Annotated in this window: 52 protein-coding genes and 2 riboswitches (1 of these 54 running past the window's edge); of the genes, 33 read left to right on the top strand and 19 right to left on the bottom strand. The window is 71.4% G+C overall.

Annotated features, from left to right (window positions below):
• On the top strand, window positions 1-984 hold the 3' portion of the coding sequence (locus IF67_RS0134415) for a L,D-transpeptidase (RefSeq protein WP_234341526.1). 291 nt of this gene lie to the left of the window's left edge; only the last 984 of its 1,275 coding nucleotides appear in the window; its start codon lies off the left edge, out of view; the stop codon is at window positions 982-984.
• A 19-nt stretch (window positions 985-1,003) separates the two neighbouring features.
• Here the strand turns inward: IF67_RS0134415 and IF67_RS0134410 are convergent, their stop codons facing one another.
• Window positions 1,004-1,405: a response regulator transcription factor gene (locus IF67_RS0134410; protein ID WP_030083933.1), complete on the bottom strand. Its 402-nt coding sequence runs from the start codon at window positions 1,403-1,405 to the stop codon at window positions 1,004-1,006.
• A 263-nt stretch (window positions 1,406-1,668) separates the two neighbouring features.
• Between IF67_RS0134410 and IF67_RS0134405 the strand changes: the two genes are divergently transcribed.
• The 6 genes from IF67_RS0134405 (at window position 1,669) to IF67_RS0134380 (ending at window position 8,881) form a co-directional block, all read left to right on the top strand.
• The gene (locus tag IF67_RS0134405; protein WP_030083931.1) at window positions 1,669-2,289 is read left to right on the top strand and encodes a cytochrome c oxidase subunit 3; all 621 of its coding nucleotides are present in this window, start codon (window positions 1,669-1,671) and stop codon (window positions 2,287-2,289) included.
• 77 nt (window positions 2,290-2,366) lie between these two features.
• A complete protein-coding gene (locus IF67_RS0134400) occupies window positions 2,367-3,176 on the top strand; it encodes a c-type cytochrome (RefSeq protein WP_030992417.1) in 810 nt (269 codons plus the stop codon).
• Window positions 3,173-4,237 (top strand): ubiquinol-cytochrome c reductase iron-sulfur subunit, encoded by a 1,065-nt coding sequence (locus IF67_RS0134395; protein ID WP_037840215.1) that lies wholly within the window; start codon window positions 3,173-3,175, stop codon window positions 4,235-4,237. The genes IF67_RS0134400 and IF67_RS0134395 overlap by 4 nt, the downstream gene beginning before the upstream one ends.
• Window positions 4,234-5,871, top strand: a complete 1,638-nt coding sequence (locus tag IF67_RS0134390) for a cytochrome b (RefSeq protein ID WP_030083925.1) — start codon at window positions 4,234-4,236, stop codon at window positions 5,869-5,871. Before IF67_RS0134395 ends, IF67_RS0134390 begins: the two co-directional genes overlap by 4 nt.
• Window positions 5,872-6,011: 140 nt before the next feature.
• Entirely contained in the window at window positions 6,012-7,076 is a 1,065-nt protein-coding gene (gene trpD / locus IF67_RS0134385; RefSeq protein ID WP_030992415.1) for an anthranilate phosphoribosyltransferase, read from the top strand.
• 91 nt (window positions 7,077-7,167) lie between these two features.
• Window positions 7,168-7,285: riboswitch (SAM riboswitch) on the top strand.
• Between the two features lie 171 nt (window positions 7,286-7,456).
• Window positions 7,457-8,881 carry an aminotransferase class V-fold PLP-dependent enzyme gene (locus tag IF67_RS0134380; protein ID WP_030992413.1) on the top strand — a complete coding sequence of 475 codons (1,425 nt, stop codon included), beginning with the start codon at window positions 7,457-7,459 and terminating at the stop codon, window positions 8,879-8,881.
• Window positions 8,882-9,262: 381 nt separating this feature from the next.
• On the opposite strand, the gene IF67_RS0134375 is transcribed toward IF67_RS0134380, so the two are convergent.
• On the bottom strand, window positions 9,263-9,544 hold the full coding sequence (locus IF67_RS0134375) for an Lrp/AsnC family transcriptional regulator (protein WP_030086627.1): 282 nt from the start codon (window positions 9,542-9,544) through the stop codon (window positions 9,263-9,265).
• Complete coding sequence (locus IF67_RS0134370) at window positions 9,541-10,221, bottom strand: rhomboid family intramembrane serine protease (protein ID WP_030992411.1); 681 nt, start codon at window positions 10,219-10,221, stop codon at window positions 9,541-9,543. The genes IF67_RS0134375 and IF67_RS0134370 overlap by 4 nt, the downstream gene beginning before the upstream one ends.
• Window positions 10,222-10,513: 292 nt before the next feature.
• Between IF67_RS0134370 and IF67_RS0134365 the strand changes: the two genes are divergently transcribed.
• The 5 genes from IF67_RS0134365 (at window position 10,514) to IF67_RS0134345 (ending at window position 16,220) form a co-directional block, all read left to right on the top strand.
• Complete coding sequence (locus IF67_RS0134365) at window positions 10,514-10,753, top strand: hypothetical protein (RefSeq protein WP_030086623.1); 240 nt, start codon at window positions 10,514-10,516, stop codon at window positions 10,751-10,753.
• Window positions 10,754-10,840: 87 nt separating this feature from the next.
• Entirely contained in the window at window positions 10,841-12,145 is a 1,305-nt protein-coding gene (locus IF67_RS0134360; protein ID WP_420708736.1) for an NYN domain-containing protein, read from the top strand.
• Between the two features lie 302 nt (window positions 12,146-12,447).
• Entirely contained in the window at window positions 12,448-13,473 is a 1,026-nt protein-coding gene (locus IF67_RS0134355; RefSeq protein WP_030086617.1) for an NlpC/P60 family protein, read from the top strand.
• Between the two features lie 272 nt (window positions 13,474-13,745).
• Window positions 13,746-14,783 (top strand): NlpC/P60 family protein, encoded by a 1,038-nt coding sequence (locus tag IF67_RS0134350; RefSeq protein WP_030992406.1) that lies wholly within the window; start codon window positions 13,746-13,748, stop codon window positions 14,781-14,783.
• Window positions 14,784-14,834: 51 nt separating this feature from the next.
• Window positions 14,835-16,220: a hypothetical protein gene (locus tag IF67_RS0134345; protein WP_030992404.1), complete on the top strand. Its 1,386-nt coding sequence runs from the start codon at window positions 14,835-14,837 to the stop codon at window positions 16,218-16,220.
• A 94-nt stretch (window positions 16,221-16,314) separates the two neighbouring features.
• On the opposite strand, the gene IF67_RS0134340 is transcribed toward IF67_RS0134345, so the two are convergent.
• Window positions 16,315-17,637, bottom strand: a complete 1,323-nt coding sequence (locus IF67_RS0134340) for a glycosyltransferase 87 family protein (RefSeq protein WP_051818916.1) — start codon at window positions 17,635-17,637, stop codon at window positions 16,315-16,317.
• Between the two features lie 224 nt (window positions 17,638-17,861).
• Here IF67_RS0134340 and IF67_RS0134335 point away from each other — a divergent pair, with 224 nt between their 5' ends.
• The gene (locus IF67_RS0134335; protein ID WP_030992401.1) at window positions 17,862-19,004 is read left to right on the top strand and encodes a glycosyltransferase family 4 protein; all 1,143 of its coding nucleotides are present in this window, start codon (window positions 17,862-17,864) and stop codon (window positions 19,002-19,004) included.
• A gap of 141 nt (window positions 19,005-19,145) precedes the next feature.
• Here IF67_RS0134335 and IF67_RS0134330 read toward each other — a convergent pair whose 3' ends face one another.
• Complete coding sequence (locus IF67_RS0134330) at window positions 19,146-20,942, bottom strand: AMP-dependent synthetase/ligase (RefSeq protein ID WP_030992399.1); 1,797 nt, start codon at window positions 20,940-20,942, stop codon at window positions 19,146-19,148.
• 273 nt (window positions 20,943-21,215) lie between these two features.
• Between IF67_RS0134330 and IF67_RS0134325 the strand changes: the two genes are divergently transcribed.
• The 6 genes from IF67_RS0134325 to IF67_RS0134300 all read left to right on the top strand — a co-directional run bounded on the left by IF67_RS0134325 (window position 21,216) and on the right by IF67_RS0134300 (window position 26,473).
• Window positions 21,216-21,992 carry a metallophosphoesterase family protein gene (locus tag IF67_RS0134325; RefSeq protein ID WP_030992398.1) on the top strand — a complete coding sequence of 259 codons (777 nt, stop codon included), beginning with the start codon at window positions 21,216-21,218 and terminating at the stop codon, window positions 21,990-21,992.
• A gap of 251 nt (window positions 21,993-22,243) precedes the next feature.
• Window positions 22,244-22,747: an SRPBCC family protein gene (locus IF67_RS0134320; RefSeq protein ID WP_030992396.1), complete on the top strand. Its 504-nt coding sequence runs from the start codon at window positions 22,244-22,246 to the stop codon at window positions 22,745-22,747.
• A gap of 2 nt (window positions 22,748-22,749) precedes the next feature.
• Window positions 22,750-23,952, top strand: a complete 1,203-nt coding sequence (locus IF67_RS0134315; protein WP_030992395.1) for an ArsA family ATPase — start codon at window positions 22,750-22,752, stop codon at window positions 23,950-23,952.
• Window positions 23,953-24,057: 105 nt separating this feature from the next.
• Window positions 24,058-24,534, top strand: coding sequence for a DUF5304 domain-containing protein (locus IF67_RS0134310; protein ID WP_030992393.1), 477 nt, complete (start codon window positions 24,058-24,060; stop codon window positions 24,532-24,534).
• A 122-nt stretch (window positions 24,535-24,656) separates the two neighbouring features.
• Window positions 24,657-25,598, top strand: coding sequence for an ROK family glucokinase (locus IF67_RS0134305; protein ID WP_030992391.1), 942 nt, complete (start codon window positions 24,657-24,659; stop codon window positions 25,596-25,598).
• A gap of 125 nt (window positions 25,599-25,723) precedes the next feature.
• Window positions 25,724-26,473: an endonuclease/exonuclease/phosphatase family protein gene (locus tag IF67_RS0134300; RefSeq protein WP_030992390.1), complete on the top strand. Its 750-nt coding sequence runs from the start codon at window positions 25,724-25,726 to the stop codon at window positions 26,471-26,473.
• Between the two features lies 1 nt (window position 26,474).
• Here the strand turns inward: IF67_RS0134300 and IF67_RS0134295 are convergent, their stop codons facing one another.
• Window positions 26,475-27,026 carry a hypothetical protein gene (locus tag IF67_RS0134295; RefSeq protein ID WP_030992388.1) on the bottom strand — a complete coding sequence of 184 codons (552 nt, stop codon included), beginning with the start codon at window positions 27,024-27,026 and terminating at the stop codon, window positions 26,475-26,477.
• Window positions 27,013-27,810: an alpha/beta hydrolase gene (locus IF67_RS0134290; RefSeq protein ID WP_030992386.1), complete on the bottom strand. Its 798-nt coding sequence runs from the start codon at window positions 27,808-27,810 to the stop codon at window positions 27,013-27,015. The genes IF67_RS0134295 and IF67_RS0134290 overlap by 14 nt, the downstream gene beginning before the upstream one ends.
• A 162-nt stretch (window positions 27,811-27,972) precedes the next feature.
• On the opposite strand from IF67_RS0134290, the gene IF67_RS0134285 reads away from it, so the two are divergent.
• From IF67_RS0134285 to IF67_RS0134265, 5 genes are all read left to right on the top strand, one after another.
• Window positions 27,973-28,719 carry a lysophospholipid acyltransferase family protein gene (locus IF67_RS0134285; RefSeq protein WP_030992384.1) on the top strand — a complete coding sequence of 249 codons (747 nt, stop codon included), beginning with the start codon at window positions 27,973-27,975 and terminating at the stop codon, window positions 28,717-28,719.
• Window positions 28,720-28,817: 98 nt separating this feature from the next.
• Window positions 28,818-30,104 carry a MacS family sensor histidine kinase gene (gene macS, locus IF67_RS0134280; protein WP_037840213.1) on the top strand — a complete coding sequence of 429 codons (1,287 nt, stop codon included), beginning with the start codon at window positions 28,818-28,820 and terminating at the stop codon, window positions 30,102-30,104.
• 26 nt (window positions 30,105-30,130) lie between these two features.
• Window positions 30,131-30,775, top strand: coding sequence for a response regulator (locus tag IF67_RS0134275; RefSeq protein ID WP_030992380.1), 645 nt, complete (start codon window positions 30,131-30,133; stop codon window positions 30,773-30,775).
• A gap of 199 nt (window positions 30,776-30,974) precedes the next feature.
• Window positions 30,975-32,003 (top strand): 6-phosphofructokinase, encoded by a 1,029-nt coding sequence (locus tag IF67_RS0134270; protein ID WP_030992377.1) that lies wholly within the window; start codon window positions 30,975-30,977, stop codon window positions 32,001-32,003.
• A 163-nt stretch (window positions 32,004-32,166) separates the two neighbouring features.
• Entirely contained in the window at window positions 32,167-33,183 is a 1,017-nt protein-coding gene (locus IF67_RS0134265; RefSeq protein ID WP_030992375.1) for a 2-hydroxyacid dehydrogenase, read from the top strand.
• On the opposite strand, the gene IF67_RS0134260 is transcribed toward IF67_RS0134265, so the two are convergent.
• Window positions 33,149-35,188: an anthranilate synthase family protein gene (locus IF67_RS0134260; RefSeq protein WP_030992373.1), complete on the bottom strand. Its 2,040-nt coding sequence runs from the start codon at window positions 35,186-35,188 to the stop codon at window positions 33,149-33,151. The two genes, IF67_RS0134265 and IF67_RS0134260, sit on opposite strands and share 35 nt — an antisense overlap.
• A 258-nt stretch (window positions 35,189-35,446) precedes the next feature.
• Between IF67_RS0134260 and IF67_RS0134255 the strand changes: the two genes are divergently transcribed.
• Together IF67_RS0134255 and IF67_RS0134250 are read left to right on the top strand one after the other, a co-directional pair.
• Complete coding sequence (locus IF67_RS0134255; protein WP_199812826.1) at window positions 35,447-36,790, top strand: class II 3-deoxy-7-phosphoheptulonate synthase; 1,344 nt, start codon at window positions 35,447-35,449, stop codon at window positions 36,788-36,790.
• 172 nt (window positions 36,791-36,962) lie between these two features.
• Window positions 36,963-37,217: a (2Fe-2S)-binding protein gene (locus IF67_RS0134250; RefSeq protein WP_030992370.1), complete on the top strand. Its 255-nt coding sequence runs from the start codon at window positions 36,963-36,965 to the stop codon at window positions 37,215-37,217.
• A 70-nt stretch (window positions 37,218-37,287) separates the two neighbouring features.
• Here IF67_RS0134250 and bfr read toward each other — a convergent pair whose 3' ends face one another.
• Window positions 37,288-37,764: a bacterioferritin gene (gene bfr / locus IF67_RS0134245; protein ID WP_030992369.1), complete on the bottom strand. Its 477-nt coding sequence runs from the start codon at window positions 37,762-37,764 to the stop codon at window positions 37,288-37,290.
• 148 nt (window positions 37,765-37,912) lie between these two features.
• Between bfr and IF67_RS0134240 the strand changes: the two genes are divergently transcribed.
• Window positions 37,913-38,545, top strand: a complete 633-nt coding sequence (locus tag IF67_RS0134240; RefSeq protein WP_030086563.1) for a sulfite oxidase-like oxidoreductase — start codon at window positions 37,913-37,915, stop codon at window positions 38,543-38,545.
• A gap of 20 nt (window positions 38,546-38,565) precedes the next feature.
• Here IF67_RS0134240 and IF67_RS0134235 read toward each other — a convergent pair whose 3' ends face one another.
• The 5 genes from IF67_RS0134235 to thiO form a co-directional block, all read right to left on the bottom strand.
• Entirely contained in the window at window positions 38,566-39,459 is an 894-nt protein-coding gene (locus IF67_RS0134235) for a deoxyribonuclease IV (protein WP_030992368.1), read from the bottom strand.
• Between the two features lie 64 nt (window positions 39,460-39,523).
• Window positions 39,524-41,464: a Stk1 family PASTA domain-containing Ser/Thr kinase gene (pknB, locus tag IF67_RS0134230; RefSeq protein ID WP_030992367.1), complete on the bottom strand. Its 1,941-nt coding sequence runs from the start codon at window positions 41,462-41,464 to the stop codon at window positions 39,524-39,526.
• Window positions 41,465-41,894: 430 nt separating this feature from the next.
• Window positions 41,895-42,749, bottom strand: a complete 855-nt coding sequence (locus IF67_RS0134225) for a thiazole synthase (protein ID WP_030992365.1) — start codon at window positions 42,747-42,749, stop codon at window positions 41,895-41,897.
• Window positions 42,750-42,758: 9 nt separating this feature from the next.
• The gene (thiS, locus tag IF67_RS0134220; RefSeq protein ID WP_030086555.1) at window positions 42,759-42,986 is read right to left on the bottom strand and encodes a sulfur carrier protein ThiS; all 228 of its coding nucleotides are present in this window, start codon (window positions 42,984-42,986) and stop codon (window positions 42,759-42,761) included.
• Entirely contained in the window at window positions 42,983-44,206 is a 1,224-nt protein-coding gene (gene thiO / locus IF67_RS0134215) for a glycine oxidase ThiO (RefSeq protein ID WP_199812824.1), read from the bottom strand. The genes thiS and thiO overlap by 4 nt, the downstream gene beginning before the upstream one ends.
• A riboswitch (TPP riboswitch) is annotated at window positions 44,204-44,316 on the bottom strand. It overlaps the preceding gene by 3 nt.
• A gap of 153 nt (window positions 44,317-44,469) precedes the next feature.
• Here thiO and IF67_RS0134210 point away from each other — a divergent pair.
• The 5 genes from IF67_RS0134210 to IF67_RS0134190 all read left to right on the top strand — a co-directional run bounded on the left by IF67_RS0134210 (window position 44,470) and on the right by IF67_RS0134190 (window position 49,364).
• Window positions 44,470-45,711 carry an NAD(P)/FAD-dependent oxidoreductase gene (locus IF67_RS0134210; protein WP_030992361.1) on the top strand — a complete coding sequence of 414 codons (1,242 nt, stop codon included), beginning with the start codon at window positions 44,470-44,472 and terminating at the stop codon, window positions 45,709-45,711.
• A gap of 117 nt (window positions 45,712-45,828) precedes the next feature.
• Entirely contained in the window at window positions 45,829-46,194 is a 366-nt protein-coding gene (locus IF67_RS0134205) for an Rv2175c family DNA-binding protein (protein ID WP_030992359.1), read from the top strand.
• A 119-nt stretch (window positions 46,195-46,313) separates the two neighbouring features.
• The gene (gene thiE, locus IF67_RS0134200; RefSeq protein WP_030992357.1) at window positions 46,314-47,006 is read left to right on the top strand and encodes a thiamine phosphate synthase; all 693 of its coding nucleotides are present in this window, start codon (window positions 46,314-46,316) and stop codon (window positions 47,004-47,006) included.
• A 150-nt stretch (window positions 47,007-47,156) separates the two neighbouring features.
• The gene (gene metF / locus IF67_RS0134195) at window positions 47,157-48,074 is read left to right on the top strand and encodes a methylenetetrahydrofolate reductase [NAD(P)H] (protein WP_051818912.1); all 918 of its coding nucleotides are present in this window, start codon (window positions 47,157-47,159) and stop codon (window positions 48,072-48,074) included.
• 36 nt (window positions 48,075-48,110) lie between these two features.
• Complete coding sequence (locus tag IF67_RS0134190) at window positions 48,111-49,364, top strand: hypothetical protein (RefSeq protein ID WP_030992354.1); 1,254 nt, start codon at window positions 48,111-48,113, stop codon at window positions 49,362-49,364.
• Between the two features lie 161 nt (window positions 49,365-49,525).
• On the opposite strand, the gene IF67_RS0134185 is transcribed toward IF67_RS0134190, so the two are convergent.
• The 5 genes from IF67_RS0134185 to IF67_RS39770 all read right to left on the bottom strand — a co-directional run bounded on the left by IF67_RS0134185 (window position 49,526) and on the right by IF67_RS39770 (window position 56,007).
• On the bottom strand, window positions 49,526-51,043 hold the full coding sequence (locus IF67_RS0134185) for a phytoene desaturase family protein (RefSeq protein ID WP_030992353.1): 1,518 nt from the start codon (window positions 51,041-51,043) through the stop codon (window positions 49,526-49,528).
• 91 nt (window positions 51,044-51,134) lie between these two features.
• Window positions 51,135-51,755, bottom strand: a complete 621-nt coding sequence (locus IF67_RS0134180) for a DUF4126 domain-containing protein (protein ID WP_030992351.1) — start codon at window positions 51,753-51,755, stop codon at window positions 51,135-51,137.
• Window positions 51,756-52,136: 381 nt separating this feature from the next.
• Complete coding sequence (locus IF67_RS0134175; RefSeq protein ID WP_030992349.1) at window positions 52,137-52,751, bottom strand: TetR/AcrR family transcriptional regulator; 615 nt, start codon at window positions 52,749-52,751, stop codon at window positions 52,137-52,139.
• Window positions 52,752-52,862: 111 nt separating this feature from the next.
• A complete protein-coding gene (locus IF67_RS0134170) occupies window positions 52,863-55,070 on the bottom strand; it encodes a YhgE/Pip domain-containing protein (RefSeq protein WP_030992347.1) in 2,208 nt (735 codons plus the stop codon).
• Window positions 55,042-56,007 carry an ATP-binding cassette domain-containing protein gene (locus IF67_RS39770; protein ID WP_037840211.1) on the bottom strand — a complete coding sequence of 322 codons (966 nt, stop codon included), beginning with the start codon at window positions 56,005-56,007 and terminating at the stop codon, window positions 55,042-55,044. Before IF67_RS39770 ends, IF67_RS0134170 begins: the two co-directional genes overlap by 29 nt.
• A 210-nt stretch (window positions 56,008-56,217) precedes the next feature.
• On the opposite strand from IF67_RS39770, the gene IF67_RS0134160 reads away from it, so the two are divergent.
• The gene (locus tag IF67_RS0134160) at window positions 56,218-56,703 is read left to right on the top strand and encodes an SAV_6107 family HEPN domain-containing protein (RefSeq protein ID WP_030992343.1); all 486 of its coding nucleotides are present in this window, start codon (window positions 56,218-56,220) and stop codon (window positions 56,701-56,703) included.
• The last annotated feature ends 95 nt before the right edge of the window (window positions 56,704-56,798 follow it).

The raw sequence follows: 56,798 nt of genomic DNA, 5'->3' as shown, positions 1-56,798 counted from the left end.
TGGCGCACCACGGTGCCACTGGCCGCCGGCAGCCGCTACACGGTGCGGGTGAGCACCGAGGAGGAGGACGGTTCGCCCGGCCGGAAGACGCTCGTGGTCAACACCCGCGGCGCAGACGGCCAGTTGACCGCCACCTTCGGCCCGAAGGAGGGCGAGTACGGCGTCGGCCAGCCGGTCACCGCCGAGCTGAGCCAGCCGGTCAAGGACCAGAAGGCCCGTGCCGTGGTCGAGAGCGCCCTGAAGGTCGACTCCATGCCGCGGGTCCAGGGCTCCTGGCACTGGGTGGACGACAAGAAGCTGCACTTCCGCCCGAAGGAGTACTGGCCCGCCCACGCCACCATCTCCGTGCACAGCAACCTGGCGGGCCTGAAGGTCGCCAAGGGGCTCTACGGAGGCCCGTCCAAGCCGGTGAAGCTCACCACCGGCGACCGGGTGGAGGCCGTCACCGACGCGGCGACGCACCAGATGACGGTGCTGCGCAACGGTGAGTCGATCAACACCATCCCCGTGACCACCGGCAAGCCCGGCTTCTCCACCCGCAACGGCGTCAAGGTCGTCCTCGGCAAGGAGAGCTTCGTACGGATGCGCAGCTCGACGGTCGGCATCGCCGCCGGGAGCGGAGACTCCTACGATCTGCCGGTCTACTGGGCCACCCGGGTGACCTGGAGCGGTGAGTACGTCCACGCCGCACCCTGGTCCGTCGGATCGCAGGGCGCGGCGAACGTCAGCCACGGCTGTACGGGCATGTCGACGAGCAACGCCCAGTGGTTCTTCAACACCGTGCGGGTCGGCGACATCGTCAAGGTCGTCAACAGCGGCGGGGACACCATGACGCCGTTCGACAACGGCTTCGGCGACTGGAACATGCCCTGGCAGGAATGGCGCGACGGCAGCGCGGTGAAGAGCAGGGCCTCCAGCACCACAGGAGCGGCCGAGCGCGCCCAGAACCCCGCCGACGACGCCAGGCTGCGCCCGAAATTCTGAGCGCCGCCCAGCGGGCCGCTCAGGCCTGTACGAGGTGCCTGCGGCGCAGCAGGCCGGCCAGGGCGTCGGCGAAGGCCACCGGGTCCAGCGGATGCGTCACCGCGGCGTCCGCACGGCTCCAGGTCGCCAGCCAGGCGTCCTGGGGGCGGCCGATCAGCAGCAGCACCGGCGGGCACCGGAAGATCTCGTCCTTGATCTGCCGGCAGACACCCATCCCGCCCGCGGGCGCCGTCTCGCCGTCCAGTACGCAGACGTCGATGCCGCCCTGCTCCAGGGCGGTGAGGACGGCGGGCGCGGTGGCGCACTCCAGGATCTCGATCTGCGGGGCATCGGCGGCGGGGCGTCGTCCGGCCGCCAGCCGGACCTGCTCGCGGGTGTTGGCGTTGTCGCTGTAGACCAGCACCGTGGCAGTCGCCTGCATCGTTCCTCCACGCTTCGTAGCGGCACAGCATCGGGTGGGGCGGATGCTACTCCCGCGGCGGGTGTCCGCAGGAGGGGTTGGCCGGAACCAAGATCTGCCCGACGGGCCGTCAGGGCGGGCTCCGGCGGGGCGGGCGGGCGGCGGCGCGCCCGGTGCGTCCCCCCTTCGAGCGACCGCCGAAATGGCGCGTACGAGCAGGGCATACGCCCTTGACACACCGAACGGCACCCCCCGGAGTGAGGGCGGGATAAGCGACCGACATAATGTCGGTCGTGGCGACAGCAACGACAGTAGAAACCGGGCACGCGCACCCGTCGGTCAATCGGCCGAACCTCACCAGCGTCGGAACCATCATCTGGCTGAGTTCCGAGCTGATGTTCTTCGCGGCCCTCTTCGCGATGTACTTCACCCTTCGTTCGGTGACCGGATCCGAGTATTGGAAGGAATCCGCCAGTGCGCTGAATCTTCCGTTCTCAGCGACCAACACCACGATCCTGGTGCTCAGCTCTCTGACCTGCCAGCTCGGCGTTTTCGCGGCCGAGCGTGGCGATGTCAAGAAGCTCCGGGCCTGGTTCGTGGTCACCTTCATCATGGGTGCGATCTTCATCGGCGGTCAGGTCTTCGAGTACACGGAGCTGGTCAAGCACGAGGGCCTGTCGCTCTCGTCCGGCCCGTACGGCTCGGTGTTCTACCTGACCACCGGCTTCCACGGACTGCATGTGACGGGCGGTCTGATCGCCTTCCTGCTGGTCCTGGGCAGGACGTACGCGGCCAAGAGGTTCACCCACACGCAGGCCACCGCGGCCATCGTCGTGTCCTACTACTGGCACTTCGTCGATGTCGTCTGGATCGGCCTCTTCGCCACGATCTACCTGATCAAGTAGTCCGGGCCCGTACCGGCTCGCATCAGACAGACATATCCAAAGCATCGACGCAGAAGATCCTGACACCGGGGTAATCCGTGAAAAAGCTCTCCGCACGACGGCGCCATCCGCTGGCGGCGCTCGTCGTCCTACTCTTCGCGCTGGCGGTCACTGGGGGGCTGTACGCCGCGTTCGCGCCGGCGGACAAGGCTCAGGCCGATGACACCGCCCAGTCTCTTGCCGTCAAGGAGGGCAAGAAGCTCTTCGCCGTGGGCTGCGCCAGCTGCCACGGCACCGGCGGTCAGGGCACCTCCGACGGCCCGAGCCTGGTCGGCGTGGGCGCCGCAGCCGTCGACTTCCAGGTGGGCACCGGCCGTATGCCCGCCCAGCAGCCCGGCGCCCAGGTGCCGAAGAAGAAGAACATCTACACCAACGCCCAGATCGATCAGCTCGCGGCCTACGTCGCGTCGCTGGGCCCCGGCCCGAGCGTGCCGTCCAAGGAGCAGTACAGCCCCGAAGGCGCCAACATCGGCAAGGGCGGCGAGCTGTTCCGCACCAACTGCGCGCAGTGCCACAACTTCACCGGTAAGGGCGGCGCCCTGACCGACGGCAAGTTCGCACCGACGCTCGAGGGCGTGGACCCGAAGCACATCTACGAGGCCATGGAATCCGGCCCGCAGAACATGCCCTCCTTCGGTGACGGCTCGCTGTCGAAGGAGAACAAGAAGGACATCATCGCGTACCTCGGCGCCGTCAACGGCGATGATTCCGAGAGCCCCGGCGGCCTTGACCTCGGTGGTCTCGGTCCGGTCAGTGAGGGTCTCTTCGGCTACATCTTCGGCCTGGGCGCGCTGATTGCGGTCGCCATCTGGGTCGCAGCCCGGACTACGAAGGCCAAGAAGTCATGAGCGAGACTGGACGACACGAAGACGTGCCAGAAGAAACCCTTCCCAGTGAGCGGGAGACGGCTCACGAAGGCGCGGTGGCCACGGCGGAGAACCCGTTCGCGGACCCGGGCCTGCCGCCCCACGAGCACCGTGCCCAGGACATCGACGAGCAGGCCGCCCGGCGCTCCGAGCGCACCGTGGCCTTCCTCTTCCTGGTGTCGATGGTGGCCACGGTCGGCTTCATCGCCTCGTACGTGGCGATCCCGATCGACAAGATCGTCTACATCTGGCCGATCGGACACATCAGCGCGCTGAACTTCGCGCTCGGTCTGACGCTCGGCGCGGCGCTCTTCTGCATCGGCGCCGGTGCGGTCCACTGGGCCCGCACGCTGATGTCGGACGAGGAGGTCGCCGACGAGCGCCACCCGATCGAGGCTTCGCCCGAGGTCAAGGCCAAGGTCATGGCGGACTTCGCAGAGGGTGCGAAGGAGTCGCAGTTCGGCCGCCGCAAGCTGATCCGCAACACGATGTTCGGTGCGCTGGCCCTGGTGCCGCTCTCCGGTGTCGTCCTGCTGCGCGACCTCGGGCCGCTGCCCGGGAACAAGCTGCGCACCACGGGCTGGAAGAAGGGCGTCCGCCTGGTCAACCAGGCGACCAACCTCCCGCTGCGTCCCGAGGACATCGCGGTCGGCTCCCTGACGTTCGCCATGCCCGAGGGCCTGGAGGAGGACGACGAGGAGTTCGCCGAGAAGATCGCCAAGGACGCCCTGATGATCGTGCGGATCCAGCCGCAGAACATCAAGGACAAGCACGAACTCTCCTGGTCGCACGAGGGCATCGTGGCGTACTCGAAGATCTGCACCCACGTGGGTTGCCCGATCAGCCTGTACGAGCAGCAGACGCACCACGTGCTCTGCCCCTGCCACCAGTCGACGTTCGACCTCTCTGACGGCGGTCGGGTGATCTTCGGTCCCGCCGGGCACGCCCTGCCGCAGCTGCACATCACAGAGAAGGACGGCTTCCTGGAGGCCGCAAACGGCTTCGAGGAGCCCGTCGGCCCGAGTTTCTGGGAGCGCGGATGAGTAACGAGACAACCGCGACCACCACACGTCGTGGCCAGGCGCCACGGGGCGAGCGGATCGCGGACTGGGCGGACGGCCGGCTGGGCATCTACAGCCTCGCCAAGTCCAACATGCGCAAGATCTTCCCGGACCACTGGTCCTTCATGCTCGGTGAGGTCGCGCTCTACAGCTTCATCATCATCATCCTGACCGGTGTCTATCTGACGCTGTTCTTCCACCCGAGCATGGCCGAGGTGACCTATCACGGTTCCTATGTGCCCATGCAGGGGATCCGGATGACGCAGGCCTTCGAGTCGACGCTGGACATCAGCTTCGACGTCCGGGGCGGGCTGCTTATAAGGCAGATCCACCACTGGGCCGCGCTGGTGTTCCTGGCCGCGATGATGGTCCACATGATGCGGGTGTTCTTCACCGGCGCCTTCCGCAAGCCGCGTGAGGTCAACTGGCTGTTCGGCTTCCTGCTGTTCGTGCTGGGCATGTTCACCGGCTTCACCGGCTACTCGCTCCCCGACGACCTGCTCTCCGGTACCGGTGTGCGGTTCATCGAGGGCGTCATCCTCGCGATGCCGCTGGTCGGTTCGTACCTCCAGTTCTTCATCTTCGGCGGGGAGTTCCCGGGGCACGACATCATCCCGAGGTTCTTCACGGTGCACGTCCTGCTGCTGCCGGGCATCATGCTCGGCCTGCTGGTGGCGCACCTGATCCTGGTCTTCTACCACAAGCACACCCAGTTCCCGGGTGCCGGCAAGACCAACAACAACGTCGTGGGCATGCCGCTGCTGCCGGTCTACATGGCCAAGGCCGGAGGCTTCTTCTTCCTGGTCTTCGGTGTGATCGCCGCGATCGCCGCGATCGCCAGCATCAACCCGGTGTGGGCGATCGGCCCCTACCGGCCCGACCAGGTCTCCACCGGCGCCCAGCCCGACTGGTACATGGGCTTCGCCGAGGGTCTGGTGCGTGTCATGCCGGGCTGGGAGTGGAACTTCTGGGGCCACACCGTCAACTTCGGCGTGCTGATCCCGATCATCATCTTCCCGCTGGTCCTGGTCGCGATCGCGGTCTACCCGTTCGTCGAGTCCTGGGTCAAGGGCGACAAGCGCGAGCACCACATCCTGGACCGCCCGCGCAACGTCCCGACCCGTACCGGCTTCGGTGTGGCCTGGCTGATCGCGTACTTCGTGATGCTGATCGGTGGCGGCAACGACCTGTGGGCGACGCACTTCCACCTGTCGATCAACTCGATCACCTGGTTCGTCCGGATCGCGTTCTTCGTCGGGCCGGTGCTGGGCTTCATCGCCACCAAGCGGATCTGCCTGGGCCTCCAGCGCCGCGACAAGGACAAGGTGCTGCACGGACGCGAGTCCGGCATCATCAAGCGCCTGCCGCACGGTGAGTTCATCGAGGTCCACGAGCCGCTCGACCAGGAGCAGCTGCACGTGCTCACGCAGCACGAGCAGCCCGCGCCGCTCGAGCTCGGTCCGGAGGTCGACGAGAACGGTGTGGCACGCAAGGTGTCGCGCTCGCAGAAGCTCCGCGCCAAGCTCTCGAAGAGCTACTACGGCGAGGACAGCGTCATCGCCAAGCCCACGGTGGAGGAGTACAAGGAGATCACCAGCGGCCACGGCCACCACTGATCACCTCGGCGCCTCGTAGCGCACCGTAGGTAGTACGCCACCCAGAGGGCCCCGTCCGATCACCGGACGGGGCCCTCCGGCGTTCGGGGCGGCTCGATAGGGTGACGGCATAAGCAGGAGACAAACCAGGAGTGTGGACCATGAACGTTGTGACCCCGGTTGGCGGCGACAGCGTGGCGGCCCACACCTGGCCGGACTTGCTCAACGCCCTGCTCGACGGCCGTGACCTCGCCGCGGACGACACCGCATGGGCGATGGACAAGATCATGCGGGGCGAGGCCGGCGACGCCCAGATCGCCGGCTTCGTGGTGGCGCTGCGGGCCAAGGGCGAGACCGTCGCGGAGATCTCCGGCCTGGTGCGCACCATGTACGCCCACGCCCGGCTGATCGAGGTGCCGGGCCCCAGCGTCGACATCGTCGGCACCGGCGGCGACGGCGCCAAGACCGTCAACATCTCCACGATGTCCTCGATCGTGGTGGCCGGCACCGGCGCCAAGGTCGTCAAGCACGGCAACCGCGCGGCGTCCTCGGCCAGCGGTGCCTCCGACGTGCTGGAGAAGCTCGGCGTCAATCTCGACCTCACCCCGCAGCGGGTCGTCGAGGTCGCCGAGGAAGCGGGCATCACCTTCTGCTTCGCGGTGAAGTTCCACCCCGCGCTGCGGCATGTCGCCAACGCCCGGGGCCAGCTCGGCATCCGTACGACGTTCAATGTGCTGGGCCCGCTGACCAACCCCGCGAAGGTCCGCGCCCAGGCGACCGGAGTCGCGGACGCCCGGATGGCGCCGATCCTGGCCGGGGTGCTCGCCGAGCGCGGCTCCTCCGCGCTGGTCTTCCGCGGCGACGACGGCCTGGACGAGCTGACCACGACCGCGACCTCCCGGGTCTGGATCGTCCGGGACGGCACGGTGCGCGAGGAGGCCTTCGACCCGCGGGACGTGGGGATCGAGCTGGTACCGGTGGAGGCGCTGCGCGGCGCGGACGCCTCGTACAACGCGGAGGTGGCCCGCCGGCTGCTGGACGGCGAGACCGGTCCGGTGCGTGATGCGGTGCTGCTGAACTCCGCGGCGGCGCTGGTCGCGCTGGAGCCGTCCGACGCCCCGCTGGCCGCACAGATCCGGGCCGGCATCGACCAGGCCGCCGCCTCGATCGACTCCGGAGCGGCCCGGCAGGCGCTGGAGCGCTGGGTGGCCGCCAGCAACGCATGAGCCCGCGGTGACGCAGAGTGTGACGCAAGCCCCGGTCCGGTATACGGACCGGGGCTTGCGTGATGTTGCCCGTGTGGCATGATTCTGCCCAGGTCACGAGTGACAGCGATGCAGGCCCCGGCCCGCTGTCCGGCAACCCTCCTTCCGTGGCGGGGTGCCCCGGGTGATGACCAGGCCGTAGGCAGCGAGGTCTGCGGCAAGCGCGGATCCCTCGCCAGGGATCCTGGTCCTCGAGGGAGAACTTCCGTGAATCAGCGAATGCGATAGGGCTCGACGGCCCCTTTTCCGCATCCCTTTTTCTTTCCCGTTGCGGCGCCGTGCGGTGCGCTCCCCGCGCCCCCGCCCGCAGCGAATTCGCTTACCTCTTACGGGAGTTCGCCATGTCTGTTTCCGCCGTTGCCGCCGACCGTTCCGTCTGTGCCCCGCTGCCGGTCCTCGGCCGGGATGTCCGCGTCCCGCTCGTGACCGGCGGCGAGGTCGACTACGCCGCGCTGGACTACGCCGCCAGCGCCCCCGCGCTCCAGCGGGTCTGGGACGACGTCGCGGCCTACGCTCCGTACTACGGCAGCGTGCACCGCGGCGCCGGGTACCTCTCGCAGCTGTCCACCGACCTCTTCGAGAACAGCCGCCGGACGATCGCGGAGTTCCTGGGCTGCGGCATCGAGGGGGGCCTGGGCGAAGCCCAGTCCGGCAAGGGCGGTGGTGGGCGACGGGAGGGCGACCAGGTCGTCTTCACCCGCTCGACCACCGACTCGCTGAACCTGCTCGCCGCCGTACTCCCGCAGGACACCCGGGTGTTCGTCTTCGAGACCGAGCATCACGCCTCGCTGCTGCCGTGGGAGCAGCGCGCGGATGTCGCGGTGACGTACCTCAACGCGCCGCGCACCCCGCAGCAGGCGGTGGACACCCTGGAGAAGGCGCTGGCCGAACGCGAGCCGTACGGCCCGGCGCTGGTGTGCGTGACTGGTGCGTCGAATGTGACCGGTGAGCTGTGGCCGGTGCGGGAGCTGGCGGCCGCCGCGCATGCGCACGGCGCGCGGATCGTCCTGGACGCGGCGCAGCTCGTCCCACACCACCCCGTGGACCTCGCCGAACTGGACGTCGACTGGGTCGCCTTCTCCGGACACAAGCTGTACGCGCCGTTCGGCGCCGGTGTGCTGGCCGGCCGCGCGGACTGGCTCCAGGACGCCGCACCGTACCTGGCCGGCGGCGGTGCCAGCCGCAAGGTCTCCCGGCGGACGGACGGCGGCGTGGACGTCGAGTGGCACACCACCGCCGCCCGGCACGAGGCCGGTTCGCCGAACGTCATCGGCGCCTATGCGATCGCCTCGGCATGCCGGGCCCTGTCCGAGGCCGGTTTCGAGGGCCTGGTCGCCCGCGAGCAGGCCCTGATCACCCGGGTGCGGGAGGGCCTGGCCGAGGTGCCCGAGGTGAACGTGCTCTCGCTCTTCGGCGAGGACGCCGCGCGGGTGGGGGTCCTCTCCTTCGTCGTCGAGGGCTGGAACAGCTCGCACTTCGCGGCGGCACTCTCGGCGGAGTACGGCATCGGCGTGCGCGACGGCCTGTTCTGCGCACACCCCCTCGTACGGACCCTGCTGGGCAGCGAGCCGCAGGAGCCGGGCGAGTGCGGCGCCCCGGACTCGGCACCCGGCGAGCGCTCACTGAACGCCATCCGCGTCAGTTTCGGCGCCGGCACCCCCGACGAGCACGTCGAGCGGTTCCTCCGCGCCGTCAAGGAACTGGTGACGGACGGCGCCCGCTGGAACTACCGCACCGAAGACGGGCGTTGTGTGCCCGCGGTGTAACGCCACGTTTTCGGCTTTCCCGCCGTGGTTCGTCGCCCCCGGCCCGCCCCTCCCGTGAGTGGAGAAAGTAAAAGTGGGTGGGGGTGGGCCACCGGCGTGGGCGTTTCCAAGTGATCTACGAGGCGCGCCGGACCATCCACGAGCACCCCCACCAGCCTTCCCCATCCCCAACGGGAGGGGCCGCGCCGCAGGACGAAGTCCGCAGGAGCGGCACCGCACCCGACAGCCCCGCGCAGCGGACCCGGCCCGCCGCAGGCGCAACGGCGAGACGAACCACGGCGGGCAAGCCGACAACGTGGGGCGCAAAGCAAAGCGCAGCGGAGAGACGCAACGGCGACAAACCCCCACGGCGGGACAGCCGAAAACGTGGGAAAGAAAGGGCTACGCGTCGAGCCCGATCGCAAAGGCAGCCTCAAGATCGTGCTGCGAGTACGTGCGGAACGCGATGTGCGTCTCCGTGGCGGCGACGCCGGGGACCTTGCTGATCCGGCCGGGGATGACATCCGCGAGGTCGTCGTGGGCGGCGACCCGCACCATCGCGATCAGGTCGTGGGCACCGGTGACCGAGTAGACCTCGCTGACCCCTTCCAGCGCGGCGATCTTCTCGGCGATCTCCGGGATCTGGTCCACGTTGGTCTTGATGAGCACGATCGACGTGATCACGGCTGGCTCTCTCCCTCGGTCGCCCGGACATCCCCCCTGGTGGCCCCCACACTATCCCTCCCGTAGCGGACCCATGCGTAGAGGAACCCGAGCGCGAAGCCGACGACATGGGCGAGGTAGGCGACACCGGGACCGCGGGGATCCTCCTGCGCGGCATGCCACTGGAGGAAGAACCAGAAGAGCAGCACGATCCAGGCGGGGAAGCGCAGCGGCAGGAAGAACAGGAACGGGAAGATGCTGGTGACCCGGGCCGTGGGGAACAGGAAGAGGAAGGCGCCCAGTACGCCGGAGATCGAGCCGGAGGCGCCCACCAGCGTCTGGCCCGAGGCGGCGTGTGCGGCCGCGTAGCCGAGCAGCGCCAGGTAGCCGATGATGAGGTAGAAGGCGGCGAACGGCAGCCGGCCCATGCGCGCCTCGGTCATTGCGCCGAAGACGTACAGAAACAGCATGTTGCCGAGCAGGTGCAGCCAGCTGCCGTGCACGAACAACGCGGTGAGCGGGGTGATCAGCGCCCGTACCGAACCGCTCCACAGGTCCAGCGGGATCACGCCCCACCGCTCGAAATACGCGGTCTGGGCCTTCAGCAGGGCGTCGCCGCTGCCGTATATCCGGTTCAGGCCGGAGGCGGGGCCGAGCACGAAGACCGCACAGCACAGGCCGATCAGCACATTCGTCACCCGCGAGAACACCGCGGCCAGCGACCGGGTGGGGCGCGGAGGGCGGGGGAGGAGACCGGACGAGCGGGGAGAACGGGGTGAGGGGGCCGGCACCGTCATGAGGTGATCATGGCCCAATGCGGGCAATCGGGACAGAGTGCCTCGCCGCGTCCCGGCGCCTGGGCGGGCCCGCACCGGCCCCCCGTCAGGCCGTAGGGTTACAGGCAGTACTTTGCGTACTTCCGCGATCCGACGGCGCACCGCGTGAACCGCGCAGCAGCACGAGACGATGAGCACGAAAGAGGACGACACGATGGCTGTTCCCCTGCCGACGGACGGAACCCGGTGGCGCTGCACGCTGTGCGGCAACCTCACGCGTTTCGATGTGACCCGCCGGTCCAAGGTCGTGGAGTACGTCCACCTGGACCTCGCCGGGGCGCCGACGGTCGAGGAGCGCGAGGTCCTCAGTGAGAGCATCGAGTCCGTGCGCTGCCGCTGGTGCAACGCGGTCGACCAGATCGAACTGGTCGACCGTCCGGGCGCGAACGCCTGAGATCGGAGCGATGCAGCCGTGGTGGACCGTCGAGAAGGGGAGCCGGGGGCCCAGCGTGACGACGCACCCGAGGGTGCGGCCGACGAAGTGCTCGACCGTCCGCTGCCCGAGGGCGTGCGGCGCCGTGTCGTGGCGCTCACCGCGGAGTCGTTCGGCGCACTGACCCTCGCCGAACTCCCGCCCCCGCTGCGGCAGTACGCCCGGTTCACCCCGACTCGTCGGGCCAAGTTCGCCGGAAATGCGATGGCCTCGGCGCTGGAGGGCGACGCGGTCTTCCGGCAGCGGATCGCCGGCAAGCTGCGCGAGGCGCAGTCCGAGCTCGCCGAGGCCCTGGAGCAGGGCACCCCGCCCGCGGCCGCCGATCCGCTCGATGTCGCGGCGGCCGCCTATGTGCTGCGCCCCGAAGGGTGGGTCAAACTCGTCGCGGCGGCCGGTGAGGAGGCGCAGCGGGCGCGTGCCGAGCGGGCCGGTGAGGAGGCCGAGCGGGAGCTGGCCAGGCTGCGCGAGGAGCTGGCGCAGGCGCGCGGCGAAGCCCGTACGGAGGCCGACCGGATCCGGGGGGACCTGGACGCCGTCCGCAAGGAGAACGAGTCGCTTCGGCGCAAGCTGCGCAGTGCGCTGAGCGACGTCAAGCGCGGTGAGGCCGCGGTGCGCAAGGCCGAGGCCGCCATGGCGGACGTACGGGACCGGTCGGCCACGGAGAAGACCGCCGCGGACAGCGAAGCTCGCCGGCTCAAGGCCCGGATCGCCGAGGCCGAGGCGGCGCTGGAGGCCAGCCGGCGCTCCGCCCGCGAGGGTCGCAGCGTCGAGGACATCCGGCTGCGGCTGCTGCTTGACACGGTCCTGGACGCGGCACAGGGGCTGCGCCGCGAGCTGGCGCTGCCGCCCGCGAGCGTCCACCCGGCGGACACCGTCGAGGCGGTCGCGCCGGGCCGGATGACGCCCAAGGACATTGCGGCGCGGGCGCTGTCGGAGATGGACCCGGCGCTGCTCGACCAGCTTCTGGCGCTGCCGCAGGCGCATTTGGTGGTGGATGGCTACAACGTCACCAAAACCGGCTATCCGACCATGCCGCTCGACAAGCAGCGGCTGCGGCTGCTGGGCGGTCTCGCGGTGCTGGCGGCGCAGACCGGTGCGGAGATGACGTGTGTCTTCGACGGGGCGGAGCTGGCCGCGCCGGTGCTGCTCGCGCCGCCGCGCGGAGTCCGGGTCCTCTTCAGCAAACCGGGCGTAACGGCCGATGAGTTGATTCGTCAGCTGGTACGGGCCGAACCGCCCGGCCGCCCGGTCGTCGTGGTCTCCACGGACCGGGAAGTGGCCGACGGTGTGGCGAAGGCCGGGGCGCGGCCGGTCGCATCGGCCCTGCTCCTCAAACGACTTGCCCGGACCTGACGCGCTGCCCACCGGGAGCCGTCGTCACACCGGAAATCGCCAACGATTCGTCTCTGAGCGTCAAGTGGCGCTCACTGCCTGTGCGATGTTGGTAAAGGATGGGGCTCGTGGCGCAGATTTTTCCCCTGAGGATTTGAAGCGATCACAGCTCGGTTACTAAGGTCAGCCCCGAACCTTCATGAATCTGATCATCCAACCGGGATGAACGGTGAAGGAACCGCCGAGTCCGCGGCGTTCACGCGGAGCCGGGGTCTCACCCCCACTTCCCGGTAGGCGGCTGGAGGAAGAAGGAGCTCGCCCCCGTGGCGTCCCACCGTCGACCCAAGCAGCCGAGCCGTACCCGCGTGACCGTGCTCACCGCCACCGCCGCGGCGGCCGTCGCCCTCTCGTCCCAGGCCGCACAGGCCGATCCCCACCAGTCGAAGAAGGACGTCAAGTCCGAGGTCGACAAGCTCTACGGGGAGGCCGAGCAGGCCACCGAGAAGTACAACGGGGTGAAGGAGCAGCAGGAAAAGCTCCAGAAGGAGGTCGACGACCTCCAGGACAAGGTCGCCCGCGGGCAGGGTGACCTCAACCAGCTCCGCAAGGGCCTCGGCGCCGTCGCCTCCGGCCAGTACCGCAGTGGCAGCATCGACCCCTCGGTCCAGCTGTTCCTCTCCGGTGACCCGGACACCTACCTCGAAAAGGCCGCCACGCTCGACCAGCTGAGCGGCAAACAGGCCGATCAGCTGAAGACCATCGCGGACAAGCAGCGCCGGCTCGCCCAGGAGCGCGAAGAGGCCGCGAGCAAGATCAAGGACCTCTCCGAGACCCGTAAGGCGCTCGGTGACAAGAAGGACGAGATCAAGGACAAGCTGGGTAAGGCCCAGGAGCTCCTCAACACCCTGACGGCCAAGGAGCGGGCGGCCATGCAGGCCGAGGAGAACCGCGCCAACCGCAGCAACGACCGGGTCAACCTCGGTGATGACGTCCCGGCGTCGCAGCGCGGTGCGGCCGCCCTGGCCGCCGCCCAGGGCAAGATAGGTTCCCCGTACGTCTGGGGCGCCACCGGCCCGTCGTCCTTCGACTGCTCGGGTCTGACGTCGTGGGCCTACCAGCAGGCCGGCCAGTCCCTGCCGCGTACCTCGCAGGCGCAGGCCAACGCCGGTACCCGGATCAGCTCGCAGAGCGCCCTCAAGCCCGGCGATCTGGTGCTGTTCTACAGCGACCTGCACCACATCGGCCTCTACGCCGGCAACGGCCAGGTGCTGCACGCGCCGAAGCCCGGCGCCGCCGTGCGCTACGAGCCCATGAGCAACATGGAGTTCGCGTTCGGCGTGCGGGTCTGAAAAGCCTCACAACGCTCTCAACCTGCCGCCCGAACGGGCGAATTGTGGCCTCGGCCGCTGACTTCCCGCCCCGCCGGTGACCTGCACAGTCACCGGCGGGGCGGCTTTTTGCGTACGAAAAGGCCGCTTTGGCCGGATCGTACCGGCGCCGTTACTGTCTGCCCTCGCAGCGTCCGGTTCACCGACCGCCCTCCCGGGGCGGCAGGGGCTTCCCCCAAGCTCTCGGCTGCGCTCGAACAGGGGGGATCCCCATCGGAAGGAGTTTGGCTCTCGTGGTGTCCCACCGCCGTACCTCGCAGCACGGCCAGACCACTCTCGCCGGGGTCACCGTGGTGTCGGCCGCCCTGGCGACCGCCGCCGCGCTGTCGGCACCGCAGGCCTCCGCCGACCCCACCGCCCCCGCCGGCCGCGATACGGCGACCGCACGGGTCGACCACCTCTACGAGCAGGCGGAGCGGGCCACCGAGAAGTTCAACGGCGCGGACGCACGGACCAAGAAGCTGCGCAAGCAGGTGGCGGTCCTCCAGGACCGCACCGCCCGCACCCAGGAGCGGGTCAACCGGATGCGCGGCAGGCTGGGCGCCCTGGCCGCCGCCCAGTACCGGGCCGGCGGGATGGACCCCACCGTCCGGCTGATGCTCTCCGAAGGGCCCGACACCTACCTGGAGAAGGCCTCCGCCCTCGACCGGCTGGGCAACAGCCAGGCGCGCGAGCTGCACGGCCTGCGGGCCGCGCAGCGCTCCCTGGAGCAGCAGCGCAGGGAGGCCACCAGGAAGCTGGCGGAGCTGGAGGCCGGCCGCAAGGAGGTCGCGCGCCACAAGAAGGACGTCCAGCACAAGCTGGCCACCGCGCGGCGGCTGCTGAACGCGCTCCCCAGGGGCGCCAGGGAGGCCTACGCCGGGGCCTCCAGGAGCGACGGGCGCCATGAGGCGGTCCCGGACCTGCGGGGAGCCGCACCGGCCTCCGGGCGGGCCGCCGCGGCCGTCGCCGCGGTGCGCGCCGCGGTCGGCTTCCCGTACGCCTGGGGAGGCAACGGACCCTCGGCCTTCGACTGCTCCGGACTCACCCAATGGGCCTACGGCCGGGCCGGCGTCTCCCTCCCGCGTACCTCGCAGGCGCAGCGCGGCGCCGGGCGGCAGGTGTCACTGGGCCAGGCGCAGCCCGGTGACCTGGTCATCTACCGCTCGGACGCCAGCCACGTCGGGATGTACGTCGGCAACGGCCAAGTGGTCCACGCGCCCTATCCCGGGGCCCGGGTCCGCTACGACCCCGTCGGGATGATGCCGATCTCGTCCATCACCAGGCCCTGAGGCCGATCGCAGCGTTTTTGCCCCGGCCGGGCCGGATCTACGATCGTCCGCATGTCACACCAGTGGGCGAGACGGCGGCCGTCGCGGGCCGCGGCGGCGGGCTGTGCCGCCCTGCTCCTCGCCCTGCTCGCCCCGGTGGCCGGCTGTGCGCCCGAGACCTCCACACCGGCCCGCTTCCCGGACGTCCAGCGGATGCTCGACACCCGTGCGCAGGCTGTCCAGCGGCGGGACGCGGCGGGCTTCCTCGCCTCCGTCGACCCGCGGGCCACCGGTTACCGGGACCGTCAGCGCGCGATGTTCGCCCATCTGGCAGGCGTGCCGCTGGCCGACTGGCACTACGACCTCGACTCGACCGGGGCCTTCCCGCTCCGGGCCGGAGAATCCGACGCGCGGCTGGCCGCCAAGGTACGGCTGCGCTACCGCCTCAAGGGCTACGACAGCTCGCCGGTGCACGCCGTCCAGTACCTCACCCTGATCCGGCGCGGCGGCCGCTGGCTGATCTCCTCCGACACCGATGGCGCGGCGGCGGGCAAGAGCGGCACCCGCCAGCTGTGGGACCAGGGCCCGGTGCGACTGGTCCGCGGCCGGCACAGCCTGGTCCTCGGCGGGCCCGCGCATCTGGCCCGGCTGAAGGACCTCGCGCGCCGGGTCGACCGGGCGGTGCCCGCGGTCTCCGACGCCTGGAAGGGGAAGTGGTCCCAGAAGGTCGTGGTGGAGGCGCCGGACTCGGTCGAGCGGATGGCACAGCTGATGGGCAGCGACGACGCGTCCGGCTACGCGGGGATCGCGGCGGTCACCACCGGTGAGGCGGGCGTCTCGACGGCCACGCCCGCGGACCGCGTGATCATCAACCCCGACGCCTACGAGGAACTCAACGACCTGGGGCGCAGGGTGGTCCTCACCCACGAGACCGCGCATGTCGCCACCCGTACGGCCACCACGGTGGCCACCCCGCTGTGGCTCTCGGAGGGCTTCGCCGACTGGGTCGCCTACCGGGGCAGCCACCGCAAGCCCACCACCATCGCCCCCGAACTCACGCGCGCGCTCGCCCGGGGCAAGGTCCCCGCCCGTCTGCCGACCGACGAGGACTTCGGCTTCAAGGCCGGCGCGGGCCGGCTCGCCAAGGCCTACGAGGGAAGCTGGCTGGCCTGCCGGATGATCGCCGGCAAGTATGGCGAGGCCAAGCTGATCGCCTTCTACCGGGCGGCGGGCAGGAGCGCGATACGTGCCTTGTCGGGGAGCGCGGGGGCGCCGATGGAGGCGGCCACGGCGGTCGCCGCCGGCTCCCGCCCGGCCTCACGGGCCGTCGGCGACAGGCACCGCCGGCCGGCCCGCGCCGACCGGACGGACGGCGCCCTGCGCTCCCAACTGGGCATCAATCTCGCGGAGTTCACCCGGCAGTGGCGGGCCTATGTGAAGGCCCAGCTGCGGCGGTGAGCGGGGGCGGGCGCTCGCCGGGCCGGCCGGTCGCGCGGGTGCCGATGTCCGTCATGTCATGCGGGGGCGAGCTGTGGCAGTGCGCCACGGCGGTTCACCGGCCCGGTGCGGCCGGCCCGCCCGCCGGTGCCTGCGGGGCGGGGCGCGCGAGCCGCCCGGTGGCGGCGGTGATCTCGCCGACCGGCCGTCGCGCGCCCACCACGCCGACGGGCTCCGTACGGCCGGGCCCGGTGCCGCGCGTCGCGACCCACAGCCGGCGGCAGGCGAACAGCGACGCGGCCACCAGCAGCCCGTTGCGCACGACCAGCAGCGCGACGCCCCGCGGATCGCTCGCCACGACATCCGCGAACCAGACGGGGAACTCCAGCAGCGTGACCCCGGTGGCGAGCAGCACCAGCACCGCCGGCAGCGCCTGCCGGCTGGCCCGTACGGTCACACACACGGCGGCGAGCCCCACCAGCCAGAGCATGTACTGCGGGCTGATGACGCGGCTGGTGGTCGTGAACAGCAGGGTGGCGGTGAAGGCGGCATCGCACAGCGTCGCGGGACCGAACTCCCGGGCGCGCACCCGCCACAGGAACAGCCAGCCGACGGCGGCGAGGCTCAGGGTGAGCGCCAGGGTGCTGACGAACGGCACGCCCGGCCCGAGGAACTCCAGCGAGCCGTAGTGCAGCAGCACCTGTCCGTCCCACCCGTACTGGCGGGCCACATGGAAGACCAGCGCGCCGAGCGACTCGACCTCCGTACCGCGGTCGCGCTGGAAGGTGAGGAAGGCCCACGCGCCCGGTGCGACGGCCGCGAAGAGCAGGGCCAGCCCGGCCGCGGTGCCGGCCGCGCTCCACCACAGGCTGCGTGCCCGGCGGCCGCGCACCGCCGCCCCCGTCAGCAGCAGTACGGGCCAGGCCTTCAGCAGCGCACCGAAGGCGACCAGCGCGCCCGCCACCCGTGGCCGGCGAGCGGCTGCGAACAGCGCGGCGGCGGCGACGGCGACGACCATCAGGTCGTAGCGGGCGTACGCCGTCGGGCCCAGCAGCGCGACGCCCGCGATCCACACCCAGGCCCCCGCCGGGCGATGGCCCGCCCGCCGCCCGGCCCGCAGGAACAGTGCCAGCGCCGCCGCGTCCGTGACCAGGATCAGGGTGAAGAACGCCGGGGCGTAGTCCAGGAACGGCAGCAGGCCGGGGGAGAGGATCGCGAGCGCGGCGGCCGGCGGGTACTGCCAGGTCACATCGGCCAGCGGGAAGGTGCCGGTCTTCAGGATTCCGGACCAGCCCTGATAGATCACCGAGACATCGGTGGTGACATCCGGCCCCGGCAGCACCAGCACCCTCAGGACGCACAGCAGGACCACGGCCCGGGTCACGGCCCATACCGCGACCGGGAGCCACACCCCGCGTGCTCTGCCGATGCCGCTCATCGTCACCTCGTCGTCCTCCTCGGCCGTTGCCGCCGGCGCCGTCTGCGGCCCCCCGGACACTGTGCCCTGCACACCGCTCCCCGCTCGTGCTGCCCGCACGGCGCCGGTGGCGGCTGGTCACGACCGTAGACGAGGGCCGGACCGGCAGGGCGGGCCGCCCCGCCGGGCCCGCCGACCGGTACTGTCGGGCCCGAACCGCCGAGACCGACCGCCGAGAGACCATCGTGCACAAGACCTTGATCGTCACGAACGACTTCCCGCCCCGGCCCGGCGGCATCCAGGCCTTCCTGCACAGCATGGCGCTGCGCCTGGACCCCTCCCAGGTCGTCGTCTACGCCTCGACCTGGAAGCGCGGTGCGGAAGGTCTCGCGGCCACCGCCGCCTTCGACGCCGAGCAGCCCTTCCCGGTCGTACGGGACCGTACGACGGTGCTGCTGCCCACCCCGAGGGTGACCCGGCGGGCCACCGGGCTGCTGCGCGAACACGGCTGCTCCTCCGTATGGTTCGGCGCGGCGGCGCCGCTCGGGCTGATGGCGCCCGCGCTCCGCTCGGCCGGTGCGCGCCGCATCGTGGCGACCACGCACGGCCACGAGGCGGGCTGGGCCCAGCTGCCGGCCGCCCGCGGGCTGCTGCGCCGGATCGGCGAAGGCACCGACACGCTCACCTACCTCGGCGAGTACACCCGCTCGCGGATCGCCGGTGCGCTCACGCCGGAAGCCGCCGGGCGGATGGTCCAACTCCCGCCCGGGGTGGACGAGAAGACCTTCCATCCCGGTTCGGGGGGCGACGCCGTACGGGCCGCGCTCGGGCTCACCGGCCGGCCGGTGGTGGTGTGTGTCTCGCGGCTCGTGCCGCGCAAGGGCCAGGACACCCTGATCGAGGCGATGCCGGCCATTGTGGCCGCGGTGCCCGACGCCGTCCTGCTGATCGTCGGCGGCGGCCCGTACGAGAAGGAGCTGCACGCGCTGGCCCTGGCGAAGGGCGTCGGGGACTCGGTGCGCTTCACCGGCGCGGTCCCGTGGGAGGAGCTGCCGGCCCACTTCGGCGCCGGCGACGTCTTTGCGATGCCCTGCCGCACCCGCCGCGGCGGACTCGACGTCGAGGGCCTCGGCATCGTCTACCTGGAGGCGTCCGCCACCGGACTCCCCGTGGTGGCGGGCGATTCGGGCGGCGCCCCCGACGCCGTCCTGGACGGCGAGACGGGCTGGGTCGTCCCCGGCGGCTCCCCGGCCCCCACCGCCGACCGCATCATCACCCTGCTCCGGGACCCCGCCCTGCGCCGCACCATGGGCGCACGCGGCCGCGCCTGGGTGGAGGAGAAATGGCGCTGGGACCTGCTGGCGGAACGGCTGAAGGAACTGCTGTAGGGCTGCCGCGTTCCGCGTTCCGGCCGAACGAAAATCCGCCGCCGTGGCGAGCAGCCACGACGGCGGATTTCGGCGGTACCGGACCGGCCTCGGCCCCGGCGCGGGCCGGACGCGCCCAGGGCCTGTCGTTCGGGTCAGGCCCTACCCGCGGTAGAGCGCCTCGATCTCCTCCGCGAAGTCCTTCGCCACCACGTTCCGCTTGAGCTTCAGCGACGGCGTGACGTGGCCCGACTCCTCGGTGAACTGGGTCGGGAGGATACGGAACTTGCGCACCGACTCGGCCTTGGAGACTGCCGCGTTGCCGTCGTCGACGGCGCGCTGGACGGCGGCCAGCAGCTCCGGGTCCTCGGCGATCTGGGACGGCGCCACATCGGCGGAGTGGCCGTGCTCCTCGGCCCAGCGGGGCAGGAACTCCTCGTCGAGCGTGACCAGCGCGCCGATGAACGGCCGGCCATCGCCGACGACCATGCACTCGGCGATCAGGGCGTGCGCCCGGATACGGTCCTCGATCACGGCCGGGGCGACGTTCTTGCCGCCCGCGGTGACCAGTATTTCCTTCTTGCGGCCGGTGATGGCGAGGTAGCCGTCCTCGTCGAGGGTGCCGAGGTCGCCGGTGTGGAACCAGCCGTCGGACAGCGCCTCCTTGGTGGCCGACGGGTTGTTCCAGTACTCGGTGAACAGGTGCTCGCCGTGCAGCAGCACCTCGCCGTCGTCGGCGATCCGCACGACCGAACCGGGCAGCGGCTGGCCGACGCTGCCGATCTTCTGCCGGTCCCAGGGGTTGAAGGCGGTCGCCGCACAGGACTCCGTCAGGCCGTAGCCCTCCAGGACGGTGAAGCCGATGCCGCGGTAGAAGTGGCCGAGGCGCTCACCGAGCGGGGCGCCGCCGGAGATGGCGTGGGTGGCGCGGCCGCCGAGGACGGCGCGCAGCTTGCCGTAGACCAGCCGGTCGAAGACCTTGTACTTCACCTTCAGGCCGAGGGACGGGCCCTCCGGGGTGTCCAGCGCGCGGCTGTAGGCGATGGCGATGTCCGCCGCCTTGTCGAAGACCTTGCCCTTGCCGTCGGCCTGCGCCTTGGCCCGCGCCGAGTTGTAGACCTTCTCGAAGACCCGGGGCACGCCCAGGACCAGCTTCGGCCGGAAGGAGGCGAGGTCGTCGGTGAGGTTCTTGATGTCGGGGGCGTGGCCCAGCTTGATGGGCGCCATCACCGCGGCGATCTGCACCAGCCGGCCGAAGACATGCGCGATGGGGAGGAAGAGGAGCACCGAGGACTCGCCGGTACGGAACAGCGGGCGCAGCCGCTCGACGATGTTGCCGCACTCGGCGAAGAAGCTGCGGTGGCTGAGCACACAGCCCTTGGGGCGGCCGGTGGTGCCGGAGGTGTAGACGATGGTGGCGGGCGAGTCCGCGTCGGCGAGCGCGCTGCGCGCGTCCACCTCGGCGTCGGAGATGTCGGCGCCGGCGGCCCGCAGCCGGGCGATGGCGTCCCGCTCGATCTGCCAGATGTTCTCCAGCCCCGGCAGCCGGTCGCGGACCGACTCGACGGTCGCCTCGTGCGTGGGGGACTCCACCAGGCAGGCCACCGCGCCGGAGTCGCCGAGGATCCACTGGATCTGCTCGGCGGAACTGGTCTCGTACACGGGGACGGTGATGGCGCCGGCGCTCCAGATGGCGAAGTCCAGCAGCGTCCACTCGTAGCGCGTGCGCGACATCAGACCGACCCGGTCACCGGGCTGCACGCCGGAGGCGATCAGACCTTTGGCGGCGGCGCGGACCTCGGCGAGGAAGGTGGCGGCGGTGACGTCCTGCCACGCGCCGTTCACCTTGCGTCCCATGACGGCAACATCCGGGTGCTGCGCGGCATTTCGACGGATAAGATCCGTCAGGTTGCCGTCCGTGGGGACCTCGTACAGGGCCGGAAGGCTGAACTCGCGCAAGACTGCTGCTCCTCAAAAGCGCCGGCGCCACGACGCTGTGTGTACACCGGCGGCGGTCCACGACATGCAGGGGGGATTGGACTGCCCGGACGTTACCCATGGGTATTGCTTTTGGGATAGGGGGGAAAGGCCAGATGTTTGATGCGTCACACACCGCGGGACACGCCGTGGCGACTGTCCCGCGCAGACTAGACCAGCGGGTAGGTGACCCGAAAGTAACCCCAGGTCCGCGTACCCCTCCCCGCGCCCGCCCGCGCGATTTAGGGTGACGCCATGCGTGTGCATGTGGTCAGTGACGTACACGGCAACAGCCGGGACCTCGCGGCGGCCGGAACCGGCGCCGACGCCCTGCTCTGCCTCGGTGACCTGGTCCTCTTCCTCGATTACGCCGACCATTCGCGCGGCATCTTCCCCGACCTCTTCGGCGTCGAGAACGCCGACGCGCTGGTCGAACTGCGCACCGCCCGCCGCTTCGAGGAGGCCCGCGAACTGGGCCGCCGGCTGTGGGCCGGGCTCGACCGTGCGGGCGTGAGCCGCGAGTCGGTCATCGAGGGCGCGGTCCGCAAGCAGTACGCCGAACTCTTCGCGGCCTTCCCCACACCCACGTACGCCACCTACGGCAACGTCGACATCCCGCGCCTGTGGCCCGAGTTCACCGGACCGGGCACCACCGTCCTGGACGGGCAGCGGGTGGAGATCGGCGGCCGGGTCTTCGGGTTCGTCGGCGGCGGCCTGACCACACCCATGCGCACGCCGTACGAGATCAGCGACGAGGAGTACGCCGCCAAGGTCGAGGCGGTCGGCGAGGTGGACGTGCTCTGCACCCATATCCCGCCCGACATCCCCGAGCTCTGCTACGACACCGTTGCCCGCCGCTTCGAGCGCGGCAGCGCGGCCCTGCTGCACGCCGTCCGCACCACCCGGCCGCGCTACGCCCTCTTCGGCCACGTGCACCAGCCGCTCGCCCGCCGGGCCCGGATCGGCAGCACGGAATGCATCAATGTCGGCCATTTCAATGCGACCGGGACGCCCTACGTCATGGAGTGGTGAGCCCGGACGCCTCTGGTCGCGGACCCGGCGGTGAGCGGCCGGCCGCCGCCCCGCCCCGTCGTGCCGGACCTGCTGGTGTCCGCCCGCCGTTACCCGCGCGGTAGCCTTCAGCAGCAGAGACACCGCGTAAATTAGGGTCTCCCCGGCTCATGGGGGTCCTCCCGCTCGAGTGAAGTCGAGAGTGGGGGAGGAGCTGAGAGCCGGGGAGGAGTCGGCGGACCGGCATGAAGCGGCATGGAGGAGTCACGGCGATGGCCGAACACACCAGCTCGAGCATCACGATCGAGGCGGCACCCGCCGAAGTGATGGGAGTGATCGCCGACTTTGACCGCTATCCGGAATGGACCGGCGAGGTCAAGGAGGCAGAGGTGCTGGCCAAGGACGACCGTGGCCGCGCCGAGCAGGTGCGCCTGCTGCTGGACGCCGGGGCGATCAAGGACGACCACACCCTCGCCTACACCTGGACCGGTGAGAACGAGGTCAGCTGGTCCCTGGTCAAGTCCCAGATGCTGCGCGCGCTCGACGGTTCCTACCGCCTCGCCGCGCTGGGCGAGGGCGCCCGCACCGAGGTGACGTACCAGCTCACCGTCGACGTCAAGATCCCGATGCTCGGCATGATCAAGCGCAAGGCCGAGAAGGTCATCATCGACCGCGCGCTGGCCGGGCTGAAGAAGCGCGTGGAGAGCGGCCCCGCCGACCACGCCGCCGGGCCCGCCGACGCGGCCGAGTCCACCGACGAGGCCAAGAAGCTCTGAGCGTGCGCATCGTCCTCGTCACGGGCCCCGGCGGCGCGGGCCGCACCACGCTCGCCGCCGCGACCGCCCTGGCCGGCGCCCGCCGGGGCGCGCGGGCACTCCTGCTCACCACCGAGAGCAGCGCGCCGGAAACAGTGCTGGGCACCGCCCTCGGCGCCGACGCACCCACCCCGATAGCGCCGGGCCTGCACGCCCTGCGCATCGACCCCGGCGACCGCTTCCGCCAGGAATTCCTCGCCTTCCAGGAGCGGGCCGGCGCGGCCCTCGACCTGCTCGGCGCCAGCCCCCTCGACGAGGACGAACTCACCGAACTCCCCGGCTCCGAGGACTTCGCGCTGCTGCACGCGCTGCGCGCCGAACACGCCTCGGGCGACTGGGACATGGTCGTCGTCGACATGCCCTCCGCCGCCGAAACGATCCGGCTGCTCGCCCTGCCCGCCCAGGTCCGCCGCTATCTGCGCCGTCTGCTGCCGCCCGAGCGCCAGGCGGCCCGCGCGCTGCGTCCGGTGCTCGCCCAGCTCGCCGGCGTCCCGATGCCGGCCCAGAAGCTCTACGAAGCCGCCGAGCGCTGGGAGAGCGAACTCGCCGCCGTCCAGCGGGCGATCGACGACCCCGGCACCTCCGTACGCCTGGTCACCGACGCCGGCCCGGTCGCCGCCGCCAACCTGCGCACCATCCGCGCCGGACTCGCGCTGCACGGCCGGCGCACCGACGGCGTGGTCGTCAACCGGCTGCTGCCCACCGGCTCGTCCGACCCGTTCCTCGCCGCGCTCTCCGGCAGTCAGCAGACCGCCCTCAAGGCGCTGCGCGAGGAGTTCCCCGACCTCCCCGTCCACGAGGTGGCGCACCTGGGCCGCGACCCGCAGGGCGTCGACGAGCTCGAGGAGCTGATCGACGGGCCGGCCGGCGAGATCGGTGCGGACGGGCCCGCCGACGGGGACCGCCCCGACCCCTGGACCGTCGAGGACCGGCTGGCCTCCGACGGCATCCTCGTCTGGCGGGTGCCGCTGCCCGGCGCTGATCGGAAGGGCCTCGGGCTGGTGCGCCGCGGTGACGAGATCGTGGTCTCCGTCGGCCGCTTCCGGCGGATCCGTATGCTCCCCTCCGCGCTGCGCCGCTGCACCGTCTCCGGCGCCGGACTGCGCGACGGCGCCCTGGAGATCCGCTTCACGCCCGATCCTGACCTGTGGCCCAAGAGCGACTGAACGCGGCACCACCGTTCGGGTACCGTCGAGGGTGGGCTGTGTCCCGACGTGTCCGTCCCGCACCTTTCGCCGTACCGCCTCGCCGCAGGAGTCACGGAGTTCCTCATGAGTGATGCCACCGAGCGCCCCGCCGACCGCAGGGCCGAGCCCGATGCCGACGCCTGGGCGGCCGCCTGCGCCGAGGATCTCGCGGCCGAGAAGGCCCGGCACCGTGCCGCCCACGGCCCGCAGCCGGGCAGCGCGGCGGAGGAACTGCGCAAGCTCGCCGACGCGGTGACCGACAAGCTCGCCGGTATCCAGCTGCCCGGCGCGCTGGGCGGCATCGCCGCGCAGGGTGCCGTCAGCCAGCTGTTCAAGCAGGCCAAGGCTGCCGTCGAGCCGGTCATCGAGCGCAACCCCGACCTCTTCGACCACCTCGCCGCGGCCGGCTCCGAGCTGCTCGCCGCCTACCGCTCCGCCGTCGAGAGCAGCGAGCGCCGCTGGACCCGCGACGATCTCGACGAGGATCCCGAGGGCCGCCGCGGTGACGATCCGCGCGACGACGACGGCCCGACCGGCACCGAGCGGATCGATCTCGACTGACCCCTCAGGGCCTCGCACCCCAGGGGAAGCCGCCCAGGTCCACCACCTGAAGAGCACGGGCGGCACCCCCACCTCCGGTACGGTGGGACCTGGCGGGGTTCGAGCGAAAAACTGAGGGACACATGGGACTCACCATCGGCGTCGACATCGGCGGCACGAAGATCGCGGCCGGCGTGGTCGACGAAGAGGGCTCGATCCTTGAGACGTGCCAGGTTCCGACTCCGCATGCCACCGAGGCGCTGACCGAAGCCATCGCGGACGCGGTGCGGACCGTCGGGTCCGGGCATCACATCGATGCCGTCGGCATCGGTGCCGCCGGCTATGTCGACGAGAAGCGGGCCACGGTCCTGTTCGCACCGAACATCGACTGGCGCCACGAACCGCTCAAGGACAAGGTCGAGCAGCGCGTCGGCCTCCCCGTGGTGGTCGAGAACGACGCCAACGCCGCGGCCTGGGGCGAGTACAAGTTCGGCGCCGGCCAGGGGCACAGCGACGTCATCTGCATCACCCTCGGCACGGGCCTGGGCGGCGGCATCATCATCGGCAACAAGCTGCGCCGCGGACGCTTCGGCGTCGCCGCCGAATTCGGCCACATCCGGGTCGTGCCCGACGGTCTGCTGTGCGGCTGCGGCAGCCAGGGCTGCTGGGAGCAGTACGCCTCCGGCCGCGCCCTGCTGCGCTACGCCCGCCAGCGTGCCTTCGCCACCCCCGAGAACGCCGAGATCCTGCTGGCGCTCGGCGACGGCACCTCCGAGGGCATCGAGGGCCGGCACGTCAGCGAGGCCGCCCGCCAGGGCGACGCGGTCGCCATCGACTCGTTCCGTGAGCTGGCCCGTTGGGCCGGTGCCGGTCTCGCCGACCTCGCCTCGCTCTTCGACCCGTCGGCCTTCATCGTCGGCGGCGGCGTCTCGGACGAGGGCGAACTGGTCCTGGACCCGATCCGCAAGTCCTTCCGCCGCTGGCTGGTCGGCAACCAGTGGCGGCCGCACGCCCAGGTGCTCGCCGCGCAGCTCGGCGGCAAGGCCGGTCTGGTGGGCGCGGCCGACCTGGCCCGCCAGGGCTGAGCGGCCCGGGCGCCCTGCCACGCCCGCTCTTTCGCAGGACACCGTCCGTCGCGTCCCCCCGGGGATGCGGCGGACGGTGCTCTATCTTGGCCCGCGTGACGATCCCGGTGAGAGGACCCGCCGCCTTGATCCCGCTTCCCGACTCGCGTACCGAGCCCGACGGTACGGCCGTGGTCCGCGTGCTCAGCTACAACATCCGCTCGATGCGCGACGACCGGGCGGCGCTGGCCAGGGTCATCCGGGCCTGTGCCCCCGATCTCGTGCTGATCCAGGAGGCGCCGCGGTTCTTCCGCTGGCGCAAGGCCGCCGAGCGGCTGGCCCGCGCGGCCGGTCTGGTGTACGTCACCGGCGGTGGCACGGCCGCGGGCCCGATGATCCTTTCCACCCTGCGCGCCCATGTGGAGCACACCGAGGACGTCCTGCTGCCCCGCAGCCCCGGACTGCACCAGCGTGGTTTCGCCACCGCCGTGGTCCGTATCGGCGGGGTCCGGCTCGGGGTGCTCAGCTGCCATCTCAGCCTCGCCGCCCGGGAGCGGGACGAGCAGGCCGGGCTGCTGCTGGAGCGGCTGGCCGCCATGGACGTGCCGTACGCCGTTGCCGGAGGTGACCTCAACGAGCGGCCGCAGGGCCCAAGCTTCCGGCGGCTGGCGGCCTCGCTGACCGATGCCTGGGCGGCCGAGCCGTGGGGCGGGGAGCTCACCTCCACGCCCCGGGACCCGCAGCAGCGGATCGACGCGATCTTCGCCACGAAGGGTGTGGAGGTCCTCGGCTGCGGTGTGCCGCGCGGGCTGCCGGGGGTACGGGAGAGCGACCTCACGGCCGCGACGGATCATCTGCCGGTGCTGGCCGCACTGCGGATGCCGGCCGCGGGCTGATTCACACCACCGCGCCGCTGCCCGGCAGGTCGTCGTCCTCGTCGTCCTTCTTCATCCGGGCCACCAGGGTGGCGAAACCGCCGAGGAAGCCGCCGATGCCCAGGACCGTGATCCACCACGTCACCGGCTGTTGCAGCAGCACCATGGCCACCAGCAGCATCGGGCCGCCGATCACCGCGAGCCAGGCGAACTTGGCGGTGACATCGGCCTCCGGCAGCGGAGGCGGCTCGGGCGGGGTGAAGTGGCCCTCGTCGGTCTGGTCGAAGTCGTCGTCGGACGCCTCCGCGGCGGTCCAGTTGCGGGGGCCGACGCCCGGCGCGAAGACGACGAAGCTGCCCGGACGGGCGGGCTCGTCCTTGCTGTCGCCGGCCGTGCTGTCGCCGGCCTTGTCCTGCTCGGTGTCCTTCTTGCCGTCGCTCCCGGCCGGTTCGTCCTTGCCGTCGCCGTCGCCCGCGGCGAACGACGGCTGGTCGCCGTAGCCCGCCACGATCTCGGCCCAGGCGGCCTCTTCGTCCAGCGGGTCCCGGGGGTCGCGGGGGCTACGCTCCGCCACTGGCCGCCGTCCCCTCCTGAGCCGCGTCCGCCCCCGCACGGGGGGCGAGACGGGTGATGAAGGCGAAGGTGTCCTGGCAGATCCGCTCCGCGTCGTGGTCGAGCGTGGCGACGTGGTAGCTGCGCTCCAGCAGCGTCTGCCGGACGTCCGTCGAGGAGACCCGGCTCAGGATGCGCTCGGAGTCCACCGGCGGTACGACATGGTCCTGCGGGCTGGTCATCACCAGCAACGGCTGGGTGACACCGGGGAGTTCGGAGTCGACCTGCTGGAAGAAGCGGCGCACCGAATAGGCGGCGTGCAGCGGCACCCGGTCGTAGCCGACCTCCTCGGAACCGGGCTTGGCGATATCGCTCGTCAGCCCCTTGGTCGTCCGGACGAGATGACGCAGCACCGGCAGCAGCGGCCCCGCGGCGTCGTGCACCTTGTTGGCGGGGTTGACCACGGCCACCCCGCTGATGGCGTCGCCGTGCTTGGCGGCCAGCCGCAGGGCCAGTGCTCCGCCCATCGACAGGCCGCAGACGAAGACCTTGGTGCAGCGCTCGGTCAGCGCCCGCAGCTCGCGGTCGACCTCGGCGTACCAGTCCTGCCAGGTCGTGATCTGGAGGTCCTGCCAGCGGGTGCCGTGACCGGGCAGCAGCGGAAGACTGACCGTGAGTCCTTGGTCGGCCAGATATTCGGCCCAGGGGCGTACGGACTGGGGGGAGCCCGTGAAGCCGTGGCACACAAGGACGCCGACCTCTCCGCCGTCACGGCGGAACGGCTCGGCTCCGGGAAGGAGCGGCACGGGGGGACTCCGATCGATGAGGGGGCCTGGCGAGTTACCTCAGGGTACGCAAAGTGACCGCGGGCGGATAGGTCCGGCGACGGCCGCGGCGCGAGTGTGCCACCGGGGCAGGTTAAGGTCGGTGCGTCACACACAGGAGGCAGTCGGTTGATCTACGGCGCAATGAAGTTTTCCATCGGCGGGTCGCTGAAGCTTGCCTTCAGGCCCTGGGTGGAAGGCATCGAGAACATTCCCGCCGAGGGCCCGGCGATCCTCGCGAGCAACCATCTCTCCTTCTCGGACTCCTTCTTCCTGCCCGCGGTACTGGACCGGAAGATCACCTTCATCGCGAAGTCCGAGTACTTCACCTCGCCCGGCGTGAAGGGCAGGCTGACCGCCGCGTTCTTCAAGGGCGTGGGCCAGCTGCCGGTGGACCGCTCGGGCGGCCGGGGCGCGGGCGAGGCGGCGATCAAGAGCGGCATCGAGGTGCTGGAGCGCGGTGAGCTGTTCGGCATCTACCCGGAGGGCACCCGCTCCCCGGACGGCCGGCTCTACCGCGGCAAGCCGGGCGGTCTGGCGCGGGTGGCGCTGGCCACCGGGGCGCCGGTCATCCCCGTGGCGATGATCGACACCGAGAAGGTGCAGCCTCCGGGCAAGGTCGTGCCGAAGATGATCCGGCCGGGCATCCGCATCGGCAAGCCGCTGGACTTCACCCGTTATCAGGGCATGGAGGGCGACCGCTTCATCCTGCGGTCGGTCACCGACGAGGTCATGTACGAGATCATGAAGCTGTCCGGCCAGGAGTACGTCGACATCTACGCGACCGCGGCCAAGCGGCAGCTGGCCGATGCCGCGAAGGCCGAGACGGCACAGGCCGAAGCGAAGAAGAAGGCCGAGGCGGAGCGGGCCAGAAAGGCCGCCGCCGAATAGACGGGCAGGGCCGACACCGGGCGTGAGCGCGCCCGGCGAGGGGGACGGCAATGACGGATACGGACACGGATACGGATATACCGACGGTGAGCGGGGCCATGGCCGCCAGACGCCATGGCAAGCGCCCACCGAAGGTGCTGCGGATGTCGGTCGAACTCCCGCTGTGGCGCGCACTCACCGGCTACCGGATCCTCACCCTCGTCTACACCCTGTGCCTGGTCGCGCTCTCCTACCGGCAGTACGACCATCCGCTGGGCGCCGCCGCCTACATGGGCGTGCTCACCGTCTGGATGGTGCTGACCTGGCGCTGTACGACCTCGGCGGAGCGCTGCACCCGGCAGTTCCTGGTCGCCGACCTCGGCTTCGCGATCGGCGGCATCCTGCTCACGCTCGTGGTCGACAGCCACGCCCGCATCATGGACGGCGGGCCGACGCTGCCGTCCATCTGGACGGCGGGTGCCGTCCTCGGTTTCGCGATCAAGGGTGGCTGGCGCTGGGCCGCGGTGGCCTCCGCCATCGTGGCGGTGGCCAATCTCGTCGAGCGCCAGGAGCTGGCCCGCGACACCATCCACAACGTGGTGCTGGTGTGGGTGGCCAGCGTCGGCCTGGGCTATGTCGTCGAGGTGGCCCGCTCCAGCGAGCGCACCCTCGCCCGGGCCCTACAGATCGAGGCCGCCACCCGGGAACGGGAACGGCTGGCCCGCGACATCCACGACAGCGTGCTCCAGGTGCTGGCGATGGTGCAGCGGCGCGGCGCCGAGATCGGCGGCGAGGCGACCGAACTCGGCCGGATGGCCGGTGAACAGGAGGTCGCGCTGCGGACCCTGGTCGCCGGCGGTCTGGTGTCGCCGCCCGGCATCCGGTTCGGCGGGGCGGCGTCCACGGTGCCGCACCCGGCGGGCGAGGGCGTACGGGAGGACACCCCGGCGACCGCCGGGACCGCTTCGGCGTCGTCGGGCGACGGACCGTGCGATGTCCGGGCGCTGCTCGCGCCGTATGCGGGGGCCGGTGTCACCTTCTCCGAGCCCGGCGCCCCGGTCGCGCTGCCGGCCGCCGCTGCGGCCGAACTCGCGGCCGCTGTCAGTGCCGCGTTGGACAATGTACGGGTGCATGCGGGGGCAGCGGCCCACGCATGGATCCTGGTGGAGGACGAACCGCATGCGGTGATCGTGACGGTCCGCGACGACGGCCCCGGCATTCCCGAGGGCCGGCTCGCGGACGCCGAGCGCGAGGGCCGTCTGGGGGTGGCCCTGTCGATCCGCGGGCGGCTGCGCGACCTGGGCGGCAGCGCGGAGTGGGTCTCGGTCCCCGGCCAGGGCACGGAAGTGGAGTTGACGGTCCCCAAGGGCGGCGCGCCCGGGGGTGGAAAACGGGGGAAGGCCTGAGTGTGAACGAGCAGGGGCTGAAGGTCATGGTGGTCGACGACCACCCGATGTGGCGGGACGCGGTCGCGCGGGATCTGGCGGAGGCCGGGTGCGAGGTGGTGGCGACGGCCGGCGACGGCCTCCAGGCGGTGCGCAGGGCGCAGGCCGCGGGGCCCGATGTGCTGGTCCTGGACCTCAATCTGCCGGGGCTGCCCGGTGTGGCGGTGTGCAAGGAGCTGGTCGGCGCCAATCCGGCGCTGCGGGTGCTGGTGCTGTCCGCGAGCGGTGAGCACGCCGATGTCCTGGAGGCGGTCAAGTCCGGGGCGACCGGCTATCTGCTGAAGTCGGCGAGCACGGAGGAGCTGCTGGACGCGGTGCGGCGCACGGCCGCCGGCGACGCGGTGTTCACCCCGGGCCTGGCCGGTCTGGTGCTCGGCGAGTACCGCAGGCTGGCGACCGAGCCGGCCCCGGCGACGCCGGACGAGCCGGGCGCACCGCAGTTGACGGACCGGGAGACCGAGGTGCTGCGCCTGGTCGCCAAGGGACTCTCGTACAAGCAGATCGCCGAACGGCTGGTCATCTCGCACCGCACGGTGCAGAACCACGTCCAGAACACCCTCGGCAAGCTCCAGTTGCACAACCGCGTGGAGCTGGTGCGCTATGCGATAGAGCGCGGCCTCGACGAGGCGTGACCGGCGCGGTCACCGGCCGGGCCGGCCATGACCCGGCCGGATCCGCTCGTACGGGTGAACGGTCCGGGTCAACTCCCCGTTAAATCACCGACATCACCGTTTGCCCCATCCCTGAGTGACCCAGATCACCATTAGCGTGACCGGGGTCGGCTCACACACGGCCGTGCGCGGCCACTGACGGGATGTAGGTGAAGCAGCGATGCGGGTCGGAGTACTGACCGGCGGCGGCGACTGCCCGGGTCTGAACGCAGTGATCAGAGGCATCGTCCGCAAGGGCACCCAGGAGTACGGATACGAATTCGTCGGCTTCCGGGACGGCTGGCGCGGGCCGCTGGACGGCGACACGGTGGCGCTGGACATCCCGGCGGTGCGCGGCATTCTGCCCCGTGGCGGCACGATCCTCGGCTCCTCGCGGACCAACCCCTTCAAGGAGGACGACGGCGTCCGCCGGATCAAGGAGACGCTCGCCAAGGAGGAGGTCGAAGCGCTGATCGCGATCGGCGGCGAGGACACCCTCGGCGTCGCCGCCCGGCTCTCCGGCGAACACGCGATCCCCTGTGTCGGCGTCCCCAAGACCATCGACAACGACCTGTCGGCCACGGACTACACCTTCGGCTTCGACACCGCCGTCGGTGTCGCCACCGAAGCCATCGACCGGCTGCACACCACCGCCGAGTCCCATATGCGGGTGCTGGTCGTCGAGGTGATGGGCCGGCACGCCGGCTGGATCGCGCTGCACTCCGGCCTCGCCGGCGGGGCGAACGTCATCCTCATCCCGGAGCAGCGCTTCGACATCGAGCAGGTCTGCCGGTGGATCGAATCCCGCTTCAAGGTCCGCTACGCCCCGATCGTGGTCGTCGCCGAGGGCGCCATGCCCAAGGACGGCCAGATGGTGCTCAAGGACAGCTCCACCGACTCCTTCGGGCATGTCCGGCTGTCCGGGGTGGGGGAGTGGCTGGCCAAGGAGATCGAGGCACGTACGGGCAAGGAAGCGCGTACGACGGTCCTCGGGCACACCCAGCGCGGGGGGACGCCCAGCGCCTTCGACCGCTGGCTGGCCACCCGCTTCGGGCTGCACGCCATCGACGCGGTGCGCGACGGCGACTTCGGGAAGATGGTCGCGCTGCACGGCACGGACATCGTCCGGGTGCCGATCGCGGAGGCGACCGCGAAGCTGAAGACCGTCGATCCGGCGCTCTATGCCGAGGTCGGGGTGTTCTTCGGCTGACCGGCGCCGCCCTCTCGCCCCGTATCCCGTAGCCCTCCCGCCGCCGTCCCGTACTCCGGGCGGCACCACCGGGCGATGGGCCGTATATTCGCCCTACGCGGCATATCCGGCCTATCGCTCATAGGCGGGAGAACGGAACCGGCGGGAGAACCCGGGAGAGCTCGTGGAGATCGTCGCCTTCGGTGTGCAGGCGGATGAGCGGCCGTTCCTGGACAAGGCCTTCGCCGGCCGTCACCAGGTCCGCAGCCTGGATGTCTTCCTCAACCGCGACACCGCCCCCATCGCGCGCGGCTACGAGATCGTCAGCTCCAGCGTCAACGCCGATCTGGGCGCGGACGTCCTCCAGACCCTCGCGGCCGGCGGGACGAAGATGATCGCCCAGCGCTCCACGGGCTTCAACAACATCGATCTGGAGGCCGCGGCCGACCTCGGGATGAGCATCGGCCGGGTCTCCTTCTACTCCCCCCACGCGGTCGCCGAATTCGCCTGGACCCTCGCGCTGGCCGTCAACCGGCGGATCGTCCGGGCCACGAACCGCACCCGTAACTTCGACTTCCGGCTGGACGGCCTGATGGGCCGCGATCTGCGCGGCCGTACGGCGGGGGTGGTCGGTACCGGCAAGATCGGCGAGGCCTTCACCCGGATCGCCCATGGCTTCGGGATGAACCTGCTGGGCTGGGACCTCGCCGAGAACCCGCGCTGCATCGAGCTGGGCATGAAGTACGTCACCCGGGAGCGGCTGTTCGCCGAGGCAGATCTGATCACCCTCCATGTCCCGCTGGTGGCGGACACCCGGCGGCTCGTCGACGCCGCCGCGCTGGACGCGATGAAGGACGATGCGATCCTCGTCAACTCCAGCCGCGGCGGGCTCGTCGACACCGCAGCCCTCGTCGAGACGCTCAAGGCCGGCCGGCTCACCGGCGTCGGGCTGGACGTCTATGAGGAGGAGGCCAAGTTCTTCTTCTTCGACAAGTCCCTGGACATCATCGACGACGACACCCTCGCCCGCCTGATGACCTTCGGGAACGTGCTGGTCACCTCGCACCAGGCGTACTTCACCGAGGAGGCGGTCGGCCAGATCGTCGAGACCACCGTGGCCAACGTCGAGGACTATCTGGCCCACCGCACCAACGAGAACATGCTGGTCACACGAGGACAGCTGCCAACAGCTGGGCGGTGACCGAGGCGCCGTCCAGGCTCAGCACCGACTCGGGGTGGAACTGCACGCCCGCAAAGCCCGGACCGCGCAGCGCATGCACCTCTCCGGTGTCCGCGTCCCGGCTCAACTCGACGCGGTGCATGGCGAGTTCGGCCGCAGTGGTGTCGTCGCAGCGGGCCGTGAACGTGTTGTAGAAGCCGACCGTCTCCTGGTGCCCGAAGAAGTTGATCCGCTCCTGCGCGCCCTGGTAGGGCACCTCCTTGCGGACGATCTCCAACCCCAGCTCGGCGGCGAGCAGTTCATGACCGAGGCACACGCCCAGCAGGCCGTCGCGGTGCCCGGCGACCAGCTCCGCGGTCAGCGACCGAAGGAAGCGCATCTTGGGGTCGGCGGCGTCCGACGGATCGCCCGGTCCCGGGCCCAGCACGATCGGGCCCCGGTGCGCACGGGCGGCCTCGCGCAGCCCCGGCTCGTCGAAACGGCGCACGGTGACGGTCAGCCCCGAGGTGCGCAGCAGATGCGCCAGCATCGCGGTGAAGGTGTCCTCCGCGTCGACGACCAGCGCATGCCCGCTCAGCTCGGCGGTCGGCGCGGTGGTCTGCATCCGCAGCCAGAACGGCGCCAGGTCGGCGCGGCGGGCATCCAGCGCGGCCTGCACCCGGGGGTCGTCGGCCAGCCGCTGCCCCCGGTCCGCGCCCGCCGGACGGGCCGGCGCCGGCCGTACTCCCAGTGCGCTCAGCACACCCGCGGCCTTGGCGTGCGTCTCGGCGACCTCGCTGTGCGGGTCGGAGGCGCGGACGAGGGTGGCGCCCACCGGCACCCGCAGCCGGCCGTCGGCGGCGATATCGGCGGTACGGATCAGGATCGGCGAGTCCAGCGTCTGTGCGCCGCCCGCATCCCGGCCGATCAGCGCCAGCGCCCCCGCGTAGTAGCCACGGCCCCGCCCGTCGGGGCCCACCGGCTCGTACCGCTCGATCACCCGGCAGGCGTTCTGCACCGGCGACCCGGTGACCGTCGCCGCGAACATCGTCTCCTTGAGCACCTCGCGCACATCGAGGGTGGACCGGCCGCGCAGCTCGTACTCGGTGTGCGCGAGATGCGCCATCTCCTTGAGCCGGGGCCCGATCACCACCCCGCCCTTGTCCCCGACGGTGCACATCATTTTCAGCTCCTCGTCCACCACCATCGACAGCTCCTCGACCTCCTTGCGGTCGCCGAGGAACGCCAGCAGGCTCTCAGGGGTGGGGCCGCCCTCCGGGTAGCGGTAGGTGCCGCTGATCGGGTTCATCACGACCGTTCCGGCCGCCCGCCCGCCGTCCTCGGACGGGAGCGCCTCGCCTCCGCCCCTCCCGCCGGTCATCCGGACGTGCACCTCGGGGCTGGCGCCGACCAGGGTGCGCACCCCGGGGCGGTGCACCACGTACGTCCAGTACGCACCGCGCTCACCGGACAGCAGCCGCCGGAACAGCGCCAGCGCGTCGGCCGCCGAGAAGTCCGCGATCGTGCCCTCGAACGTCCTGCGGACCACGAAGTTCGCGCCCTCGCCGGTGCCGATCTCGTCCCGTACCACCCGCCCGACGATCTCGGCGTAGGCGTCGTCGTCCACGTCGAACGCCCCGTCCGTCACCCGCACGCCGTGCCCGGGTAGCGCCGCCAGCACCTCGTCCAGGGGCAGCTCGGCGCTCTCGCGGGGGCGCAGCACGGCCAGCGGTGTGCCGTCGTCATGGGCCCGGAAGCCGCGCTCGCGGATCTGCCGGAACGGGATCAGCGCGAGCGCATCGGTCACCGGCGCGTCCGGCACCCCTTCGCCCAGCGGGATGTCGGCCAGCCGCCCGACCTCGTCGACCTCGCCGATCAGCACCTCGACGGTGGGGGCACCTCCCGCTCGAGCGAAGCCGAGAGTGGGGGAGGCCGTCTCCCGCCCGGGGGAGCGGCGGTGCAGCAGCGCGAAGGGCGGGCAGGCGGGGTCGAGCAGCCGCTGGACGAGTGCGGCGGCGTCGGTGCGGGCTGGGGGCTCGCGGTGCATGACGGGGTTCCTTCCGGACAGAGGAGGAACGGCCGCCGGAAAGGCTGAAGGCCGCCCCTCGGGCGGCCTTCGCGAAGTGTGTGAGGTGCGCGCGAATCAGTGGGCCGCCGGATGAGCGGTCCACCACCAGTTCCTGTTCAGGGCCGGTTGCGTGCACATGAGGGGCACCCTACCGGACCGTCCGGGTGCAGTGCGTCTCAAAGTCCGGATGCCCGGACGGACAGCCTCGGCGGACCCCGTAATGTGGGGCTTGTGACCGTGAACGCTGAAACCCACGCCGGTGGCCACACCTGGCGAGACCTGCCCGCGGCGCAGCAGCCTGACTGGCCGGACCAAGAGGCTCTGCGCGATGTGATCGCGGAGCTCGAGTCCTATCCGCCGCTCGTCTTCGCGGGCGAGTGCGACCAGCTGCGCGAGCGCCTGGGAGCCGTCGCCCGTGGTGAGGCGTTCCTGCTTCAGGGCGGCGACTGCGCGGAGGCCTTCGATGCCGTATCCGCCGAGCACATCCGTAACAAGCTCAAGACGCTTCTCCAGATGGGTGCCGTCCTGACCTACGCCGGGTCCGTCCCGGTGGTCAAGGTCGGCCGGATCGCCGGCCAGTACAGCAAGCCGCGCTCCAAGCCCACCGAGACCCGCGACGGGGTGACGCTGCCGACCTACCGCGGCGACTCCGTCAACGGTTTCGAGTTCACCGAGGCGGCCCGCATCCCGGACCCCGAGCGGCTCAAGCGGATGTACCACGCCTCCGCGGCGACCCTGAACCTCGTGCGCGCCTTCACCACCGGTGGCTACGCCGACCTGCGGCAGGTGCACGCCTGGAACCAGGACTTCGTGAAGTCCTCGCCCTCCGGACAGCGCTACGAGGCGCTGGCCCGCGAGATCGACCGCGCGATGAACTTCATGAACGCCTGCGGGGTGGACCCGGAGGAGTTCCGCACCGTCGAGTTCTACGCCTCCCACGAGGCGCTGGTCCTCGACTACGAGTCCTCGCTGACCCGGGTCGACTCGCGCACCGGCAACCTCTACGACGTCTCCGGCCACATGGTCTGGATCGGCGAGCGCACCCGTCAGCTGGACGGTGCGCACATCGAGTTCGCCTCGCGCATCCGCAACCCCATCGGCGTCAAGCTCGGCCCGACGACCACGGCGGAAGACGCGCTGACGCTCATCGAGCGGCTCGACCCGGAGCGTGAGCCGGGCCGGCTGACCTTCATCACCCGCATGGGAGCGGACAAGGTCCGCGACAAGCTCCCCGAGCTGGTCGAGAAGGTCACCGCCTCCGGCGCGCAGGTCGCCTGGATCTGCGACCCGATGCACGGCAACACCTTCGAGGCGGCCTCCGGCCACAAGACCCGGCGCTTCGACGATGTGCTGGACGAGGTCAAGGGCTTCTTCGAGGTCCACAAGAGCCTCGGTACGCACCCGGGCGGTATCCACGTCGAGCTGACCGGTGACGATGTCACCGAGTGCGTGGGCGGCGGCGACGAGATCTTCGTCGACGACCTCCACCAGCGCTACGAGACCGCCTGCGACCCGCGGCTCAACCGCAGCCAGTCGCTGGACCTGGCCTTCCTGGTGGCGGAGATGTACCGCGATCAGTGAGGCGGTCGGCCGCTGACCTGCACTGATGGGCAGAGGCAAGACAAGAGTGGGGCGCGGATCCTGTGATCCGCGCCCCACTGCGTTGTGCAGCACCTGCCGAGACAGGTAAGGTAAGGGTTACCTCACTCAAGATCAGTCGGATCTGAGGTGGCCGCCACGGAGGTGAAACCGCGTGTACGTCTGCTCCTGCTTCGGGATCACCGAGCAGCAGGTCCGTGACCACGCGGATACCGGCGCCTGCACTCCCCGCCAGATCGCCTCGGCCTGCAAGGCCGGCACCGACTGCGGCGGCTGTGTGCGCCGCATCCAGGCACTGCTCGGCCGGAGCGCCTGCCCCCGCCGGGAACTCATCGACGGTGGCGCGCCCGAGCCGCTGGGCGTGGAGGCGGACGCAGTGGAGCCCGCGGCGCTTTCGGAGGCCGCGTAGCCCTCAGCGGCGACGGGGGCCTCCCGCTGCCGGACAGGGCATGGCGGAGGGTGGACATCCGGCCGCTCGCTCAGCTCGGCTGCTCGATGATCTGGGCGATGTAGAGCGCCTCTCCGAGCTTCTCCACCAGCTCCAGCTGGGTGTCGAGATAGTCGATGTGGTGCTCCTCGTCCGCGAGGATGTCCTCAAAGATATTCGCCGAGGTGATGTCGCCCTTGTTGCGCATGACCTCGATACCGCGCTTGAGCCGGTCGATGGCCTCGACCTCGACCTGCCGGTCGGCCTGGAACATCTCCGTGACCGTCTGGCCGACCCGCACATGGAACAGCCGCTGGTAATTCGGCAGACCTTCAAGGAAGAGAATCCTGTCGGTCAGGATCTCCGCGTGCTTCATCTCGTCGAAGGACTCTGAGCGGGTGTACTTCGCGAGCTTCGTCCAGCCGAAGTTCTCCTGCATCTTGGCGTGCAGGAAGTACTGGTTGATCGCGGTGAGCTCGGCGGTCAGCTGCTCATTGAGGAATTCGATGACCTCGGGGTCGCCCTGCATGGCTGCGGGCTCCTTCCACGCGAGAAACTGGGCAGGTGCCGCGCATCCTCGCACCGCTGTGACCAGGGCGTCCAGTAAGTGCATGCTTAGTGCGAGTTGCCCGAATCCCTCCCTCCCTGGTCATCGGCACCCCTTCCGGTCTGACAACATGGAGGGCATGGGTCAGCCGGAAAGCCGCGAAGAGGAGCCTCCTCAGCTCCCTCCGGGCCAGCGGCTACAGCGGGGCTGGCCGGTGACGCATTACGGGCCGGTGCCGAAGTTCCGCGCCGAACGCTGGGAGTTCCGGGCATTTGGCGCCACCGCCGACGGCGCCAAGCACTGCTGGTCGCACGAGGAATTCACGGCACTGCCGTACACCACGGTCGTCGCCGATATGCACTGCGTGACGAAATTCAGCATGCTGGGAGCCGAATGGGGCGGGGTGAGCACCCGGACCATCCTGGAACTCGCGCCGCCGGCACCCGACGTCACCCATGTCATGGTGTGGGCCGAGTACGGCTTCAGTTCGAATGTGCGAATCGAGGATTTCGCAGCGGAGAAGTGCCTCTTCGCCACGCATCGCTCGGGTGAGCTTCTCACCGCGGAGCACGGATTCCCGGTGCGCCTGATCGTTCCGCATCTGTATGCCTGGAAGGGCCCCAAGTGGGTCCGCGGCATCGAATACATGCGGGCCGACCGCCGCGGCTTCTGGGAGGAGCGCGGCTACCACAACCTGGGCGACCCGTGGCGCGAGCAGCGTTACTCGTACCAGGAAGAGCCCGGGGACGGCCCCGAGCTCTGATCCCGTACGCTCCCGGGGCCTCAGTACGCGCGCAGCTCCTTGAGCCGGGCCACGTCCGCCGCATGCCCTTCCTTGCCGCCCGGGGTCTCGACGACCAGCGGCACCCCGGCCGTCGCCGGATGGCGGAACAGCTCGCCGAAGGGCTCCGCGCCGATGTGACCCGCGCCGATGTTCTCGTGCCTGTCCTTGTGGGCGCCGGCCACGTCCTTGGAGTCATTGGCGTGGATCAGCTTCAGCCGGCCCTCGCCGGCGACCTCCACCAGCTCGTCCAGCAGCGCCTTCGTCCCGCCCGGCGCCGCCATGTCGTGCCCGGCCGCGAACGCATGGCAGGTGTCGAGGCAGATCCCCAGCTTGGGGTGCCGGTCCAGCGCGTCGAAGTACGGACCGAGATCCTCGGCCAGCGCACACAGTGACGCCCCCTGTCCGGCCGTCGGCTCCAGCAGCAGCCAGGGGTCATCCGGGTGCGTCAGCTCGTCGAGCAAGGGCCGCATCCGCTCCCTGACCTGCGCCATTGCCGTGGCACGCGGGCGCCCGCCGGTCGCCGAGCCGGTGTGGACGACCACCCCGAGCGCGCCGATCTCCCGGCCGCGGCGCAGCGAATGGCGCAGCGAGTCCACGGACCTGTCGACGGTCGCCTCGGTGTGCGAGCCGAAGTTGATCAGATAGGGCGCATGGACATACGCCGGGATTCCCCGCTGTGCACAGGCGGCCCGGAAGGCCTCGTCCTGTGCGGGGTTGCCGGGCAGCGTCGCCCAGCCGCGTGGATTGGCCACGAAGACCTGAACGACCTCGTCGCCCATCTCGTGGGCGTAGGGAATGCCGACCTTCGCCAGGCCGCCGGCCACCGGCACATGGCCGCCGACCGGATTACGTGCACGGGCGCGCTGATCGGCGCCCTCGGGGGAGGTACTCACCCTCCCAGGGTGCCAGGTGCCCCACGCCCGCCGGACGGCAGCCGTGGGGCACGGCCGGCGGGCCCTACAGGGCGCCCTTGAGCTTGATGGTGATCGTGCCGCCCTTCGGCGCCTTCTTGCCCGGGTCGACGGACTGGCTGTCGACCGTGTCCTGCGGGAACAGGAGAGGCTTGTCCACCTCGACCTGGAAGCCCAGGTCCGTCAGCTGCTTCTTGGCATCATCGACGTTCTTGCCGGTGACATCCGGGACGGGGATCATCTCCGGGCCCTTGGAGAGCGTGAGGGTGACGGTGTCGCCCTTGCCGAGCTTGCCGCCCTCCACCGGGGTCTGCCGGGCGATGGTGCCCTTGTCCTGGGTGGAGAAGACCGGCTGCTCGGCGAAGCGCACCTGGAAACCGGCCGCGCGCAGCGTGGACACCGCGTCGGTGCGGTCGCTGCCGAGCACTCCGGGCACGTCGATCGCGGTGCCGCGGCTGACGGTCAGGCCCACCGCCGTGTCGGGCCGCCGCTTGCTGCCGCCGGCCGGGTCCGTACGGATCACCGAGCCCTTGGCGACCTCTTCGTTGAACTCGCGGGTCACCGTGCCCGGGACCAGCCCGCGGTCGCGCAGCTTGCGCTTGGCGTCCGCGACCGGGGTGCCGGACAGATCCGGGACGTCGACGATCTCCGGGCCGCGGGAGATGGTGAGGGTGACCGTGCCCGTGCCACGGATCTGCTTGCCGTTCGCGGGATCCGTCTTCATGACATGGCCGCGCTCCACATTCGAGCTGAAGCCGCGCACCACCTTCACCCCCAGACCGTCGTTCCGCAGGGTCTTCTCGGCCTTGGCCTGCGTCATGTCCAGCACCGCGGGGACGGTGGTGAACTGGCCGGAGTTGATGTACCAGACGCCCGCGCCCGCCCCGAGGACCAGCAGGACGGCCGCGATGACGGTGGCGAGCCGCCGCCGCTGGAGCAGCCCGCCACGGGGCGCGGCGGCGGGCACCGGCCGCAGCCGCGTGGTCTGCTCGTCCGACGGGACCTCCAGCCGGCTGGTGCGGTTCAGCTCCGCGTCGTCGGTGCGGGGTATCACGTCCGTACGCTCCGTGCCGTCGCCCGCCCCGTCGCCGCCCGCGGGCAGCTCCTTGGCCTCCGGCGGCACGATGTCCAGCTGTGCGTCGGTCAGGTGCGCCCGAGCCTCCTGCGCCCGGGACAGCAGCACCACGGCGTCCTGCGGACGCTGCTGCGGATCGCGGGCGCAGGCCAGCGCGATCAGCTCGTCCAGCTGCGGCGCGAGACCGGGCACCAGCCCCGAGGGCGGCAGCACGTCCTCGTGCAGATGCTGGTAGAGGATCTGCGCCACGGTGCCGCCGGTGTGCGGTTTGCCGCCGGTCAGCATCTCGTAGAGCACCACACCGCAGGCGTAGACATCGACCCGGGCGTCCGCCGTGCCGTGCTCCAGCTGCTCGGGGGCGAGGTAGGAGACGGTGCCCAGGACGGAGCCCGTCGAGGCGGTGGTGTTGGTGTCCACCGCGCGCACCAGCCCGAAGTCGGCGACCTTGACCCGGCCGTCGTCGCCGATCAGGACGTTCTCCGGCTTCATGTCGCGGTGCACCAGGCCGGCGCGGTGCGCGGCCCCCAGAGCGGCCAGGATCGGCTCCAGGATGTCCAGCGCGGCCCGCGGCTGGAGGGCGCCCCGCTCGCGCAGCACATCGCGCAGCGTGCAGCCGGCGACATACTCCATCGCCAGATAGACGTACGTACCGTCCGTGCCCTGGTCGAAGACGCCCACCACATTCGGATGCGACAGCCGGGCGACCGACTTCGCCTCACGGATGAAGCGGTCGACGAACGCCCCGTCCGAGGCGAGGCCCGGGTGCATCACCTTCAGCGCGAGCAGGCGGTCGAGCCGGGTGTCCATGGCCTGGTAGACCGTGGCCATACCGCCTGTGGCGATACGCGCCTGGACGCGGTAGCGGCCGTCGAGCAGCTGGCCCACGAGCGGGTCCTGAAGGGTGGTATCCACGGCAGACGAGTCTACGGGTCGCTGCGCGTTGGCTCGTGACCCCCACGTTTTGGCCTTGCCCACGCTGTCGGCTGTCCCGCCGTGGTTGGTTGCTCGCCGTTGCGCCTGCGGGCGGGCCGGGGTCGCTGCGCGGGGCTGTCGGGTGCGGTGCCGCTCCTGCGGACTTCGTCCTGCGGCGCGTCCCCTCCCGTTGGGGGGTGGGGGAAGGCTGGTGGGGGTGTACGTAGGTGGTGTGGTGCGCCTTGTGGGTCGCACAGAGACGACTCGGAGTGGCCCGCCCCCACTCACGTTCACTTCTCCACCCACGGGAGGGGACGGACCGAAGGACGAAGTCCGTAGGGCCGTCACCGCACCCGACCACCACCCGCCCGCCGCAGGCGCAACGGTGACAAACCACCACGGCGGGACAGCCAACAACGTGGGATGGGTCTCAAAAGGCCGGGCGTTCAGGGTCCAGCTCTGCCACGCCCTCCGTGGGGGAGGACGCCAGGGCGAAGTGGCGGCGGGGGATCCGGCCCGCGCGGTGTGCCAGCCGGCCTGCCGTGACCGCGTGCCGCATGGCCTCGGCCATCAGCTCCGGTTCCTGCGCACGGGTGACCGCGGACGCCAGCATCACCGCCTCGCAGCCCAGCTCCATGGCCAGTGAGACGTCCGAGGCCGTGCCTGCGCCCGCGTCGAGGATGACGGGGACACCGGCCCGCTCGGTGATCAGCTGGAAGTTGTGCGGGTTGCGGATGCCCAGACCGGAGCCGATCGGGGAGCCCAGCGGCATGATCGCGGCACAGCCCACGTCCTCCAGCTTGCGGGCCAGCACCGGATCGTCGTTCGTGTAGGGCAGCACGGTGAAACCGTCGTCCACCAGGGTCTCGGCGGCATCGAGCAGCTCGATCGGGTCGGGCAGCAGGGTGCGCTCGTCGGCGACGACCTCAAGCTTGACCCAGTCCGTGCCGAGCGCTTCCCGGGCGAGCCGGGCGGTGAGCACCGCCTCGCCCGCGGTGAAGCAGCCCGCGGTGTTCGGCAGCACCTTGATCTTGTGCCGTTCCAGTACGGACAGCACCGAGCCCTGCACGGTCGGGTCCAGCCGCCGCATGGCGACCGTGGTCAGCTCCGTACCGGAGGCGAGCAGCGCCCGCTCCAGGACGTCGAGGCTGGGCGCGCCACCGGTCCCCATGATCAGACGGGACGTGAAGGCGGTGCCGGCGAGGGTGAGGGGGTCGGAACCCGCGGCGGAGTCGTCGGGGGACGCCGTGGGGGTCGTCCCCCGGAGGGTTGCGGTGTCGGTCATGTCTGCGGGTCAGCCTCCCTGGACCGCGGTGAGCACCTCGACGCGGTCGCCGTCGCCGAGCGGGGTGGTGGGCCACTGGGTGCGCGGCACCACGATTTCGTTGACCGCCGCGGCCACCCCGGCGGGCGCCTTGGACAGGGTCGCGACGAGCCGGTCGAGGGTGAGCCCGCCGGGGACCTCGCGGGCCTCGCCGTTGACGGACACCGAGACGGTGGGGGTGGGGGTGGCGGCGTTCATACGGCCTGCTCCTGTGGGGCACGGGTGCGCTCGGGCCCCGGGGTGGTGGGGGTGAAGCGCGCGGGGGAGAAGGGGCGGGCCTCTTCGGGGAGGAGGCCGGTGGCCAGCACCTCGGCCATCGCGTCACCGGTGACCGGCGTCAGCAGCACGCCGTTGCGGAAGTGGCCGGTGGCCAGATGGAAGCCGGGCAGCGCGGTCGGCCCGAGCAGGGGGGCGTTGTCGGGGGAGCCGGGGCGCAGTCCGGCGCAGGTCTCGACGAGCGGCAGCTCGGTGATGCCCGGGACCAGCTCGTGCGCATCCCGCAGCAGCTCGTAGACCCCGCCCGCGGTCACGGTGGTGTCCCAGCCCAGCTCCTCGCTGGTGGCGCCGACGACCAGTTCGCCGTTCTCCCGCGGGACCAGGTAGAGGGGGCCGCCGCGTACGACGGCCCGTACGGTGCGTGAGAGGAAGGCCGGGCTGCCCGCGGGCATGTCCGGCATCCGGAGCCGCAGCACCTGGCCCTTGACCGGCCGTACCTGCGGCAGCACCTCGTCGGGCACTCCGGCGAGCCGGCCGCTGTGGCTGCCTGCGGCCAGGACGACCTGACCGGCCGGGACCCGTGTGCCGTCGGCGAGTTCGGCGCCGGAGGCGCGGCCGCCGTCAACCGTCAGCCGCACGGCCGCGCTCCGGTGGAAGACCACCCCGGAGCGCTCGCAGGCGGCCAGCAGGGCGCTCGCCAGCCGGCGCGGATCGACCTGGTGGTCGCCGTCCACCCGCAGCCCGCCCCGTACCCCGGGGGCCAGCATCGGCTCCAGGCGGCGGCACTCACGTCCCGTGAGCCACTGCGAGTCCAGTCCGGAGCGGATCTGGAGGGCGTGCAGTTCGCGCAGGTGGGCGCGGTCGTCGGCGTCCAGCGCGATGGCCAGCGTGCCGCAGCGCCGATAGCCGATCCGCTGCCCGGCGGCCTCCTCCAGCTCCTCGGTGAACCCGGGGTAGCGCCGCGCGGAGGCGAGATTGAGGCCCAGCAGGGTCTGCTCGCCGTAGTGGAGCTCGGTGACCGCGGCCAGCATCCCGGCCGCGACCCGGGCCGCGCCGCCTCCGGGCGCGGGGTCGGCCACCGCGGCACTCAGCCCGCGGACGGCCGCCCGCCAGGCGGTGACCAGGCCGATGATGCCGCCGCCGATGACGAGCACATCAGGGCTCCGCGGGGTGGGATTCGCTCGTGTGGCAGATGCCTGCATGGGTGTCCAGCCCCTCCCTTCGCCGGCATGACCCGGATCAGGTTCGTACGGTCGGAGGCCGGCCAGCCTCCCTCTCAGCCCGGTGCGTCCGGGCTCCCGCGAGTGCGTGTATCGCTCACCCTAATACGGTGCCGCGACGCGCCGTAAGGCAGCGCCCGGCCGCCGGTGGGCGGCGCCCGGGGCCGGGCCGACGGTGACGCTGTGTCAGAGATCTCGTTGCGCGCTGCTGCGAGCGGCGTCACAGACCGTCCTAGAGTGATCGGGTGAGCGAGCAGAGCAAGTCCTCCCAGGCCCCTGACCGCACGCCGCACGTGGTGATCGCCGGCGCGGGAATCGCGGGTGCGCAGACCGCGGTCGCCCTGCGCGAACAGGGCTGGCGCGGCGCGATCACACTCCTCGGCGACGAGCCCCACCAGCCCTACGACCGTCCGCCGCTGTCCAAGGCGGTGCTGCTGGGCAAGGCCGAGGGCTCCACCTTCGACATCGACTTCGCCGGGCTCGGCATCGAACTCCACCTCAGCCGCCCGGTCACCGCCCTGGTGCCGGACGCCCACGTGATCGAGACGGCAGTCGGCCCGGTCCCCTACGACTACGCGGTCATCGCGACCGGCGCCGCCCCGATCGTGCTGCCCGGCAGCGAGGGCCTGCCCGGCATCCATCTGCTGCGCACCCTGGACGACGCCGAGCGGCTGCGGCCGGTGCTCGCCGCCCAGCACGAGATCGTGGTCGTCGGCGCCGGCTGGATCGGTGCCGAGTTCGCGACGGCGGCGCGTGAGGCGGGCTGCGCGGTCACCGTCGTCGAGGCCGCCGACCGCCCGCTGGCCGGTGCGCTGCCCGCCGAGGTCGCCGCCCACATGACCGGCTGGTACGCGGACGCCGGAGCCGAGCTGCGCACCCACGCGCGGGTCGCGTCCGTCACGGCGGGCGCGGTCACCCTCGCGGACGGCACGACGCTGCCCGCCGACGCGGTGGTCATCGGGATCGGGGCCCGGCCCGCGACCGGCTGGCTGGCCGGCTCGGGCATCGAGGTCTCGCCGCAGGACGGCTCCGTACTGGCCGACGAGCAGCTGCGCACCTCCGTGGCCGATGTCTACGCGGTCGGCGACTGCGCCTCCTTCCCGTCGGCCCGCTACGACACCCGCCTGCTGATCCACCACTGGGACAACGCCCTCCAGGGCCCCCGTACGGTCGCCGAGAACATCGCCCGCGGCGAGGCGGAAGGGGTGGCCTACGATCCCGTCCCCTACTTCTGGTCGGAGCAGTTCGGGCGGTTCGTGCAGTACGCGGGCCATCACGGGGACGCCGACGAGCTGGTCTGGCGCGGCGATCCGACCGGGGCCGCCTGGTCGGTGATCTGGCTTCGGGAGGGGCGGCTCGTCGCGCTGCTGGCCGTGGGGCGGCCGCGGGATCTGGCCCAGGGGCGCAAGCTGATCGAGCGGGGCGTGGCGCTGGACCGGGAGCGGGCCGCGAACGCGTCCCTGCCGCTGAAGGCCGCGGCGCTGTAGCCGGGGCGGTCCGTGCCGTCGGTCGCCCGGGGGTCTGCTGTCACCCTCCGGTGTGAGGAAGCCCCTGATGGCGATGCCCGGCTACCGGCTGTCAGTGCGAGGTGGCAGGCTTGTCCTGTGACCGAGATTGACGCAAACATCGATGGACTCGTCCCCGCCTGGCTCACCCTCCCCGACATCGCCGAACAGTTCGGCGTCGAGGTGACGCGTGTGCGGCAGCTGGTCAAGGAGGGCCAGCTGATCGCGGTGCGCCGCGGCGAGAACAGGGCGCTGCATGTGCCCGCCGATTTCATCCAGGACGACAAGGTGGTCAAGGGCCTCGTCGGTACCCTCACCCTCCTCAAGGACGACGGCTTCACCGACGAGGAAATGCTGGAGTGGCTGTTCACCCCGGATGAGAGCCTGCCTGGCACGCCCGCCCAGGCGCTGCGCGAGAATCGCGGCACGGAGGTGAAGCGCCGGGCCCAGGCGCTCGCCGTCTGACACCTCTGGCGCGGCCCGCTCCCAGCAGGCGACCGCACCAGCATCCGTAACCGCATCCGCGGGGCGTACGGACCGGAAGGCCCGGCCCGTACGCCCCCCACCTGGGGGGAAGCCGCCCGATGACCACCGCACGCCCGGCCCTGTCCGACGCCCGGCTCTACCTCTGCACGGACGCCCGTCGGCGGCAGGGCGACCTCCCGCAGTTCCTGGACGCGGTGCTCGATTCGGGCGTGGACATCGTCCAGCTGCGGGACAAGGGCATGGAGGCCGGCGAGGAGCTCCGGCATCTGGAGGTCTTCGCGGACGCCTGCCGGCGGCACGGCAAGCTGCTCGCGGTCAACGACCGCGCGGATGTCGCCCATGCGGCGGGCAGCGCGGTGCTGCATCTCGGGCAGGGCGATCTGCCGGTCCCGGCCGCCCGCGCCCTCCTGGGCCCGGACGTCCTCATAGGCCGCTCCACCCATGCCGAGGCCGAGGTGGACGCCGCGCTCACCGAGCCCGGCGTGGACTACTTCTGCACGGGCCCGTGCTGGCCGACACCCACCAAGCCGGGCCGCCACGCCCCCGGCCTCGACCTGGTCCGCTACACCGCGGCCCGCGCCCCCCAGCGCCCCTGGTTCGCGATCGGCGGGATCGACGCCGGGAATCTGGACGAGGTGCTGGCGGCGGGCGCCCGACGGGTCGTCGTGGTCCGCGCGATCACGGAAGCGGACGACCCGGGAGCGGCGGCCGCCGCACTGGCGAAGCGCATCCGGACCTGGGACGCCCAGGACGTCTCCGCACCATCCGGGTCGACCCGCGGGGACGGGTGACGAGGATCACTTCGCGCGGTTTCGGGCGGCAGGCGGTCTCCTGACGTCCGGGCGACCGGAAAATGTCCACCCAGTGGACATCAACCCGACCAACCAGGCATTACGCCGGACGCGGTTGGTGTGCGCCCGGCCGGTGGTTAACCTGCCGGTATGGCCCTAGGTACAGCTTCCACCAGGACTGATCGCGCCCGCACGGTGCGCGACCTGCTTGCTTCCGGTAAGCAGTCGTATTCGTTCGAGTTCGCCGCCCCCAAGACGGAGAAGGGCGAGCGGACCCTGTGGAACGCGATTCGCCGCATCGAGGCCGTCTCGCCGACGTTCGTCTCCGTGACGTACGGCGCCGGCGGCACCTCCCGTGACGGCACGGTGCGCGCCACCGAGCGCATCGCCACCGACACCACCCTGACCCCGGTGGCGCATCTGACCGCGGTCAATCACTCCACGGCTGACCTGCGCAACATCATCGGCCAGTACGCCGACGCCGGGATCCGCAACATGCTCGCGCTGCGCGGCGATCCGCCCGGCGACCCGATGGGCGAGTGGGTCGAGCACCCCGACGGCATCGGCTACGCGGCGGACCTGGTCCGGCTGATCAAGGAGTCCGGCGACTTCTGCGTCGGCGTCGCGGCCTTCCCCGAGATGCATCCGCGCTCGACGGACTGGGACACGGACGTGGCGCACTTCGTCGACAAGTGCCGGGCCGGCGCGGACTTCGCCATCACCCAGATGTTCTTCTATCCCGAGGACTACTTCCGGCTGCGGGACCGGGTTTCGGCCGCGGGTTGCTCGACGCCGATCATTCCGGAGATCATGCCGGTCACGAACGTGCGCCAGATCGAGCGGTTCGCTCAGCTCAGCAACGCGGCCTTCCCGCCCGAGCTGGCCGAGCGCATCCTCGCCGTCAAGGACGACCCGGCGGCGGTACGCTCCATTGGTATCGAGTACGCAACGGAACTGTGCGCACGCTTGATGGCCGAGGATGTTCCCGGGTTGCACTTCATTACCCTGAACCACTCCACGGCGACCCTGGAAATCTACGAGAATCTGGGGCTGCACCAGCAGTCCTGATCACGGTTGCCGGCGAGCGGCGGAAGAGGGGCGTATATGGGCTGGACGGTCCTCTACATCGCGTTCGGCCTGGTCGCTCTGTGGCTGTTGGGTGAGGTCCTGCTCCAGAACAAGGCGCGGCTGCGCTGGCGGCTGCTGGCCTTCACCGGTTTCCTCGGCGTGGTCATCGGCGTCATCGTCCCGTCAATAGCCGTGATCGGGCTGGGACTTGTCGCCTTCGCCATCGGGCAGACGAATGTGACGCTCTCCTTCCGCCGCGGCTTCACCACCGGCTGGGCCCTGGGCGGCAAGCCCGGGGCGTCCGGCGACAGCGGCCGGCGCCGCCGGGCCCGCCCCTCTTCGCCGCCGCCCGCCGAACCGACCCTGGAGGTCTCCGGCCTGGAGGCGGTGGCACCCACCGCCCGTCCCGGCCAGTTCGACGACGGGGGCCCGGACACCTTCGAGAGCACCGGCGGCTTCCGCAGCGTGGACACCTCCGCGGGGCGTGGCTCCTACGGCGGGCCGGGCTCCTCCGCGGGGCAGGACGCCTTCGCCGCGCAGGACACCTTCGTTGCGGGGCAGGAGGCTTTTGCCGCGCAGGACACCTTCGTTGCGGGGCAGGACGCCTTCGCCGCGCAGGAGACAGTCGTCGGGCAGGGCTTCTACGACTACAACGGCAATGACGGCTACCGCGCCCAGGATCCGTACCAGGATCAGCAGCAGGACCAAGGCGCCTACGCCACACAGGCGTTCGCCGTCCCGGACGACTTCGGGCGCCCCGACGCCACCGCCGTCTACGCCCCGCAGCCGATGCCCGAGGAGACCGGCCAGTACGGCGTCTACAGCCCCGACGCCCGCATCCAGCAGCCCGGCTACGGCGGCTACGACGCCTACAACGGCGCCGTCGGCAACGGTGACGGCAACGGCTATGCGTACGGCGGCGGTTACGACCAGACCGGAGCCGGCCAGGGCGCCTACACCGATCCCTACGCGGACCCCTATGCCGACCCCTACGCGGCGTACGGCGACGGCCTGGGCCAGGGCCAGCAGGCGCCCTACGCCGATCCGTACCTCGGCGGCCAGCAGTACTCCGCGTCCTACGACCCCTACCAGCAGGCCGACCCGTACGCCCAGCAGCCCTACGCCGCGCAGCAGTACGACGCCCAGGGACAGCCGCTCGGCCAGGGGTACGGCGAGACACCGCCCGGCGGCGTCTGGGTCCCCCAGCAGCGCGACGGCGAACTGCCGCCCGAGCAGCCCTACCCGCCGTACCAGCAGCCCGGGTACGACGGGCAGCAGTACCGCTACTGAGCCGGCGGCCGGGGACCGCTACTGAGCCGGCGGCCGGGGCGGGGACCACGGCCGCGCCTCCCGCGTCGGCCTTCTCCCGCCGCTGTGCCTCCCGCAGCGCGCGTCACGCCCTCGCCCGGCGGCCGCCCGCTGCGCACCCTCGCCCGGCGCCCGCTACGCGCTCAGGTGGAGCCGTGCCAGTCGTCGCCGTTCACGATCAGGCCGGCCACGATCGCGCCGGACATCCCGGCGTGCGCAGGACCGCCGCCCGGGTGCGACCAGCCACCGACCGCGTAGAGCCCCGGTATCCGGGTGCGGTTGCCGGGCCGCAGAAAGCGGCCTTCCCGGCCCGCCAGCGCCGGTCCCGGCACCAATGCGCCATCGGCGGGCGGCAGCACCTCCCGCCACAGCACCCGCTCCCGCAGCCCGGGAACCGCCGCTTCGGCGATCTCGGTCATCCGCTCCGCATCGGCCGCCACGGCCTCGCCGTCGTGCCAGTCGACCGGGCCGTGCGGCGCCACCGTCGCGGTCAGGGTCACGGCCTCATGGGCGTCGTCCGGCCGGGAGGCGGGGTCGTCCGGGCGCAGCACCGTCACCGTGGGCCGGTCACAGGGGGTCCGCAGCCCGGGGCCGTCCCCGAACACGCCCGCCAGCTCCGCCGTGCGGTCCGCGGCATGGACGACCGTGCGGTGCACGGCGTCCTCGGGGCGCGCGCCGCGCAGTGCGAGGCAGACCGTGAGCCGCGCGGTGGCGCGGTCGTCCGGTCCCGGGCCGGGCCGGACGTCGTCCGCACCCCACGGCTCCCGCCCCCGGCAGAGCGCCACAAGCTGCACCGGATCGACGCCCGCCACCACGAACTCCGCCTCGGACACCCGGCCGTCGGCCAGCTCGACGCCCGACGCCCGGCCGTCCTTCTCCGCGATCCCGGTCACCGCCGCGCCGAAGCTGAACTCCACCTTGCGCGCCAGACAGCGTTCGTACAGCGCATCGGCCAGCGCCCGCATACCGCCGCGCGGATACCAACTCCCGAAGGTCTGCTCCAGGTACGGCAGCACGACGGCGCTCGCCGGGGCGCTGCGCGGGTCGAAGCCGTACGCCAGCGCATGGCTCTCCAGCAGCGCGATCAGCCGGGGGTCCGCCAGTTCACGGCGGGCCACCTCGGCGAGGGTGGCGGTCGTGGGGCCCTTGCCCCGGCCGAACAGCCCGCGCCTGCGCACCGCCGGGTACGGATCACGCCCCAGCACCCGCCAGTCCTCCCACAGCGGCTCCTCCAGGAGCGGCCGGCGGGTGGCGTCCCAGGCCTCGCGGGCGCGGCCCACCAGCGCGCTCCAGCGCTCCCCGGAACCCGCGCCCAGTGCCTCGTCCAGGGCCGTCAGCACCCCGGCCCGCGAGGCGTTCGGCAGCGATACGGCCGTGCCGTCGGGGAAGACATGCCGGCTCGCGGGGTCGACCTGGGACAGCTCGATGCAGCTCTCCAGCGGCTCCCGGCCGGTCTTGAGGAACAGATCGCGGTAGACGGCCGGCAGATGCAGCAGGCCGGGTCCCGTATCGAAGGCGAAGCCGTCCCGCTCCCACCGGCGCACGGCGCCGCCATGCGTCGCGCCGCGCTCGAACACCGCCACCCGGTGGCCCGCGACGGCCAGCCGGGCAGCGGCCGCCATCGCGCCCATCCCGGCGCCGATCACCGCAATCCGTGCCATGCCTGCGACTTTATCCGGACCCACTGACAACGCCCGCACGGCCGGGTGCCGGGACCGGCAGCACCGGCGCCGCCACCCGCAGAGCACCCCGTCAGGCCACCGGTGGCAGCACTTCCCCCGTCGTGGCCGTCCGCTTCTCCGCGCGCCGCTGCCGGCGGCGCCGGAAGTACCGGCGGATCCGCGACCACAGGAAGACCACCACCGTGATCCCCGCGGTCAGCAGTGCCGCCGCGATGACCGCAGCGGCCACCGGATGGAACACGGCGAAGGCGATGAGCGCGGCGACGCCCAGATCCTCGGCGAGGCTCAGCACGATGTTGCTGGCCGGCTCCGGGGAGGTGTTGACCGCGATCCGGGTACCGGCCTTGACCAGGTGGCTCAGCAGCGCCGTGGAGCCGCCGACCGCGCCCGCCGCCAGCTCGGGCAGCGAACCGTTGTGGCCGGCCAGCAGCGCCGCCACGACGGCGCCGGCGACCGGCCGGATCACCGTGTGCACGGTGTCCCAGACCGAGTCCACGTACGGGATCTTGTCGGCGACGGCCTCGCACAGGAAGAGCACCCCGGCCACGATCAGCACATCGGGGCGCTGCAACGCCGCGGGCACCTCGTCCGTGACACCGGTCGCGCCGAGCAGGCCGAAGAGCAGGACGACGGCGTAGGCGTTGATCCCGCTCGCCCAGCCACTGGTGAACACCAAGGGAAGTACGGACACGGCGGAAAGCGTAGGCCCTGGCTGGGGGCCGGTGCTCAGGTTTGAGTATCCGTACTCAGTCACCGAGATGAGTAGGTACGCGGATGGGCCGACGCCCGCCCGGAAGGAAGAGTAGGGGCCACGGAAGGGAAGCGGCGCCGCACCGCCGACACGGGGCGGCGGAGCGGCGCGGCTCCCCGGACGTGACGGGGGAACACGGGGGACGCACGGGGGAGTACGGGGGAGTACGGGGGAAGCGCTGTCCTGGTCGGATCGATGGGGGAACGATCCGTGCCAGGGCAGCGCACTCTTTTGTGCGTGCCCGCGGGGGAAAAACGGTGCGCGTCGCACCTGACCAATACGGCGCGCACCGGCCTCCCCCGGGGGAGCGCCCTCCGGGAGCTACGACGGCCGGCCGCTGACCCGCCCCTGGAGCAGCCGCGACAGCGCCGCGTGGACATCGTCGATCGACCGGTCCGGCTGGTAGGACTGCCAGTCCAGGGCGGCCACCAGGACCATGCCGAACAGCGCCGAGGCGGTCAGCGGGATGTCGATCTCCTCGCTCAGCTCCCCCTCTGCCACCGCCTCGCGCAGCACGTCCTCCACCACCGTGATGGCCCGCTCGCGCACCACCATCAGCGTCGACTGCCAGGCCCGGTTGGTGCGCCACAGCTCGGCGACGTAGAGCTGGGTGAGCGCCGGGTAACGGGAGATGAAGTCCAGCCCGGCCCGGATCATCGCGTCCAGCGCGTCGATCCTGCTGCCGCCCCGTCCGGTGACCTCCTCGGCGGCCGCCTGCAAGGAGGTCGCCAGCATCTCGATGCCGTGCCGCAGCAGCTCTTCGAAGAGAACGTTCTTGCTCGCGAAGTTGTAGTAGACGGTGCCCTTCGCGACGCCTGCCCGCTCGGCGATCTCGTCCACCGTGGTGGAGGAGAAGCCCTGTTCGGCGATGAGCGTGACCGCGGCCTCGAAGAGCTTGCGCCGGGTGGCGTCGCGGCGTGTGTTGGAGCTGTCCATGGGGGCGATTGTGCCGGTCCCCGACGATCGATGCGCGGCGCGCAGCGTCTCCGGCAGGGCGGTGGTGGGCTTGGGGGCACCTCCCAGCGGTAGCTGGGGGAGGGCGGGCGCTCACAGGCTCAGCTCCGGGTGGAGGTCCTTCATCCGCACCATCTGGCGGCCGCGCGCCGTCAGGGACGTCAGCGCGAGCGCCCCCGCGGTGAACGCCAGCAGCACCACACTGCCCTGCCATACGGGCGCGAGTTCCCCGCCCGTGATGAGCCGGCGCAGCCCCTCCACGATGTAACTCATCGGCAGGTAGGGGTGGATGGCGGCGAAGAAGCCCGGGCTGGTCTGCACCGGGTAGGTGCCGCCGGCCGAGGTCAGCTGGAGCATCAGCAGCGCCAGCACCAGGATCCGGCCGGCCGGGCCGAACTGCGCGTTCAGCCATTGCACGATCGCCGAGAAACAGGCCGTGACCAGGACGAGGAAGCCGACCGTGCCGGCCGCCCGCACCATCTCCAGACCGATCGCGAAGTGCAATACGGACATCAGGGCCGCGGTCTGTAGTACTCCCACACCGAACACCGGCAGCCACCCGGACACCGCCACCCGCCAGGAGGACGCACCCATCGCCAGTGCCCGCCGGTTGAGCGGCTGGATCAGCATGTACGCCACCATCGCGCCGACCCACAGGGACAGCGGGATGAAGTACGGGGCGAAGCCGGTGCCGTAGTTCGGCGCCTTGTGGGCGGCGGACGAGGCCAGCTGCACCGGGTCGGACATGACCTGGGTGCGCGCGTCCCGGGCCTTCTTGCCGTAGTCGGGGATCTGCTTCGCCCCGTCGTGCAGTCCGCCGGCCAGCTTCTGCGAGCCGTCGGAGAGCTGGAACATGCCGCCGTCCAGCGTCTGCGCGCCGTCCTTGAGCCTGCCCACACCGGAGTCGAGGTCGCCCATACCGGCTGCCGCGCGGCCCGTACCGTCGTGCAGCGCATGCGCGCCGTCGTTGAGCTCGTCCGCACCGGCCGCCAGCCGGGCATTGCCCGCGGCCAGCTTGCGCGCCCCCGCGGACACCTTGTGCGCCCCGTCGTTGAGATCGTTGATCTTCTTGACGGCGGCGTCCATGTCGGCGCCCAGGGTCGGCCCTCGCTCGGCCAGCTCGCCCGCCAGGGAGTGCAGCGTGTCCAGGTCCCGGCCCAGTTGGTCGAGGTTCTTCTGGTCGTGGACGTAGCCGCTGACCTCCTCGGCCTTGTCCGCGGCGGTGGCCGCCTGCTCCTTGAGCTGCTTCAGCTCCGCGCACGAGGCGTCGAGTTCCACCGCGCTCTCACAGCGCAGCCGGTAGTAGGCGGCCAGGTGGTCGGACATCCCCCGGGAGAGTTTCGCCCCCGTGGACGCCGCGGCGGGAAGCTTGTCGAGGTGGTCACGGACCGCCTGCGAACCGTCGGCGACGAGCTGTGCCGCCTCGCCGATCTCCTTGCCGTGCGCCCGGATGAAGGGCCCCACCTTGCCGACGACTCCGTTGACCGTGTCCGCCAGCTGCTGGGTTCCCTCCGCCACCTGCCCCGAACCGTCGGCCAGTTGGCGCGAGCCGTGCGCGGCCGTACCGGCTCCCCTGGCGAGGTCGGAGCTGCCCCGGGAGAGCCGCCCCGCGCCCGCGTCGAGATCGCCCAGGCCCGTCACCAGTTTGCCGCTGCCGTCCTTGGCGGTGCCCAGACCGTCGGCCAGTTTGCCCGCGCCGTCCTTCGCCTGCCCGATACCGTCGTTGAGCTGGTCGGCGCCGTCCGCGGCCTGCTCGGTCCTGCCGTGCAGCGTCGAGAACGAGACGAAGATCTTGTCCAGGAAGGTCCGCGACGACTTCGTGGAGGCCGCGGAGCGCACCTCGGAGAACACCGTCCGGGAGATCTGCCCGACGATGTAGTTGTTCGCGTCGTTCGTCCGCACCTTGAGGGCGCCGGTCTCCGGGTGGTCCCCGGAGCTGGAGGCGATCCGCCGGCTGAAGTCCTTCGGGATGGACAGCGAGAGGTAGTACGAGCCGTCCTCGACGCCCTTGGCGGCCTTCTCGGCATCCACGGGCTGCCAGTCGAAGGTGTGGCTGTCGCGCAGCCCGGAAACGATGCTGTCGCCGGCTGAGAGGTGCTTCCCGCCGACGGTCGCGCCGTTGTCCTCGTTGACCAGCGCGACCGGGATCTTGTCCAGCCGCCCGTACGGGTCCCAGAAGGACCACAGGTACAGCGCGCCGTACAGCAGCGGCAGCAACAGAAGGGCGGCCAGCGCGGCGCGCGGCAGCTTCCCCCGCCCGAACCGCTTCAGCTCAAGCGCGGCCAGCTTCGGCGAGCGCATCGGCCGCCCCCTCCTCGTCCTCGGTCCTGTCCTGGTTGTCGTGCTGGCTGTTTGCGGGGTCTTCGCCGGTCTTGCGGGCCGTGGGGTCGTCGCTGGTCTTGCCGGCCGCGGCGTCCGCGCTGTCCGCGGGGTTCTCGCTGTCCCCGCTGTTCCCGCCGACCGTGCCGACCGCGGCGTCCGTGGTGGCGGGGGAGTCGCCGGGTGCGTCCTTCGGGACATCCGGCTCCCGGCGGCCGCCGGTACGCACCAGCACCACGCCCTCGCCGTCCTGCGGCGGCTCGCTGCACACCGCGAGCACGGTGGTGCCGGCCTCAGCCAGGCCGCGCAGCATCGCCCAGGCCCTGGCGCGCTCGTCGCCGGACAGCTTCAGATCGGTGTCGTCGACGGCCAGCAGCCGGGGGCCGCCGATCAGCGCGAGCGCCACGGAAAGCCGCAGCGCCTCCAGCCGTTCCAGGTCGCGGACGGAGGTGCGGATCCCCTTGGGCAGCGACTCCAGGTCGAGGCCGGCCGCCGTGAGCGCGGCATCCACCAGGGCGCGGGCCTCGGCCCGGCGCTCGTGCCGCGGCCGCAGCAGCGCACGCAGCGAACCGCCGAACCGGCCCTGTAGCAGGGCGCGTTCGCGCAGATGCTCGCCCACGGTGAGTGCGGGATCGAGTTCGGCGACACCCGGCACATGGGCGAGCGCGGTGACGGAACGGACCGCGGCCCTCTTCTTCGGCAGCGGCAGTCCGCCGACCTCGGCGGTGCCCGCGGCGGACTTCATCCGGCCGGTGAGCGCGAGCAGCAGACACGTACGGCCCGAGCCCGAAGGGCCCTGTACGACGATCAGTGAGCCGGGCGCGGCGTTGAGGCCGATGTTCCGGAATGCCCATCCGCGGGGGCCCTTGACACCGAATCCCGCGGCCGTGACCGCCGCCCCGTGCGGGGTGCTGTCCACGATCCCTCCTTGTACTGACTGGTCAGTGCAAAAAGTATGCGGTATCCCACCCCCCATTCCGCAAGGGGGTGTCGGGAGTTCATTCGGCGAATCCGCCTGCCGGTGCGTCCCCTTTTCGGCAAAAGTGCAGGTCAGTGCCGATTGTCAGTGGTGTACGTCACGATGGGTTCATACGGTCCCGAACCGGCATGCGACGACAGGAGGTTCGTCATGGCAGCTCGTCCCAGTGGGGGCAGCTCCGCTGCGTACGGTCCCCCGAGCGATGTCCACCCCGTCCTGCGGCGGGCGGCCGCACCACCCGCCGCCCTCGCTCTGCTCGCCCAGGCTCAGCAGGGCCTCGACGAAGCACAGACCCTGGAAACCCCCAACGAACAGTTCGCCACGGCACATCTGGCCGCGCTGCGCACCGCCGCCGCCGTCCTCGCCGTCCGCGGGCGTCCGGAGGCCACCGTGCGCCGTAGGCAGCGTATCCGCAGCGCCTGGGAGGTCCTCCCCGAGGTCGCGCCCGAACTCGCCGAGTGGAGCGCCCTGTTCGCCGCCGGCGCCGCCCGCCGGGCCAAGGCCGAGGCCGGCATAGCCGGCGCGGCCTGCCGCAGGGACGCCGACGACCTTCTGCGCGACGCCGCCATGTTCCTGCGCCTGGTGGAGCGGATGCTGCTCCTCCAGCAATCGTTGCCGCCACAGCGCGCGGGATAAGGGACAGCGGGGGAACGAGGGGCTGGAGGTTCGGGGAGCGGGGTGGGGCGGGGCGGGGCCGGGGGGGGGGCCCCGGGGGGGGGGGGAGGGAGGGG

Source organism: Streptomyces sp. NRRL S-1813 (genome assembly GCF_000719605.1).
In the GTDB taxonomy this organism is placed as follows: Bacteria; Actinomycetota; Actinomycetes; order Streptomycetales; family Streptomycetaceae; genus Streptomyces; species Streptomyces decoyicus.
The sequence above is the reverse complement of the archived record's forward strand: the minus strand, read 5'-3'. Positions and strand labels throughout refer to the sequence as shown.

Coding starts and splice junctions, on each gene's coding strand:
- metF (WP_051818912.1), top strand. CDS start 47,157: ATGGCCCTAGGTACAGCTTCCACCAGGACTGATCGCGCCCGCACGGTG.
- IF67_RS0134275 (WP_030992380.1), top strand. CDS start 30,131: ATGGTGGTCGACGACCACCCGATGTGGCGGGACGCGGTCGCGCGGGAT.
- IF67_RS0134170 (WP_030992347.1), bottom strand. CDS start 55,070: ATGCGCTCGCCGAAGCTGGCCGCGCTTGAGCTGAAGCGGTTCGGGCGG.
- IF67_RS0134305 (WP_030992391.1), top strand. CDS start 24,657: ATGGGACTCACCATCGGCGTCGACATCGGCGGCACGAAGATCGCGGCC.
- IF67_RS0134345 (WP_030992404.1), top strand. CDS start 14,835: ATGTCACACCAGTGGGCGAGACGGCGGCCGTCGCGGGCCGCGGCGGCG.
- IF67_RS0134405 (WP_030083931.1), top strand. CDS start 1,669: ATGTCGGTCGTGGCGACAGCAACGACAGTAGAAACCGGGCACGCGCAC.
- IF67_RS0134270 (WP_030992377.1), top strand. CDS start 30,975: ATGCGGGTCGGAGTACTGACCGGCGGCGGCGACTGCCCGGGTCTGAAC.
- IF67_RS0134175 (WP_030992349.1), bottom strand. CDS start 52,751: ATGGACAGCTCCAACACACGCCGCGACGCCACCCGGCGCAAGCTCTTC.
- IF67_RS0134340 (WP_051818916.1), bottom strand. CDS start 17,637: ATGAGCGGCATCGGCAGAGCACGCGGGGTGTGGCTCCCGGTCGCGGTA.
- IF67_RS0134190 (WP_030992354.1), top strand. CDS start 48,111: ATGGGCTGGACGGTCCTCTACATCGCGTTCGGCCTGGTCGCTCTGTGG.
- IF67_RS0134240 (WP_030086563.1), top strand. CDS start 37,913: ATGGAGGGCATGGGTCAGCCGGAAAGCCGCGAAGAGGAGCCTCCTCAG.
- thiS (WP_030086555.1), bottom strand. CDS start 42,986: ATGAACGCCGCCACCCCCACCCCCACCGTCTCGGTGTCCGTCAACGGC.
- IF67_RS0134160 (WP_030992343.1), top strand. CDS start 56,218: ATGGCAGCTCGTCCCAGTGGGGGCAGCTCCGCTGCGTACGGTCCCCCG.
- IF67_RS0134185 (WP_030992353.1), bottom strand. CDS start 51,043: ATGGCACGGATTGCGGTGATCGGCGCCGGGATGGGCGCGATGGCGGCC.
- IF67_RS0134310 (WP_030992393.1), top strand. CDS start 24,058: ATGAGTGATGCCACCGAGCGCCCCGCCGACCGCAGGGCCGAGCCCGAT.
- thiE (WP_030992357.1), top strand. CDS start 46,314: ATGACCACCGCACGCCCGGCCCTGTCCGACGCCCGGCTCTACCTCTGC.
- macS (WP_037840213.1), top strand. CDS start 28,818: ATGGCCGCCAGACGCCATGGCAAGCGCCCACCGAAGGTGCTGCGGATG.
- IF67_RS0134320 (WP_030992396.1), top strand. CDS start 22,244: ATGGCCGAACACACCAGCTCGAGCATCACGATCGAGGCGGCACCCGCC.
- IF67_RS0134395 (WP_037840215.1), top strand. CDS start 3,173: ATGAGCGAGACTGGACGACACGAAGACGTGCCAGAAGAAACCCTTCCC.
- IF67_RS0134365 (WP_030086623.1), top strand. CDS start 10,514: ATGGCTGTTCCCCTGCCGACGGACGGAACCCGGTGGCGCTGCACGCTG.
- IF67_RS0134380 (WP_030992413.1), top strand. CDS start 7,457: ATGTCTGTTTCCGCCGTTGCCGCCGACCGTTCCGTCTGTGCCCCGCTG.
- IF67_RS0134390 (WP_030083925.1), top strand. CDS start 4,234: ATGAGTAACGAGACAACCGCGACCACCACACGTCGTGGCCAGGCGCCA.
- thiO (WP_199812824.1), bottom strand. CDS start 44,206: ATGCAGGCATCTGCCACACGAGCGAATCCCACCCCGCGGAGCCCTGAT.
- IF67_RS0134285 (WP_030992384.1), top strand. CDS start 27,973: ATGAAGTTTTCCATCGGCGGGTCGCTGAAGCTTGCCTTCAGGCCCTGG.
- IF67_RS0134410 (WP_030083933.1), bottom strand. CDS start 1,405: ATGCAGGCGACTGCCACGGTGCTGGTCTACAGCGACAACGCCAACACC.
- bfr (WP_030992369.1), bottom strand. CDS start 37,764: ATGCAGGGCGACCCCGAGGTCATCGAATTCCTCAATGAGCAGCTGACC.
- trpD (WP_030992415.1), top strand. CDS start 6,012: ATGAACGTTGTGACCCCGGTTGGCGGCGACAGCGTGGCGGCCCACACC.
- IF67_RS0134325 (WP_030992398.1), top strand. CDS start 21,216: ATGCGTGTGCATGTGGTCAGTGACGTACACGGCAACAGCCGGGACCTC.
- IF67_RS0134225 (WP_030992365.1), bottom strand. CDS start 42,749: ATGACCGACACCGCAACCCTCCGGGGGACGACCCCCACGGCGTCCCCC.
- IF67_RS0134260 (WP_030992373.1), bottom strand. CDS start 35,188: ATGCACCGCGAGCCCCCAGCCCGCACCGACGCCGCCGCACTCGTCCAG.